The sequence below is a fragment of the Haloferula sargassicola genome, assembly GCF_040362925.1.
Lineage (GTDB): Bacteria > Verrucomicrobiota > Verrucomicrobiia > Verrucomicrobiales > Akkermansiaceae > Haloferula > Haloferula sargassicola.
The window spans coordinates 113,541-171,211 of the sequence record NZ_BAABRI010000010.1; the positions used below are offsets into that span (position 1 = coordinate 113,541).

A 57,671-nucleotide genomic window follows, 5' to 3' on the forward strand; every position below is an offset into this window, starting at 1 on the left:
GTGGCGGCACCGCGCATCGAGCCGGCGGTGCAGCTGGTTTCGTCCAGCGAGGACGTCGTTTCCGCCGAGCGGGATGGTGAACTGCTGACCGACGAGGATGGTTCCTTGTTCCAAGGCTGGCATGTGAAGGTCGTGAACGAAGAGCGGTTCCACGACGAGGAATCCGGCGAAACCGTCCGCGTCCTGCACCCGCGGGAAGAGTGGGTGATGATGCCGGTAAGCACCTTCTAGGAATGAAGCTCGCAGGATATTTCGTGGCGCTGTTCGCGGCCGTGGCGGCCTGTCAGGCGCAGGAAACGCCGGCGCGGGAAACGCCGGCGGTCTCCACCGAGGCGGCGAAGGAAGCCGCTTGGATCGGTTTCTCCGTGGCGCCGCTGGTGCCGGAAGTCCGCGCCCATGCTCCGGATGTTCCGGAAGGTGTGGGGTTCCTGGTGCGGCAGGTGTTCGATGGCGGTCCTGCCGCCAAGGCCGGCGTGCGGCCGTATGACATCGTCTGGAAGCTCGATGACCAGCTGCTGGTGAACGAGGCGCAGCTTGCAACGCTGCTGCGGTTGCGGGAGCCGGGCGAAACGGTCAACCTGGCCGTGGTCCGCTCCGGACAGCAGGAAACGGTGGCCCTGGTGCTCCAGCCGAAGCCTGAGACGGGCGGAGACTCCCCGGTTTCCCCCCCGGAAATCGGCAGGACCGCCCCGGGCGAGTCCGGCATGCCCTGGAGGATGGTGTTTCCCCAGCCGAGCCTGGCGGTGAAGTCGAACAACGACGGCAGTACCGCGGAGGTGACCAAGGACGACGACGGCTATCTGGTCGTGATCCGCGATGCGGACTCGAAAGTGATCTACAACGGCCGGGTTCTGGGCGAGGGGGCCGCGGTGCCGGAAAGTTGGAAGGAGTCCGTCGAGAGATTGGTCCGGGTTCTGCGTCGGACGGAGGAACGGGACGCCCGCCTGCGTCATCCACGGCCGCGGGTCATCTCGCCGCCGGCGGGAGAATAGTGCCCGCTGACACGGCGGAGAGGCTTTCGATGGGATGGGCCTTGCGTTTTGCGGGCCGCCTTCTCAGGTTCTCCCGCGATGCATCCCGATCTGGAAAAACTCGTCGAAGCCGGAAGACTCAAGCCTGCCATCGCCGAGCGACTCGATCAGGTGGCTCCCGGAAAGTTTCTCCTCCACGGGGCCTGGGGTGCCGGAAAGGTGATCGAATGGGACCTTCCGGCAAAAAAACTGACGATCGATTTCGAACACCAGCGGGGCCAGCAGATGGACCTGCAGTTCGCGATCCAGAAAACCCAGCCGCTGCCCGAGGACGACTTCCGCGCCAAGAAGGTGGAGAGCATCGAGCACCTCCGCGAGCTGGCGCAGAATGATCCGGTGGCTCTGGTCGTGTTCCTGCTGGAAAGCCACGACGGCGCCATGACGGTCGACGCCCTCGAGCGCGAACTCAGTGGCACGGTGGTGGAGGAAGCCGCCTTCAAGAAGTGGTGGGACGCCGCCAAGCGCGCCCTGCGTGAAAGCAAGCGCGTCATCGTGCCAGGCCGGCGGACCGAACAGCTGACGCTGCGGGATGCCGACGTTTCGCCCGCCGACGCCCTGGTGGGCGACTTCGAGGAGGCCCGCGACCTGAAGTCGATGTCCAAGGCGCTTGAAGCCATCGTGGCCGACCTTTCGCTGTTCAGGACCGAGTCCGCCGCGCTGCAGTCGCTCATCGAATCGATCGACGATTCCGCCAAAAAAGCCACCCGGCTCCAACTCGGGCAGGCGCTCGAGTTGCTTTCGCTGCGCGACGAAGTGGTCTCGGGTCTGAAGTCGATCACCCTCAACGATGAATCGGTTCGCCTGGCCAACCTGCTGCTGGCGGAGGAAACCCGCCTCGGCGAGGAGCTGGGTGCGCTTTCCACCGCCCGCCAACGTGCCATCTACGAAGTCTTTCCCGAAGCTTTCGGCGATCGCTGGGTGGAGGTGATGCTCGGCATTTTCGACGATGTCGGCACCCGCGGCGTCGCCGAAATCGCCCGCATCATCGACGATCGCGGCAAGACCGGCGAACTCGTCGAGCACCTCAAGGGCGCGCTGGCCCGCCGCTCGCTGGGACCGGATCCGCTGATCTGGGTGGTGCGCGAACGCCGCGGCACCGCCAGCGGGGTGTTCAGCCCGGAGATCGGTGCCGCCATCCTGAACCTGCTGGAAACCGACCATCTGTCCGACGGGCCCCGCACCACCACGCGGCTGCAAAGCCTGCTCAGCGACGATAAGGAGCTGCTGTCCGACATCGTCGCCGAAATGGGGGTGACCGAGGCGCGTAACTTCGCCCGCCGCCTGTTGGAGTGCCCGGTTTTCGCCGACCTCGACCGCAAGTCCCTGATGGCGCGCGTGATCAAAGCCAAGCCGGAGACCGGCGAGCTGGTCAGCGGCAACCAGAGCCGCCGCGAGGAGCCGCTGGTGGTTTCCTGGGCCAGCCTGGAGCGGAAGCAGGCGGAAATGGACGATCTGATCCGCAACCGCATCCCGCAGAACACCAAGGACATCGCCATCGCCCGCTCCTACGGCGACCTGCGCGAGAACTTCGAATACAAGTCCGCCAAGGACATGCAAAAGGTGCTCATGCGCCGCAAGACCGAGCTGCAGAAGGAGCTCGATCGCGCGCAGGGGACGGATTTCAAGAATCCGGACTGCAGCTCGGTCAACGTCGGAACCGTGGTCACGCTCAAGAGCGAGTCCGGAGAAGACGCGAAGTTTACCGTGCTCGGTGCGTGGGACTCCGATCCCGAAAAGCACATCGTCTCCTACCTTTCCGAGGCGGGCGCCGCTCTTCTGCACCAGAAGGTCGGCGACCGTGTCGAAATCCGCGATCACGACACCGACCAGATGAAGGTCTGGACCGTCGAATCGATCGCACCCTACGCGTCCTGAAACCGCATCCCAACATGTACGACACCACCATCGTAGAAATTCGCGCCCGCCAGATCATCGATTCGCGGGGCAATCCCACCGTCGAAGTCGACGTTCATCTCGAAGGCGGCGCCATCGGCCGCGCCGCCGTTCCCAGCGGTGCCTCGACCGGTGCCCACGAAGCCCACGAACTGCGCGATGGCGACAAGTCGAAATTCCTCGGCAAGGGCGTCCTCAAGGCCGTCGAAAACGTCAACGGCAAGCTCGCCCCGGCCCTCTGCGGCATGTATGCCACCGACCAGGCCTCGATCGATGCGGCCATGATCGCCATCGACGGCACCAAGACCAAGGGCGAGATCGGTGCCAACGCCATCCTCGGCGTTTCCATGGCGGTCGCCAAGGCTGCTGCCGCCCAGGTCGGCCTCCCGCTCTACAAGTATCTCGGCGGCCCGAACGCCAAGGTGCTTCCGGTGCCGATGATGAACATCATCAACGGCGGCTCCCACTCCGACGCCCCGATCGCCTTCCAGGAGTTCATGATCCGTCCGGTCGGAGCTCCGACCTTCTCGGAAGCCATCCGCATGGGTGCCGAAGTGTTTCACAGCCTCAAGAAGGTCCTGCACGACCGCGGCCTCAGCACCGCCGTCGGTGACGAAGGCGGCTTCGCGCCGACCTTCAAGGGCACCGAGGACGCGCTCGACACCATCTCGATGGCCGTCGAAAAGGCCGGCTACAAGGTGGGCGACGACATCAAGTTCGCGCTCGACTGCGCTTCGTCCGAGTTCTTCGCCGACGGCGTTTACAACTATGCCAAGTTCGAGGGCGACACCGGTGCCAAGCGCGGTTCCGACGAGCAGGCCGCCTATCTCGCCGAGCTTTGTGCGAAGTATCCGATCGACTCGATCGAGGACGGCTGCGCCGAAGACGACTGGGACGGCTGGAAGGCCCTCACCGACAAGATCGGCGACAAGGTTCAGCTCGTGGGCGACGACCTTTTCGTCACCAACGTCGACTTCCTGCAGAAGGGCATCGATCTCGGCGTGGCCAACGCGATCCTCGTCAAGGTCAACCAGATCGGCTCCCTCACCGAGACCTTCGACGCCGTCGAGCTCGCCAAGGAAAACGCCTACACCGCCGTGATGAGCCACCGCTCGGGCGAGACCGAGGACGCCACCATCGCGGACCTCGCCGTCGCCACCAATTGCGGCCAGATCAAGACCGGTTCGATGAGCCGCTCGGACCGGATCGCGAAGTACAACCAACTCCTCCGCATCGAGGAGGAACTGGGCGACGACGCCATCTACGGCACCTGCAAGTTCAAGGCCGGCAAGTAAAGCCGTCCTCTCGAACGCTGGAACTCTCAAAGGCGGGGCGCATGCCCCGCCTTTTTCGTAAATGCGGACGTTCAGGGGTTCGTGGTGCGGCCTTCAGGCCGTTGCGGCGCCGGAGACACGGCCTGAAGGCCGCACTCCAAACGTCTGAGGCCGGCTCGTTTCGGTCGGATTCGCGGTCACCGGAGTTCGGTGACGAAGCCTTCCTCCACCTCATCGCCGAGGGTCTTGCCGATCAGGTTCTGGTAGAGCCGGCTGGCGGGCGTGAGAACGGTGATCTCCAAGCCGTCATCGGGGATGGCCAGCCCACCCGCGGCCGGGGCCAGAAGGTACCACGCGCCTTCCTCGTCTCCGGAAACCGCCACCAGCGCCCCGGCATCGATTTCGTCGTCGAGATCGAAATCCCGCGCCTCGAAGGAGGCGAGAAGGGTGACCGCCGCAGCCAGGTCCGCGACTTGCTGCGCTTGGCCTGCCGCCAGGTAGGAGGCCTCCAAACTGCGGGTATCGTACTTCGATTCCGCCTTGGATCCGGGGTCGCTGGCAGCCGCGTGAGCCTCGCGGGCGGCGTGTTCCATCTTCGCGAGCTGGCGGCGGAGTTCCTCCAGGATCCGGGCGACGAGTTCCTTCTTCGGCGTCATGGGAGGGGGAGTTTGAAGCACCTTCCGTCCCTCAGGTCCACCTGCAAGTGCCCTCTTTTGTTGTCGCCGCGAAAGCTTGCCGGCCGGTGGGGCGTAGCCGCTGCCGAACCTGCGGATGATCACGAAGCTCCTCCTTTTTCTGCCCTTCCTTGCCACGCTGAGTCCTGCCGAGCCCCGCTTGGTCGATCAGGTGAACCCGTTTCTCGGAACGGCACCGGTTACCAAGGTCGAGGACATCGGCTTCAAACCCGGGTTTCGTGTCTGGGCGGGCCTGACCTACCCGGGGGCCGCGCTCCCGAACGCGATGGTGCAACTCAGCCCGATCACTCAGTTCGGCAGTGGCGCGGGCTACGAGTATGAGGACCGCACCATTCGCGCCTTCACCCATACCAACAAAGGGCACTGGGACCTTTGCCACATCCCGCTGCTGCCGGTAACGGGCGAGGTCGATCCCGACGATTTCGCCTCGGGCTTCTCACACGAAAACGAGCACGCGAGTCCCGGGGACTATCGGGTTCTCCTGGAAAGGTATGGAATCGGCGTGGAGCTGACCGTCACGCCCCGTTGCGGTCTCCATCGATACGCATTCCCGGAGGGAGCGGAAAAAAAGCTACTGCTCGACCTCGGTGTGTCGAACGAGCAAGTGCGGTCCTGGGATTTCACGCAGCAGGGCGATCACTCGTTTTCAGGGTTCCAGGAAGCAAGGGAGACGGTCCGCTTCTCCGCCACCACCAGCCACACGATCCGCCAGGTCGAACGCTTGAAGGCCCACGACCGGGAGTTGGTGCTGGTGAGCTTCGAGGACGAGCCCGGGCCGCTCGAACTCAGGGTCGGGCTGTCGTTTGTGAGCGAAGCGAACGCCGCCGCGAATCTCGAGGCCGAGACCAAGGGCAAGTCCTTCGACGAACTACGCTCCGCAGCGGCGGCAACCTGGGAGACGCTGCTGTCGAGGATTCAGGTCGAGGATGGCAGCGACCGGCAACGGAGGCTGTTCTATTCCAGTTTGTATCGCTCCGTTCTGTGGCCCGCTCTGCGCAGCGATGCCAACGGAGAATATCAGGTCAATGGTGAGCGGCGCCGGAAAAAGACCGGCTACTACGCCACGCCAGCTCTCTGGGACACCTACCGCAACAAGCTGGTGCTGCTGGGGCTGCTGTCGCCGGAAGTCACGGGCGACATCATCCAGTCCATGGTCGAGCGCGGCGAGCGGTGGGGCCACATGGAGAACTATTTTCATGGCGATCATGCCGCGGCCTTCGTGGCGGGCTCCTACCTTCGCGGTATCCGGAATTTCGATCGGGAGGCGGCCTACAAGCTCCTTCTCGCCAATGCCATGGAGGAAAGCCATGCCCGACCCCACCTCAGGGAATACATGGAGAACGGGTACATTTTCACTCCGCAGAAGATGAATCCGGGCGTGGAAACGAAGGCCAACGCCGGAGTCACCAAGACGCTGGAGTATGCCTACGATGACTATGCGCTTTCGCTGCTTGCCAATGAGGTCGGCGATGAAACGAACGCCGGGCTTCTGGAAAAGCGGTCGAAAAACTATCGGCACCTGTTCGATCCGACGACCAAGCTGATGAGAGGAAGATGGTCGAACGGCGACTGGGTCGAACCCTTCGATCCCACGTTTCCCTACTACGAATATATGTATCGGGAGGCCAATGCCTGGAACTCATCTTTTTTTGCGCCACATGATACGCAGGGTCTCATTGCTCTGTTCGGTTCACCGGAGGCGCTTGAATCTCAACTTGATCGCCTGTTCTCGTTGCCGTGGAACCCCGAACACATCGCGATGAACATCAACAGCTTCATCGGCCAATACTGCCATGGCAACCAGCCCGCCCACGGTTTTCCCTATCTTTATCACTTCGTGGGCAAGCCGGAGAAGGCGCAGCGGGTGATCGACGAGGCCATGGACCGCTTCTATGGCATGGACGGTGGCAACACCCTGGCGGGCATGGACGATGCCGGCGAGATGTCGGCCTGGTATGTGTTCAACGCGATGGGTTTTTACCCCTACTCCCCGGCGGATCCGGAATATGTCGTCACCGTTCCCGTGTTCACGAAGGTGATGCTCGACTTCCCCGGCAAGCCGGAGGTTACCGTGACGAAGAACGGCGGGGGCCGAGCGATGATTTCCGCCAAGGTCGGGGACGAGAATCTCGTCGGCTGGATCGTGCGGGAAAAGGACCTGTTCGAGAAGCGATCGATGACCGTTACGACCAGCGAGCCATGAGGGTCGTCACCTCCTGATCCCGATGATCCGGGATTCCTCGTTCCGGTTTTCGGGCGTGGTGAGCTGCGCCAGCATTTCGAGAGCGGCCAAGGCACGTCTTCCAGCCAGGTAAACCACCGGCCTGCCGAGATGGCGGACCTTTTTGCGCCGGTCGGATCCGCTCCACCAAAGGGATCTCGGCGTAGTATCCTGGGGAGGAGATTCACCACCACGGGTGCGGCGCTGCATTTCATGGACGCAGGCTGACACCAAAGCGCCCCCGCTTTTCATCAGAAGAAGACATACTCACCGTCAAATGAAGGCAATCAATCGAGGTATCCGTGCTCCTGGGCATACTTCCGGACATCGCCGGTGATCTTCATCGAGCAGAAGGTCGGGCCGCACATCGAGCAGAAGTGCGCGGTCTTGGCACCTTCGGCCGGCAGCGTTTCGTCGTGGAAGGCGATCGCCTTGGCGGGGTCGAGGCCGAGCGCGAACTGGTCGCGCCAGCGGAACTCGAAGCGGGCTTTGGAGATCGCGTTGTCGCGGACCTGTGCGGCCGGGTGACCCTTGGCAAGGTCGGCGGCGTGGGCGGCGAGCTTGTAGGTCACCACGCCCTCGCGGACGTCGTCGCGGTTCGGCAGGCCGAGGTGCTCCTTCGGGGTCACGTAGCAGAGCATCGCGCAGCCATACCAGCCGATGTTTGCCGCGCCGATGGCCGAGGTGATGTGGTCGTAGCCCGGCGCGATGTCGGTGGTGAGCGGGCCGAGCGTGTAGAACGGCGCCTCGTGGCACCACTCGATCTGCTTCTGCATGTTTTCCTGGATGAGGTGCAGCGGCACGTGGCCGGGGCCTTCGTTCATCACCTGGCAGCCCTTTTCCCAAGCGCGCTGGGTCAGCTCGCCCTGAACCTCCAGTTCGGCGAGTTGGGCGTAGTCGTTGGCGTCGGCGATCGAGCCGGGACGGAGGCCATCGCCGATGGAAAACGAGACATCATAGGCCGCGCAGATGTCGCAGATCTCGTCCCAGTGGGTGTAGAGGAAGTTTTCCTGGCCGTGGTGGATCGACCACTTGGCCATGATCGAGCCGCCGCGGGAAACGATGCCGGTCATCCGTTTCGCGGTGTGCGGGACGAAGCGCAGCAGCACGCCAGCGTGGATGGTGAAGTAGTCGACGCCCTGCTCGGCCTGCTCGATGAGCGTGTCGCGATACAACTCCCAAGTGAGGTCCTCGATGCGGCCGTTCACCTTTTCGAGCGCCTGATAGATCGGCACGGTGCCGATCGGGACGGGCGAGTTGCGCATGATCCACTCACGCGTGGCGTGGATATTTTTTCCGGTGGAAAGGTCCATCACCGTGTCGGCGCCCCATTTCGTGGCCCAGCGCATCTTCTCGACCTCTTCGTCGATGGTCGAGGCGACCGCCGAGTTGCCGATGTTGGCGTTGATTTTCACCAGGAAATTCCGGCCGATGATCATCGGCTCGTTTTCCGGGTGGTTGATGTTGGCGGGGATGATCGCGCGGCCGCGGGCGACCTCGTCGCGGACGTATTCGGCGGTGATCACCGGCGGGATCTGCGCACCCCAGCTTTGGCCGGGGTGCTGGTGGTGCATCACGTTGCGCGGGACCTGCGCGTGAGGGTTGATCTCCGACGGGCGGGGCATGTTGTAGCCTTCGGGCGTCGAGCAAAGCTGGGCCATGCGCTCGCGGACTTCAGCCGGGGCGTCGGCGGGCGTCGGATATTGGTCGAAGATGGTCTGGTATTCCTGCTGGCGGCCGAGATTTTCGCGGATCGCGACGAACTCCATCTCCGGCGTGATGATCCCTTGTCGGGCATACCAGAGCTGGGTCACCGGGTGGCCGGCCGACGCGCGGAGCGGCTTGCGTTTCAGGCCCGGATACTCCTTCAGCTTGTTCTTCGCCGCCTTGTTCTCGTTGTATTTCTCGGCGTGGGCGTCGGACAGGTAACCGTTGTCCTCCGGCTTGACATTTCGGCCTTCATATTCCTCCACGTCGTTGCGGGAAAGGATCCACTCGCGGCGCAGCGCGGGCAGGCCCTGAGTCACGTCGCCCTCGAAACACGGATCGCCCCACGGCCCGGAGCAGTCGTAAACACGGACCGGCTCGTTCGGCACCTTGCTGCCGTCCGGGTATTCCGTATCGGCCAGGCGGATCTCGCGCATCGGCACGCGAACCTCCTCGTGCAGCCTGCCGTTCACATAGACGCGGGTCGAGTTGGGGAAAATGGTCGGGTCGTTCTCGATGGCGGCCAGCTCGTCGGAGTTGTCGATATCCTCGACGAAGTTGCCGGTGTAGTCCGAGCGGCGGTGGGCGTTTTCCGGGATGATCGTGTCTTGAGGATTCATGAGGTTGGGATCGTGGAGGATAAAAACAAGGCCACACGGGAAACCGCGTGGCCTGAAGGAAAAGCTGCTCGACTTCCTACGGCGGCGCGACCCGCATCAGGTTCGGAGGGTCTTTTCCGCGCGGTGGAAAATCTCGGCCCGCCGGTCGCACGGGCACCCCTGTCGTTTCGACAAATAGTGGGCGGGGACGCCGTCAAGTCAAGAGGTCGTCTCGGCCTTGAGGGAGCGGAAATACTCGTCCTGCAGCTGTTGAGCCTCGGCCTTCAAGCGATCCGCGGTCGCCAGCGCCTGGTCCAGCCGGGCCCTTGCGGCGACCACTTTTTTCTCCGCCTCGGCCAGCGCGGACTCGCGGCGGGCGATCTCCTGCGCCAGTTCCTCCGACGGCTCGCCTTGCCGGGCGTCCGCCAAGGCAGCCGCGATGCCATCAAAACTCTTTTGGATCTCGGCATACTCCGTCGTCCGCCCTTCGGCCTCCCACGCGGCGGCCTCCGCCTCCCTATTTTTCTCCAGCGCCCGCCAGTTGATCTCTGCGGAGGACCAGTGGTGCTCCTCTCGCTTCAGCCCGGCCAGCTCTGTGGTTTTGGCGGAAACGCGCTGCTCGGCCGTCGCCAGTTCCTTCTCCGCTTCGGTCGCTGAGCCTCGATGGGCGGCGATCTGTTTCTCGAGATCCGGCACGCGCGCCTGCGCCGCCTGAATCGTCTGATCGAGCTCCTGGAGCTTCCCCGCCTGTCCCTCGAGCGACATCGAAAGCGCCCGAACCTGTTCGTCGATCGACGTCAGCCGATCCCGGGCATCCTGGCATTGGGCCGCGACCGAGCTTTCCTGGTCGAGGGCGTCCCGCTGCCGTCCAGTCGTCTCGGCGAGCTGCTTTTCAATGGAGGCCTGCCGGGCTTCCGCGTCCGTGAGTTGTAGCTCCTTTTCCGGGCCGTCCGGCTGCTGGCGGAGCTGCGCGATTTGGGAAACACCGGCCGCCACCTGCTGGCGCAGCCCCTCCAGCTCGCCGTCGAGCTCGGCCCGCGCGGACTTCCGCTGCTCCAGCCGGGCCTCCAGGTTCGCCAAACCATCGACTGCCTGCTGGCGCTCCTGGTTTTTGCCATTCAGCTCGCCCTGCGTGCGGTCGCGCGCGGCAAGGGAGTCGGCCTTGGATTTCTCGGAGAGTTCGATTGTGGACTTGGTTTCCGCCAAGGCTTTCTCGGCTTCCGAAATGCGTTCACGAGCCGCTTCAAATTTCTCCGCGGCCTCATCGCGAAGCCGCGTCGCCTCCGCCAGCTCGCCCGGATGGGCCGCGATCTTTGCCCGCAGGGATGCCAGTCGCTCCTTCAAGTGCGGAGGATTGGCATCAAGCTCGCCCACCCGCTCGCCGCTGGCCACATCATGCACCACGACCTGGCCGCTGTAGGTGGCGATGAAAACCCGCTTGCCCTCCGCATCGAGCGCCACGCCCACCGGTAGGTCGGGCAGGTCGCCGATGTCCCGGAGGTGATTGAAATCCGGCTTCCACAGCTTCGCTTTTCCATCGCGCCCGCAGGTCGCGAACGAGCCATCGCGGGCCCAGGAAAAACCCAGCACGCCCCCGGGATGGGCGTCGATTTTCTTGATCTCGCCGCCATTGTTCATCTCCCAGAATCGCACGCTGCCGTCCTCCGCAGCCGTCGCCAGCACGTTCGAATCCGCGCGGAATGCGGTCGCCGTGATGCCCGCCTGATGCGCGCGCAGGGTGTGGAACTCGTTGCCCGACTGCGCCTCCCAGACCCACACGCCGCCATTGCGGTCGCCGGTCGCGAGCAGCACGCCGTCGGGCGAGAAATCCAGCGCCGTCACCCAGTCGGTGTGCTTCTTGATCGATGCCAGCTGCGAGCCGTCGTCGGTCTTCCACAGCTTGATCTTCCGCGAGGGCGAGCCGGTCGCGACCGTCGCCAGGTCCGGCCGCAGGTCGCAGGCGAGAATGGTGTCGAACTCCTTGCCCGCGGTGAGCATGCGCTCGCCGGTGGTGACGTCGAAGGTCACGGTGAGGCCGGATTTTCCCGGCACGCCGCCACCGACGATCAGGTAGCGGCCGTTCGGCGTGAAGGCGAGCGACACAGGATCGCCCTCCGGAAACGGCAGCACGCCCGCAAGTACGAGACTCGTCGTATCAAACAGCAGCACCTGCCTTTCACCGGTCATCGCCAGCAACGGGGCCCACGGCGAGGCAGCCATCGCCCGGACCACCGGTGCGCGATCGGTCACCACGGCCGGCTCAAGCAGCACGTGCTCGGGCATCGGTGGAGGTCCCTCGGGTTTGGCGGCGGGGTCGGCCGACATCGAAAGGTCGAACTTCGGCTTGTCAGGCTTCTTCGCGGTCGAGGACTTGTTTTCCAACAGGCCGCCCTCGATCCATGCCTTGATGAGCCCGATCTTGTCGTCACCGAGCTTGTCGCCCTCCGGCGGCATCTTCGGCTCGGCGGTCTGCATGACCGCTGTCAGCAGCTTCGATCCGGTGTCGCCGACCTCGGCCACCTTGCCGCCGGAGCCGCCCTTCATCGCGCCCTGGTAGGACGAAAGATCCAGGCCGCCCTTGGTCTTGTCCGGGTTGTGGCAGTTCAGGCACGACTGCTGGAACAGCGGGAAAATGTGGTCGTCGTAGGTGATCTTCTCCTGCGCCGGTCCGTTCAGCACGGTGGCGGCGAGCGCGAATGGAAGTGCCCGGTTCAAATCAGTGGTTGAAGATGAATTCCTTCGAGTTGAGCAGCGCCCAGAAGACGTCGTCGAGGAGTCGCCGTCTGGCTCCCGCGTCTTTCGCCTCCGCCATCTCCTGGTCGAGAGCCGCGACTTCCGTGGTGTCGGGATTCCGTCCGAGCGTGCGCAGGTAAAGCTGGTCGATGATTTCCCGCGGCTCCTTTTTCTCCTCGAGCATCCCTTTGACCACCGGGCTGCGCTGAACGCGGTTGTGGGTCGCGTCGCCATTGAGGAGGTGCAGCGCCTGCGACAGGTTGGGCTCCATCTTCACCTCGCAGGAGCAGACCGTGGCACGCGTGGCCCGGCCGAAGGTGGTGAGGAAATAATTGGAAGTGTTGCCGTCGGCGATCTGCACCGCATGGGCGCCGAGAGGCAGACCCTTGAACTTGTTCGGCGTCTCGGTGACCTGCGAGATCGTGTCCAGCAGCACCTCGGCGCGCTGGCGCCGGATCAGGGCGTGGGAAAAGTTCCGCTCGTCGGTGGCGTTGGTCTCGTTGGTGCGGGTCGAGAGCTGGTAGGTCCGCGAGTTGCAGATGTCTCGCACGATACTACGAATGTCGTAGTTCGATCCCACGAACTTCGCCGCCAGCGCGTCGAGCAGCGCGGGATTCGACGGCGGGTTGGAAACGCGGACATCGTCCACGGGATCGGTGATGCCCACGCCGAAGAAGTGCGCCCAGGTGATGTTGGCCACGTTTTTCGCGAACCACGGGTTTTCCGGGGAGGAAAGCCAGTCGGCCAGCGCCTCGCGTCGCGACTTTCCCTTGAACTCATCCGGCGTGGCGGTGCCGAGGAAGCGCGGCTTGGCGTTCTGGTTGGTCACCGGGTTCTTCACCTCGCCGCCGCCATCGAAGATCACCCGCTCCCGCGGGTCCTCGGCGGGCTTGCGTTTCACCTGGGCGAAGAACGAGGCGAAGCCGTAGTAGTCGTCCATCGTCCAGCGGTCGAAGGGGTGGTTGTGGCACTGCGCGCACTGGATGCGCGTGCCCATGAAGACCTGCGCGACGTTCTCGGTGAGCTTCAGCGTGTCCTGCTCGATCTGGAAAAAATTGGTCGCGGGGCTGTCGAAAGTCCCGCCCTTCGAGGACAGGATTTCGCGGACGATCTGATTGAACGGCATGTTCGCCGCAATGCGCTCGCGCAGCCAGCCGTAGTAGCCGAGCGCGGCCTTGTAGGAGACCTGGTTCGGACCGGCGTTGAAGGTGCGGATCTGGAGCAGCTCGGCCCATTTCATGACCCACATCTCGGTGAATTCCTTGCGGGAAATGAGCTCGTCGATGAGCGCCGCGCGCTTGTTCGGATCCTCGTTCGCGAGGAAGGCCGCGCGGTCGTCGGTGGTGGGCAGGCGGCCGATGATGTCGAGGAACACGCGGCGGACGAAGGTCTCGTCGCTGCACACATCCGAGGGGATGATGCGCAGCTTGTTGAGCTTCTCGTGAACGATGGGATCGATGTAGTTGAACTCCGGCAGCTCCGGCCGCGTGTAGGGCAGGTCGTCCGGCACCACGATCGCCTGGACGCCCTCGGTGAAGGTGTGGAAGCGCGCCAGCAGGAAGGCCTCGCCGCGCTTGGCGGAGGTGGCGAGTCCGCGGTGGGGATCGATCGGCGCGGAGTTGTCGTTCGAGGTCGAGTAGGAGGAAAGCGTGGAAACGTCGCGGTCGGTGCCGTCGGAGTAGGTCGCGCGGACGGTCAGCGGGATCTCGATGTCCTCGCCCTTCATCACCAACTGCGGCGGTTCTACGGTGATCCCCGTAGGTTGCGGGATGTCGTCCGAGTCGTAGCGGGCGCCGGCCTGGATCCACTCGAGCAGCGTGCGGTAGTTGGCGCTGTCCTTTTCGAACAGCTTGCCGCCGGTGTGCGGGACGTCGCCGATGGCCTTGGTCAGCAGCAGCGAGTCCTCGGGCAGCGCGAGGTTGATGCGGCGGCCCGGCATCTCGCGGGTCAGGCGGAAATGGTCGCCCTTGGGATCGAAGCCGAACAGCGTGAGGTGGAAGCCGTCCTGCCCCCGCGCCGAACCGTGGCAGGAACCGGTGTTGCAGCCGGACGAGGTGAGCACCGGCATGACATCGAGCTGGAAGGAAACCGGCCGCGGCTTTTCCGCATCCTTCACCACCACCGGGATCTCGGTGGCGAGGCCGCGGTATTCGATCCTGAGAGTCGTCGAGCCGTCCTTGAGCGGTTCGAGCAGGGTGTCGGTGAGCTTGGCCAGCGAAGGATCGGCGAGCGTGAGCTTCGCTTGGCGGGTGATGTCGTGGGTGGCGGCGTCCGCGAAGTGGGCGAGCACGAGCACCCGGTGGAAGTCGCGTGATGTCTCCAGGGTCACCTGTTTCGGGAAAGCCTCGATGGAAGCGATCTCCGGGTCGGGTGCCGCGTTCCAGTCGGGCAGGGCGGTCTTGGGTCGCGGGGCCATGGTGATGCCCTGCGGCCAGGGAGCGCCGGCCTCGATCCATTGCTTGAGCAGGTCCGTTTCCTCCGCGGTGAGCACCGCGCCCCTGGGCGGCATGATGTCGTCATCGTCCTCCGGCAGGCAGACGCGCTCGATGAGGAGCGACTCGGCTGGCTTGCCCGGCACGATGGCCGCGCCGGAGTCGCCGCCGTCGAGCATCGACTGCAGCGAGGAAAGCACCAAATCCCCCTTGTCCTTGTCCGGGTTGTGGCAGGACAGGCAGCGGGTTTCCAAGAGCGCCCGGGCCGCCGGGAAGGTGTCGGCATGGGACGCGTGCGGAAAGAGGAGGATGCCGGCCAAAGCCAGCGGTCCGATCGTGGAAGCGGGCTTCATGTCAGTGGGCTTGGGCTCGGAGTTGTTCGAGACGGGAAAGCGGCTTCTCCGCCGGTTGCTCGGGCTGCGGCTCGGGGGCTTTCGTTTCCGCCACGGCGGGCGCGGGCTTGTCGATGCGGAGCGTGCCGCCGTGGCCGGTCTGGTGGAGCACGGTCGATCCGTTTTCCGGGACCTCGATGCGCAGGAAAAGTCCGCTGTGTTTCCCCACCGCCGCGTCCTCCGCGACCGTGATCGGAAAGGTCAGCTCGGCGGTGTCCTGGTCGAACTCGAGCGGTCCGGTGCTGGTGCCGTGGGGCAGTCCGACCAGTTCGGCGGTCGCCTTGCCGGCGAACTCGCGGTGGTGTTTGAGCTTGCAGATCACGGGCACATCGCGGCCCTGCTCGGTGGCGCTGAGGTCGATCGATGCGGTGACCCACGGGTCCACGACCCGCAGCGGAACGAAGTCCGTGGCGACCATCACCGGCCCTTTGGGCGTGTCGGCCGTGGCCAGCACGCAGACCTGCCAGTCGGCGACCGGCGCGTCGGGGTTGGCGTTGATTTCATAGCCGGCGTCGTTCTGGCCCTCTTCGATCTTGAGATTCGCGGGGGAGCCGATGCCGGGCGGATTCCAGACCATGCTCAGGGTCACCGGTGCCATGAAGTCGCCCTGGCGCTGGACGTGGGCGGCGAGTTTCAGGCTGCCCCGCTGGGTCAGGGGCACCGCCGGCGCGTCGAGTGTGACGGTGAACGGCGCTTCCTCGGTCACGGCCACCGCGATCTTGTCCGATTCGGTCGAGTGGTAGGTGCCCTGGTTGTTGATCTCGATGTGATGCACCGTTTCGCGGAGCGGTCCGGACACCTGCGGGAGGTTCTCGCCGGTCGCGCGGATTGTGAACGGATGCCAGCCGCCCGCCACCGGAGCCTCCGGCGTGGCGTGGAAGATGACGGGGAAGTTGTTGAGCGAGCGCGGGATCGGCGGGACGGTCATCGTCACGCCCTCCGGCAGTGAGCCGGCCTCGAACACCGCGTCGCAGCCGAGGTTGGAGCGGTTGATGTTGACCACCGTGGCGTAGCGGTTGCCGCGCGGGATGGTGATCATCTTGCGGGCCTGCGAGTTGTCGCGCTCGGTCACTGGCAGGCTGGCGGAAATGGACGGGCCGCGGCGTTCGATTTCGAGCCGGTAGGTGAACTCGGGACCGGTGCGGCCGAGCTTGTCGCGGACGCTGAGCAGGTAGTCGCCGTCGTCCGGGCAGGTCCACTGGATGAACGAATCCGGCGAGCCCTGGTCGTCGTTGGCGGCGAGCTGTTTGTTGTTGGAGTTGCGCAGTGAAACGACGGAGTCGATCGGCGATCGCAGCTCGCGGCCACGCAGGCGGATGTCGAGGTTCTCGCCCTTCTTCGCGGCGAAGCGGAACCAGTCGATGTCGCTCTCCCCGGCCAGCACGCCTTGAGCCGCGCAGGGGATTTCCGGAAGCGGTGTGGCCTGCTTCGGTGCTTGGTTCGGCTCGCTTTCGTGGGCGTAGGCCAGCGGGGAAACGAAGATCCAGTTCGGCGATGGCGAGCTCAGCCCGTCGCGTTCGGCAAAGACCGGGAAAAGCCCCGAGGCCGTTTCGGGAATCGCGACCTGCCGGGTGAGTCCGTCGGTGAAGGTGAAGTCGATCGTTTCCCCAAGACGGGCCCCGCTGGGAAACACGCCGGCAGGGCGGGGGAAGGTGCCGATGTGGAGGCGATACTGCGAGGCGTCGCTGCCTTGGTACGCCGCTTCCCGGACTACGACGCGGTATTCGCCGTCCTCCGGCGCGGTGATGGTGGCGAAGGCATCGTTGCGGAGCAGCGTGGCATCGTCGCAGGCGGCCAGCTCGAAGCGGTCGGGCCCGAGAATCGCGACGTAGGCGTCGAAAAAAGTCCGGCCGAGCCGCATGGCTTCCACCTCGACGGCGAGCGGCTGACCTTTTTTCAAGATGACGGAGTAGAAGTCCTCGTCCTCGTTCTGCGAAACGCCTTCGACGGTGGTGTTCAGCTCGATCTTCTGCGGGGCCTCGAACGAGTTGTTCGGTTCGGCCTCGGCCGTGGTGGGGAGCTGGCCGATCCAAAGCGAGCGCAGGTAGGACACGCCACCAGCGGTGCGCAGCCGCAGGTCATGCTCGCCGAGCGGCGCGTCGGGCGCGATGCGGAGTTTCGCCACGACCTGCTTGCCGTCGTCCTGGCCGGTCAGCCCGAGCACCTCGATGCCGGTCTGGTGGAAAAGGATTTCCTGCGGCCCTTGCAGCCGCTCGCCGTGGAAACGGATCTCCATTTCCGTGCCCCGCTGGCCACCCCGCGGCTGGACGTGTTGGACGTCCGGGCTGAAGGCGAACGCGGGTGCGGCGAGGAGGGTGAGGAGAAGTCTCATGGCGAGGCGGTTGCCGGTCTCATGATCGGCGCTCCTTCAAGCGAGGATGGACTCGATTACGTTGCCGCCCGCGACGATCTCGATCGGGCGGTTGCCGGGAGCCATCAGCTCCTTGTCGGCGGTGATGCCGATCTGCTGGTAAACGGTTGTGGCCAGGTCGGCGACGGTCACGCCATCGGTATCGACCTCACCGCCGAGGGCGTCGGACGAACCCATGACATGCCCGCGTTTCACCCCGCCGCCGGCGAGCATCACGGAAAAGACGCGCGGCCAGTGATCGCGGCCGCCGGTGGGGTTGATCTTCGGCGTGCGGCCGAATTCGGAGGTCACCATGACCAGCGTGCTGTCGAGCATGCCGCGTTCGTCGAGGTCGTTGATCAGCGCGGCGATCGCCTGATCGACCGGTGGGAGCTGCTGTTCGATGCCGCCCTTGATGTTGTCGTGGTGGTCCCAGCCTCCGGCGGTGAGCGAAACGAAGCGCACGCCGCCCTCGATCAGACGCCGGGCGAGCAGCATCCGCTGGCCGGCCTCGGTGCGACCGTAGCGGTCCTTCAGCTCGTCCGGCTCGGCCTTGAGGTTGAAAGCCTCGCGGGCTTTCTGCGAGGAGATCAGCTTGTAGGCGTGCTGGTAGAAGGCGTCCATCGAGTCGAGCGAGTCCGACTTTTCGAGGTTGCGGAAATGGTGATCGACCGTTTCCAGCAACGAGCGCCGGCGGGCGAAGCGTTCGTCATCGACGCCTTTCGGCAGGTTCAGGTCGCGCACCTGAAAGTCGCCGCGGACTGGATCCGAGCCGAGCGCGAAAGGGCCGTAGGCGGAGGACAGGTAGCCGGAGTTCGCATACTCGTTCGGCACGTTCGGCACGCAGACGTAGGGCGGCAGGTTGTTGCGCGGGCCGAGTTCGTGGGAAATCACGGAGCCGATCGAGGGATACTCCAGCGCCGGCGACGGGCGGTAGCCGGTGAACATGTTGTGGGTGCCGCGCTCGTGGGCGGCCTCGCCATGCCACATCGAGCGGATGATCGTCGTCTTGTCCGCGATTTTCGCGAGGTGCTGCAGTTTTTCGCCGAACTGGACGCCGGGGATGGAGGTATCGATCGCGCCAAAGGGCCCGCGGTATTCCGCGGGGGCGTAAGGTTTCGGATCGAAGGACTCCTGGTGCGCCATCCCGCCGGGCAGGAAGATGTGGATGATGCCCTTGGCCGGTCCCTCGACCGTTTCGTAGAACTTCTGCGCGGCCGAGGCTCGCTGGGAAAGGAAGCCGGGCAGGCTGAGGCCGAGCCCCCCGAGGAGGCCGACGTAAAGGAACTCGCGGCGGGACGAGTAGCGTTCGAGCGGGTTGCCGGGGCAGTAGGGTTTCATGGCGGAGAAACAGGGATTCCCTAGCCTTACGCCCTCGTCCTCCTGTGGTTTTCAGATCCGGGAAATGAATTCGCGGCGCGATTCCAGTCGGCGGTGGTTTCCCGAGAGCCGCAAGTGGGGGGTATACGGCCTAGCGAATCAGCACGAACCGCCATTTGAGAAACATGAGTGCGCACAAGGCTTGGATTGTTATCCTGATGGCGCCACGACCGGAGGAACGATTGGAGGAATAACCACCGGCGGGACTGGTATTGTCGGCGCCAGCGGGCCAATGGGCAGTCCGCTGACGTCCGCGTCCATGCGTAAAAATGCCATCGAAGGAACAGGAGCGCCGGTAGTGGCAATTAGCGCAAAAGTTACGACTTCATATCCCGGGTCGTCATCCACGATGCTAACGGAAACCGCCTCGATGTCGGGGCTTTCTTCGAAAGCGAGATTCACAGATACCTGCGGCAAGAGAATCACTCCACCGCGCTCTTTTCTCACGCGGAAGGAAAAAGTCATGAAGCTGTCCTCCGGTTCGAAAGTCCGGTCCGAGAAAAGTACCGATAGTTCCGCACCGCTCATTGAGCCGCTGGCATGTAAGACCTTTATCGAATCCGCCTGGTTTGGATTACTTCCAAAAAGCCATTCCAAAACATAGGGAACCCCGTCCTCGTCGTCATCGGATAGAGCGAGTTCTTGAGTCATTTCGGGATCCACTTCGGGCTGAAAATCACTGAGAGTTACCGCGTCTGCAGTGATTGTTACGAGAAATGATCCCTGCCCATCGGACGTGTGTAATCGTCCTTCGGAATCGAGGTTTGAGAATAACCCGGTCACCGACCCTTGAGGTGAACTGGAGAAGGCCGGAAGAAATACTGGCTCCCCAGATTCTGGATCGGTGCCGGCAACCGCAAAACCACCGGTGTACAGACGGGTAGAAACAATTGTTATTGCCAGTCCCGAATTCACATATGGCTCGTAGCCCGGAATCAACCGGACATCCAAGATGCCGGCCAGTGTAATGTTGCCATCCTGGATGAGGATGTCGTTTGCGATGGCGGCATTCGAAGAAGAGGGCATGCCGATCTCGATCTCCAGCACCGAATCTCCGGCGAAGGTCGAATTGCCTTCCACTGTGAGAATTCCCGGGCCATTTCCCGGCGCGACATGCATCCCGGAAAAATCGGCATCGCCCTTGAGCTTGCCTATGCCGGTCAATCTTCCACTGCCCGGCGCGTAGTTCGCGATCTGCAACTCGCCTTGAAGATCGGTGATGCCGGATGTTGCTTGGGAGAAAGATGTGCTATTCCCAAGGGTTATCGCCCCACCCTCTGGCCGAATCGTGCCCTGGTTCTCCAGTGAAGCCACTGAGATTTCGCCGGTTCCCCGGATGGTGTTCGACTCGTTGACCAAGGTGCCTTCGCCTCCAATGAAATGTCCATTTCTTCGCAAGGTCACGTCACCAGCACCCGTCAAGGTAGCGGTAATCCCCTCGTCGACTCGGTAGCCTCCGTATGACTCGTCCGCCACGGTCCCGAGCACTCCGTCGTTGGCGATCGCCCCGGCCAGTCCGATCGATGTATGGTAGCCCGCCGAGATCTCGCCGGTGATCTCAACGTCCTTCAAGGTGCCCTCGTCACTACCTGCATCTACGAACTTTGCGCCCGGCTCCCCGTGTACCGTTCCTCCGTCGATGACCGAGGTGGAATAGATTCCGAGCTGTCCGTCTCCAGCGATCTTGACCGTGCCGCCCACTCCCAGCACCGTAGTATTCCTTAAATACATCGCCCCGCCCTCCGGCTGGATGGTGCCCTGGTTCTCCAATGAAGCCACCGAGATTTCGCCGGTTCCCCGGATGGTGTTCGACTCGTTGACCAAGGTGCCTTCGCCTCCAATGAAATGTCCATTTCTTCGCAAGGTCACGTCACCAGCACCCGTCAAGGTAGCGGTAATCCCCTCGTCGACTCGGTAGCCTCCGTATGACTCGTCCGCCACGGTCCCGAGCACTCCGTCGTTGGCGATCGCCCCGGCCAGTCCGATCGACGTATGGTAGCCCGCCGAGATCTCGCCGGTGATCTCAACGTCCTTCAAGGTGCCCTCGTCACTACCTGCATCTACGAACTTTGCGCCCGGCTCCCCGTGTACCGTTCCTCCGTCGATGACCGAGGTGGAATAGATTCCGAGCTGTCCGTCTCCAGCGATCTTGACCGTGCCGCCCACTCCCAGCACCGTAGTATTCCTTAAATACATCGTCCCGCCCTCCGGCTGGATGGTGCCCTGGTTCTCCAATGAAGCCACCGAGATTTCGCCGGTTCCCCGGATGGTGTTCGACTCGTTGACCAAGGTGCCTTCGCCTCCAATGAAATGTCCATTTCTTCGCAAGGTCACGTCACCAGCACCCGTCAAGGTAGCGGTAATCCCCTCGTCGACTCGGTAGCCTCCGTATGACTCGTCCGCCACGGTCCCGAGCACTCCGTCGTTGGCGATCGCCCCGGCCAGTCCGATCGATGTATGGTAGCCCGCCGAGATCTCGCCGGTGATCTCAACGTCCTTCAAGGTGCCCTCGTCACTACCTGCATCTATGAACTTTGCGCCCGGCTCCCCGTGTACCGTTCCTCCGTCGATGACCGAGGTGGAATAGATTCCGAGCTGTCCATTCTGTTGCATTCGGATCATTCCGCCGGCATTGCTCGTCGAAGTATTCGAAAGATACAGTGATGAATCTTCATCGACTTCAATAGTTCCGTTTTGGTTGTCGAGATTCTCGATCGAGGAGGTGGATCCGCCCGACGGGAATCGAATCGTCCCCCGGTTCTTCAACGAAATGATGGTTGGAAGCGAATCCGTTGCCTGAAACGTTTTTCCCGGTGAGACGTTGAGGTTCCCAATCGTGCCGTGCCAGACGCCTGAAGCTTGTGTGTGGTTCGCCAAGATATTAACTTCAGAGTTCTCAAGAAACTCCCAGCTTCCAGCAATTTGTCCGCCTTCAAAGTTAATGGTGGAGCGTTTAATTTCATCTTCAGGAATATAATCTGTTAAAAATTGTGATTGATCGGCGTCTTCAATTTCACCGGCTGTTAGAATCTCGAAAATCGACAGTGGAATTCCGATTCTGGCTGAAGGTGTCGATAAGAGTGCTCCTGACTTTAGAGTGATTCGGGAAGGTCCGTCGAAAGCCACCATCCTTAAAGAAGGAGTGGAGAATTCCTCACTCAAAACCGCGCCTGAATGTGGAACCTCAAAATGTCCAGTTGGACTGCCGTTGACGACAAATAGGATAGGTCCGAAAACTGTCGGGAAACCCTCTATTGGTAGTATTATGACGTTGCTGCAGTTGCCCCAATTTGTCGTGGACATAAAATCGACATCATCTCCGTCAGGGGTTGAAAGCGCGCCGCTCCCAATCCAACCATTGACGCTGATAGTACAGCTTGACCCTTGGAGTAATCCGCAAGAAACACTGATCCATAAAATTGCCAAGATAAACGTTATGATCTTGTTTGTTGCGAGCTTCATGTCGTCCTGTAAATCATGCGTTTAAGAATGTGCTGAATGATCAAAGTGTTCTCGCGGCATTCGTCCCTTATTCAAGAGGCGGGACGTTGATTCATTTGTTTTCCAATCGGTAAAACTCAGTCCCGTCCGGTTCGATCAATATCTCGTTGATACCCTCACTGACCGCAGGATCTGGTCCGGGGCTCCAAATGCGAAGGTCTTCCGAATTCATTAGCGACCAATTCGGAATGGCTTCCCAGCTCAGCATCATGCTCCCGCCAGCAATTGGACGCAGGAAAAGCACGGGTACCGCGGACTGGTCAAATACCACAGGGCCGCCAGTAAAGCCATCTGCGGTCAGGGTGAAGGAACCGCTGCGGTTCGCCCCCTGCTCACTCACCAGAACAAAGTAGTTGCCGCCAGCGATGGCGACGAAACCGCCCTCTACCGATGCCCCTCCGACCTTGCTTAAAATGAGGTTGCCATCAGAGGAATATACATCTAGCCGGGGATCGAAGTAGCTGTCGGCGGAGACTTCCGCCAAGGCGAGAGAGATTTGGTCACCGGCGTTGGCGCGGAAGGCATAGAGCGCGATGCTTCCGTTTCGAAGGCCGCCGTTCAGGGCGACTCCGGCCGTCAATTCACGTCCCGTTGTCTCGAAGGGCGAGTTCGCAACTACCAACGAGACTTCATAGGAGTTTTCCCGCTCGCGCTGGGCTTCGCTCACGATCGCTGAGTAGGTTCCCGAGACACTTGCGACGAATGTTGTCTGGATACCGGGATCTCCATAAGTATCCGACACACGGGTGCCTGACGGGTCGAAGATTTCTAGATGAGGTTCGAAGTAGCTGTCTGCTGCGATTTCCCCGAAGCCGAAGCACACGGTCTTTCCCGCTTCCACTGTGAATGTCCACAGGTCGGAATCACCGTAATGAAGCAATCCCGATGCAGTCACACCATTCGCTAGCGGGCCGCTGTCTTGACTCGCTGGGACATCTCGGCCCGCGACTGCCAAGGAGAGCCTGTAGGAGTTCTGCACATCGGTACCGGATTCATAGACGACCGCTCGATATTCCCCCGATTCGACCGCAGTGAATGCGACCGATGCAGCTACCGAGGATACGTCAGACGCGATGAGCGCTCCAGAGGGGGAATAGACTTCGAGAGCCGGAGCGAAGTAAGAATTTGGAGAGATTTCTCCGAGGCCCAGGCGCACCGCTTGGCCGGCATCCGCTAGAAACCTCCATTGGTCGAAGTCACCGTAGTCCAGCGAACCCCGCGCATCACCACCATTCGGCACTAGGCTGTCGCCCAGCTCGCCTTCAAAGTCGCGAGAAGGGATTGCCAACGAAACACGGTAGGAATTCTCCACGTCGGACCCGTCCTCTGCAAAGATTGCGGTGTAAACACCGGCCTGCGCAGCCGTGAAGTAGACCGAGGCACCTACCCCGTCCAAATCGCTGGCGACCCGATTACCAGAGGGATCGAAAACTTCAAGATATGGATCAAAATAGGAGCTAGGTGAAACCTCCCCGTAGCCGAAACGAACTGCCTCGCCTGCGGAAACTTCGAACGTCGCGAGATCAAAATCGCCATAGTTTGACAATCCCGTGCGATCTTCCCCATTGCCGATCGCGAAAGTTTGGGCATCCGCGGTCGAAACAACTCCGCCCAAGGCTAAGAAGACCCGGTAGGAGTTTTCTACATCGTTTCCGCTTTCACTGACAATCGCGGTGTAGGTGCCGGTTCGGCCCGCCGTAAACGCGACCGACGCACCGACTTCCGCCGCCTTCACCCCGACCCGTGCGCCCGACGGGTCGAACACCTCCACCAAGGGATAGAAGTAGCTGGACGGGTTGACCTCTCCCATTCCGAAACGGACCGCCTGTCCGGCGGAAACCTGAAACGACCAGATATCAAAATCTCCGTAATGGATCGTTCCGCGAAGTTCGTCGCCGTTGGAGATCGTCCCGTTGTCCGAGGTGGACGCGACTGCGGCATCAAGGTTGGCAAGCGAAACTCGATAGCTGTTGGACCTGCTCCCCTGTTGCTCTGTCAATATCGCGCGATAGACACCAGTTGTGGCGGGAGTAAAAGCGATGGCCGCCCCTACGCTATCAACATCGGTGTCGAGGAGTTCCCCGTTGGGGGCAAAAACTTCGAGGCGGGGTTCAAAGTAGCTATCGGCACTGACTTCGCCAAATCCGATGCGTACCGGACGCCCGCGGGCGGCGGAAAACGTCCACGAGTCGATATCGCCGACATCCATGCTGCCGGAAATGTCCTGACCGTTAGTGATTTCGCCGCTATCGTCGCCGCTGGTGGAAGTGCCACTGCCGAGGAAAAGCTGCACCTGCCAAGCGCCAGTATTGTTGTCCCCGGTCTCGCTCAATCGGATCCGGTAAGTTCCTAAGCTTTCCGCCTGGTGAAAGATCAGGCCACCGGAGGTGGTTGCTACCGATCCAACGACTTCACCGTCGGGGGCCTGTAATTCACCGGAAATGCTGACTGCGTAATTGTCCGCCAATGAGCGGATCCCAATCCGAATGTGTTGGCCCGCAAGGGCGGTGAAACCAAGTTCATCGATTTCCCCAATGGTAGCGATGGTGCCAGATACAGTTTCTCCCGAAGATATACCAAAGGCCGGGGAGGTTGCTACGACTATAAGGACGAACAGGAATGAGAGGTGGGGCATGAGCGAACGGGGGAAATCGGAGGCATACCATGCAGAATGTCGGTGAACTGCAAGCTCTTTCGCGATGCCGGTCGAAGATCAGCTGCCTTGCACGGGTTTTCGCGCTAGGCGCCGATCTCCGAGCGGGCGATCTTGATGAACACCTCGTCGAGGTCGCGGCCGGCGAAGCGTTCGGTGATTTCCTGCGCGGTGCCTTCGGCGAGGATGGTGCCTTCGTGCAGGAAAAGGACGCGGTCGCAGACCTCCTCGATGTCGCGCATGTTGTGCGAGGTGTAGAGGATCGCCGGGTGGCGGTCGCGCTGGATGCGGCGGACCAGCTTGCGGACTTTGTCGGCGATGTCGGGATCGAGCGAGGCGGTCGGCTCGTCGAGCAGCAGCAGCTCGGGATCGTTGAGGAGCGCCTTGGCGAGGTTGACGCGGGTGCTTTCGCCGGCGGAAAGCTGGCCGGTCACCTTGTCGCGGAGGCGCTCGATTTCCAGCAGCTCCAGCAGCTCGGCCACCTTGCGTCTCGGGTTTTTCACGCCGTAGAGGCGGGCGAAGATTTCGAGGTTGTGGTGCACCTTCAGGTTGCCCGGAAGGGTGGCGTAGGTGGTGCAGAAATTGGTGCGCTGGAGGATTTCCAGCCGATGCCTGGCGAGGTCCAGCCCGAAGGCGCGGATGCTGCCCTCAGTCGGCGTGATCAGGCCGAGGATCATGTTCATCAACGTGGTCTTGCCGGCGCCGTTGACACCGAGCAGGCCGACGGTTTCCCCGGGGCGGACGTGGAGGGTCACTCCATCGACGGCGGTGAAGTCACCGAAGCGTTTGACGATGCCATCGACGGCGAGCAGCGGGGTTTCCACGGGCGGAGCTTGGGCGGCCGGCGGATTCGCCGTCGAGAACAGAAAGGTCAGTGGTTGTGGGTGATGTTGTCCGACTCGGGCGCGATGGGGGCTTGGTAGAAGTAGTCGTTGTGGATCATGTTCGCGAAATGCCAGCCGGTGCCGATGAAAACGCCGGCGGCGTGGATGGCACCCAGGCCGAGGAGGAAATAGACCAGCTTCTTTTCATGGTTCAGGTGCATGAACACGGCGGCGACGAACGACGCCTTGGTCACGGCGATGGCGAGGCCGAGCAGGCAGTCCCACTTGTCGAAGCCGTGCTCTCCGACATCGAGCCAGGGGATGGTGGCGACGGCGGCGGTGGCGATGGTCCCGCAAAAGAGGATGAGGCCGACGAGCAGGTAGATCCTCTGGCTGCGCTTGATGGCTTCGCGATCCTCGCGCGAGATCTCGTTCGGATTCGGCAGCGGGTGGGCGGGTGCACTCATGCGGACCTCTCCGCAGGAGCAATGCCGAACCCACGGGGGCCGTCCGCGCGCCCTCAGCAGGGGGCGGGGCCGTGCGAAATGCTCGCCGGAACGTGCGCTATGATTCGTCGCTCGGTGGGTGGAGATGGCGGCCGACACCGCGGAGCAGGGCGAGCAGGCCACCGATCGCGCGGCGGGTCTCGGGCTCGTGGAGCATGCGGACCAGCGCGAGGGTCCCCGGGGGGTCGCCCTCGAGAGAGTCGCGGCTTTCGCCGAGGCCCTCGCGGACGCCGTGGGTAAGGCGCTCCAAACCGTCGGGTGGGAGTTCGGTGAGGACTTTTCCAAGCGCCAGGACGGCGGAGATGAGCTTTCGACCGGAGTCCGAGTTAAGCTGGTCGAGCGCCACCTCCATCACCTTGTCGGCACGGGCGGTGAAGTCGGTCATCGTCCGCAGGGCCCCGGTTTCATGGAGCGTCTGGAGCAGATGCTCCCACTCCGCGTGCGCTCCGGGGAGGCGGGCTGGGGGAGCTTGGTAGTCGAGTTCCTGAGCCATCAGACGTTTCCTTTCTCGGGGCGGTCCCGCGGAGGTTCGATGTAGTCGCTGCGGTGCCACTTTTTCTCGACCTTCACACCGACCTGCGGGGTGGGCTTCCCGAAGCGCGGGTTGCCGTGGGACATGGGTGAGCGGCCCTTGCGGCCGAGCTTGTGGAGCTTCACGGACATCTCTTTGTAAACGGGGGTGTCGACGACCGGGTCGGTGTCGCTGGAGGTGAGGTAGTTGACCCGCTCGTGCGTCGAGCAGATGGGCAGATAGAGCTCGCCCTCCCGGACCTCGCCGGTGATGACGACCTGGGTGTTCACCTCCCCGAAAGGCGAAGTGACGCGCACGAAGTCGCCTTCCTCGAGCCCGTGCGATCGGGCATCGGCGGCGGCCATGTCGAGGTAGGCGGCGGTGACCTTCGACAGCAGGCCGGGCGATTGCTTGGTCATGTTGCCCTCGTGGAAATGCTCGAGCACGCGGCCGTTGTTGAGGTGGAGGGTGAAGGTCTCGTCGCGCTGGTGGAGGGGCTCGCTGAAATCGACGGGGTGGAAGGTCGCGCGGCCGTCGGCGGTGTGGAAGCCATCCTGATAGAGCAGGGGGGAATCACGGCCGTCTTCGGCGACGGGCCAGCACAGCGAACCGTAGCCCTCCAGGCGCTCGTAGCTGACGCCGGCGAACTCGGGGGTGAGGGAAGCGACCTCGTCCATGATGCTACTGGGGCTGTCGTAGTTCCAGTCGTGCCCGAGGTGCTTGGCGAGGTCGCAGACGATGCGCCAGTCGGGCCGGCTGTCCCCGAGCGGCGGGAAGACCTCGTGCAGGCGTTGGATGCGGCGTTCGGTGTTGACGAAAGTGCCGTCCTTTTCAAGCGACGGCGCGGCGGCGAAGACGACGTCGGCGAAGTGCGCCGTGGTCGACATGAAGATGTCCTGAACGACGAGGAAATCGATTTTCCGCAGGGCTTCCTGGACCCAGTGGGCGTTGCCATCCACCAGGCTGAGTTCCTCGCCGACGACGTAGAGGGCCTTCAGTTTGCCCGCATGGGCGGCCTCGATCATGGTGGTGTTGTTAAGGCCGGGCTCGGAGGGGAGCTTGGTTTCCCAGGCCTTTTCGAAGCGAGCGCGGGTGGCGTCGTCGGTCACCTTGTGGTAGCCGGGGAAGTAGTTGTAGAGGGCGCCGAAGTCGGAGACGCCCTGGACATTGTTGTGGCCGCGCAGCGGATAGCCGCCGGTGCCTGGCTTGGCGAAGTTGCCGGTGAGGAGGAGCAGGTTGCAGAAGGCGGTGCAGGTGTCGGTGCCGCCGACGTGCTGGGTTACGCCCATCGCCCACAAGCCGCAGACGCTCCCGGCTTCGGCGATTTCCCGCGCGACCGTCCGGATCGTTTCCTCCGGGAGCCCGGTACGATGCGCGGCGTACTCGAGGGTGAAGGGCTCGAGGCTTTTCCGGTATTCGTCGAAGCGGTTGACGTTTTTTTCGATGAAACCGCGGTCTTCCCAGCCTTGGTCGAGGATGTGTTTCGCGGCGGCATTCATCCAGATCATGTCCGTGCCGGGCTCGGGCCGGAGGAAATGGTGGGCGCGGCGGGCCATTTCGTGCTCGCGGAGGTCGGAGACGATGAGGCGCTGGCCGTGGAGCTTCACGCGGCGCTTGATGCGGGCGGCGAGGACGGGGTGGGAGACGGCGGTGTTCGAGCCGACGATGACGACCAGGTCGGCCTTTTCGATGTCATTCATCGTGCCCGAGTCCGCGCCGTATCCGACGGTGCGCGAGAGGCCTTTGCTGGCGGGGCTCTGGCAGTAGCGGGCGCAGTTGTCGATGTTGTGGGTGCCGAAAACGGCGCGCGCCATCTTCTGCAGCAGGTAGGCTTCCTCGTTGGTGGTCTTCGATGAGGAAATGAAGCCGACGCTGTCGGGCCCATGCTCGTCGGCGATCGCGCGCAGGCGGCGGGCGGTTTCCGAAAGGGCCTCGCCCCAGCTGACGGGCGTGAATTTCCCGCCGCGACGGACCAGCGGGCGGGTCAGGCGGTCGGGGCTGTTGACGAAGTCCCAGCCGAACTTGCCCTTCACGCAGGTGGAGATGCCGTTGGCGGGGGCCTCGGGGCGGGGCTGGATTTTCAGGATGTGGCGGCCGGTGGTCCAGACGTCGAAGGAGCAGCCGACGCCGCAGTAGGTGCAGACGGTCTTGGTTTGCTTGACGGAGGCGTCGCGGGCGGTGGCTTCGGCCTTCGAGGCGGCGAAGAGCGGACCGAGGCCGGTGAATTTCTCGGAGAATTTCACCAGCTCGATGGCCTTCCGTTTCGCCGCAGGCGCGGCGGAGGTGAAATGCCCGGCGTGGCCGTCCATGGACTTTTCCATGAGGGCGTTGCAGGGGCAGACGGTGACGCAGTGGCCGCAGCTGACGCAGGACGAGTCGTTGATCTCGCGGCCGCCGTCCCAGAGGACGCGCGGCTTTTCCATGGTCCAGTCGATGCTCAGGGTCTCGGTGACCTGGATGTCCTGGCAGGCCTCGACGCAGCGGCCGCAGAGAATGCACTGGTCGGGATCGTAGCGATAGAACGGGTTGCTCTCGTCGAGCGCGTGGCCCTTCCGGGTGAAGGGATACTTCTGGTGCTGGAGGCCGAGCATGTCGGCGGCATTGTGGACCTCGCAGTCGCCGTTGTTGTAGTCGCAGATCGTGCAGTAGAGCTCGTGATTGGCGATCAGCCGCTGCATGGCCTCCCGGCGGGCGCCGAGGGAGTCGGCGAGGTTCACCGACATGCCGTCGGAAACGGTGGCGGCGCAGGCGCGGACAAGCTTGCCGTCAGCCTCGACCATGCACGTATCGCAGGTCTGGAGCGGGCCCAGGGAGGGATGGTGGCAGACTTGCGGCAGCTCGAGCCCGAGGCGGTTGATGAGGGAAAGGATGGTCTCGCCGCGGCGGGCGGCGTGGCGTTGGCCATCGATGGTGACCTGCGGGGCGGCGCTCATTGCGGAAAGGTCATGCTTTTTCCCGGCTCTCCCGGGCCAGCGGCATGGTGGCGCCTTCGTTGTGCGGCTCTTCGCGGGTCAGGCCGTGGTTGCCGTTGGCGCCCGGTTTCTGGCCTTCGATGCCACTGCGGCGGGTGCCGCCCACGAGGCAAAGGCCCGCAATCATCAGTAGGACGACGATCGCGGCGATGATCGCAATGGTATAGCCCATCATGCCGAGCCGACTCGCACAGGATGTGCCACGGCTTGAAAGACCCGCTTTCCTCGGGCTGACCTCGGCCGGGTTGGCTTGGAGGGTGCAATCCGCATCGCGAGGGGGCGGTTCGTCATGCGTGCTGCATGCAGAGGGACGTTTGGAAAAGCGCGGAGGTGAGGGCACGAAAGCGGCGGGAATTCCTGAGTCCGGGGTTGCCAAATCCGCTCCGTCCGCTAAATCCGCGCACTCGCGAGCGGACTTGCTCGTTTTCAAACCTCTACGGACGCCATGACCGACCTCAGCAAATATCGCAACATCGGCATCTTCGCCCACGTCGATGCCGGCAAGACCACGACGACCGAGCGGATTCTCAAGCTCACCGGCAAGATCCACAAGCTGGGCGAGGTCCACGACGGTGCCGCCACCACCGACTTCATGGAGCAGGAGCAGGAACGCGGCATCACCATCCAATCCGCCGCCACCACCTGCTTCTGGCCCGGCAAGGACCGCCAGTGGGAGAAGGATCCCTTCCGCTTCAACATCATCGATACCCCCGGCCACGTCGACTTCACCGTGGAGGTCTACCGCTCGCTGAAGGTGCTCGACGGTGGCGTGGGCGTGTTCTGCGGTTCCGGCGGCGTCGAGCCCCAGTCCGAAACCAACTGGCGCTACGCCAACGATTCGGAAGTCGCCCGGATCATCTACGTCAACAAGCTCGACCGCATCGGCGCCGACTTCTATCGCGTGGTCGAGCAGGTCAAGAACGTGCTCGGCGCCAAGCCGCTCGTCATGGTCCTGCCGATCGGCACCGAGAGCGACTTCGTCGGCGTCGTCGATCTGCTCGAGGAAAAGGCCTACTACTGGGACGACAGCGGCCTGCCCGAAAACTACGAGGTCAAGGACATCCCCGACGACATGAAGGAGAAGGCCGCGCAGTATCGCGCGGAACTCATCGAGACCGCCGTCGAACAGGACGACGAGGTGATGGAAAAGTACCTCGAGGGCGAGGAGCCGGACATCGCCACCATCAAGAAGTGCATCCGCAAGGGCACCATCGCGCTCGACTTCTTCCCGACCTACTGCGGTTCCGCCTTCAAGAACAAGGGCGTGCAGAACCTCCTCGACGCCGTCGTCGACTACCTCCCGAGCCCGACCGAGGTCGAGCCCCAGCCGGAAGTCGATGAGGAAGGCAACGAGACCGGCAAGTTCGCCACCGTCGATGCCGCCGGTCCGCTTCGCGCGCTGGCCTTCAAGATCATGGACGACCGCTTCGGCGCCCTGACCTTCACCCGCATCTACTCGGGCACCCTCAAGAAGGGGGACACCATCCTCAACAGCTTCACCGGCAAGACCGAGCGCGTCGGCCGCATGGTGGAAATGCACGCCAACGACCGCAACGAGATCGATTCCGCCCAAGCGGGCGACATCATCGCCATCGTCGGCCTCAAGAACGTCCAGACCGGGCACACGCTCTGCGACGAGAAAAACCCGGCCACCCTCGAGCCGATGGTTTTCCCCGAGCCCGTCATCTCCGTGGCGGTCGCCGCCAAGGACAAGGCCAACGCCGAGAAGATGGGCGTCGCCATCGGCAAGATGGTCGCCGAGGACCCGTCGTTCCGCGTCGAAACCGACGAGGAAACCGGCGAGACCATCCTCAAGGGCATGGGCGAGCTTCACCTCGACATCAAGGTCGACATCCTGAAGCGCACCCACAAGGTCGAGGTCGAGGTCGGCAAGCCCCAAGTCGCCTACCGCGAAACCATCACCAAGCCGGTATCCGACAGCTACACCCACAAGAAGCAGTCCGGCGGCTCCGGCCAGTATGCCAAGATCGACTACACCATCGAGCCGCTCGAAGCTGGTGCCGGCTTCGTGTTCGAGTCGTCGGTCGTCGGCGGCAACGTGCCGAAGGAATACATCCCGGCCGTTGAGAAGGGCTTCAAGAACTCGATCGATAAGGGCCCGCTCGCCGGCTACCCCTGCCTCGACTTCAAGGTCACGCTGACCGACGGGGGCTTCCACGCCGTCGACTCCTCGGCCATCGCCTTCGAAATCGCCTCCAAGGCCGCCTACCGCCAGACCATGCCGAAGGCGGGCCCGCAGATCCTCGAACCGATCATGAAGCTCGATGTGTTCATTCCCGAGGAAAAGGTCGGCGACGTGATCGGCGACCTCAACCGCCGCCGGGGCATGATCCAGGGCCAGGAGCCGACGCCCACCGGCGTGCGCGTCAAGGCCGAGGCTCCGCTGAGCGAAATGTTCGGCTACATCGGCGACCTGCGCACCATGACCTCCGGTCGTGGCCAGTTCTCGATGGAGTTCGCGCACTACTCGCAGTGCCCGAAGAACGTCTCCGACGAGGTCATCGCCGCCGCCAAGAAGCGGGAGGAAGAGCGCCGCGCGGCCAAGTAAGCCTGGCAGCGGATTTCCTCTCCCGAGCCAACCCCTTCAAAACCCGCTGTCCATCAGGGCAGCGGGTTTTTTGTTGGAGATGCGAGAACGGAAATCGTGGATATCAGATGGTATCGAGGGACCGAGGACCGAGGACCGAGGACCGAGGACCGAGGACCGAGGACCAGGGACCAGGGACCAGGGACCAGGGACCAGGGGCCCACGGCCCACGGCCCACGGACTACGGACTACGGACTACGGACTACGGACTACGGACTACGGACTACGGACTACGGACTACGGACTACGGACTACGGACTACGGACTACGGACTACGGACCAAGGACCAAGGACCAAGGACCAAGGACCAAGGACCAAGGACCAAGGACCAAGGACCAAGGACCAAGGACCAAGGACCAAGGACCAAGGACCAAGGACCAAGGATGAGCTTCTCCGCCCCGGAGGGGCATCGGAAATTAGCCGGTGGCGCGAGCCACCGGAATCGGTTAGAACCATCCCTGCGCCCCGGAGGGGTGCTGGAAACGCCATGCCCTCGACGCATCTATCCCTCCACGTCCACGTCGTGTTCTCCACGAAGGACCGGATCAACCGCATCGCCCCTGCATGGCGCGACCGCCTCCACGGATTCATGGGCGGGGTAGCGAGAACCTCCCATGCCGTCCCCGAGGCGATCGGCGGAGTGGGAGATCACGTGCATCTCCTGCTCGGCTTCAAGGCCACCACTTCCCTCGCGGATCTGGTCCGCGACGTGAAATCGGTGTCTTCCCGCTGGGTTCACGAGGAAATCGGCGACCGAGGCTTCACCTGGCAGGAAGGTTACGGCGCTTTCACCGTGAGCCCGTCGCAGCGGGAGACGGTGAAAGATTACATCGCCCGCCAGGACGAGCATCATCGCAGGCGGGGTTTTCAGGAAGAATACGTCGAGCTGTTGAGGCGAAGTGGGGTGGAATTCGACGAGCGGTTTCTTTGGTGAGGCGTCTCCACCACCCCTCCGGGGCGGCTTTTCTCGAGGCGTCGGAAACCGGTGGCTGGCGCCACCGGCTAATCTCCGATGCCCCTCCGGGGCGGAAGCCGGAAGCCGGAAGCCGGAAGCCAGGAGCCAGGAGCCGGTAGCCGGTAGCCGGTAGCCGGTAGCCGGTAGCCAAGAGCCAAGAGCCAAGAGCCAAGAGCCAAGAGCCAAGGGCTAAGAGCCCTGAGCCCTGAGCCCTGAGCCAAGAGCCCTGAGCTCTGAGCTCTGAGCTCTGAGCTCTGAGCCCTGGGCCGGGGGACTCAAGCCCTGAGCTGGAAAGCCGAGGATCCTCTTAACCCAGCGCTTGGTCGAGGTCGGCGAGGATGTCGTCGATGTGCTCCAGGCCCACGGACAGGCGGATCATTTCCGGCGGAATGCCGCCCGCCTTCTGCTGCTCCTCGCTGAGCTGGCTGTGGGTCGTGGTGGCCGGGTGGATGGCCAGCGACTTCGCATCGCCGACGTTCGCGAGGTGGGAGAACAGCTTCAGCGACTCGATGAATTTCTTCCCTCCGTCCGCGCCGCCCTTGATGCCGAAGACGACCATCGAGCCGCCCATGCCCTTGAGATATTTTTTGTTCCGCGCGAACTCGGGATCGTCCTCCAGTCCGGGAAAGCGTACCCACTCGACTTTCGGGTGGTCCTTGAGGTGCTTCGCCACCGCCAGCGCGTTCTGGCAATGGCGCTCCATCCGCAATGGCAGCGTCTCGATGCCCTGGAGCAGGAACCACGAGTTGTCCGGTGCGATGCACGCACCGAGGTTGCGCAGCGGCACGGTGCGCATGCGCAGGATGTAGGCGAGAGGCGCCAACGCGTCCGGCAGGTCGTGGCCCCAGCGCAGGCCGTGATACGAGTGGTCCTGCTCGTCGTAGAGCGGGTGCTTGCCGCCGGACCAGGGAAAGCGGCCGGAATCGACCACGATCCCGCCGATCGCCGTGCCATGCCCGCCGAACCACTTGGTCAACGAGTGGACCACGATGTCCGCCCCGTGGTCGAGCGGCCGGGTCAGGAAGGGCGTTGAGAAGGTGGAGTCGACGATCAGGGGGATGCCGTGCGCTTTGGCGATGTCGCCGATTGCGTCGAGGTCGGAAATCTCGAGCGCCGGGTTGGAGACCGTCTCACAGAACAGGGCGCGCGTTTTGCCATCGATCGCCGCGGCGAAATTCTCGGGGTCGGTGGAATCGACCAGCTTCACCTGGATGCCGAGCTTCGGCAGAAGATCGTTGAACTGCGTGTAGGTGCCTCCGTAGAGGTTGCGGGCGGAGACGATGTTGTCGCCCGCCTCGGCGAGGTTGACGACCGCGTTGAAAATGGCCGCCGTGCCGGAGGCATGACCCAGCCCGGCGAGTTCGTGGGCTCCTTCGAGCAAAGCGACGCGTTTCTCCAACACGTCGGTGGTCGGGTTCATCAGCCGCGTGTAGATGTTTCCCAATTCGCGCAGGGCGAACAGGTTCGCGGCGTGCTCGGTGCTGTTGAAAACGTAGGAGGCGGTGCGGTAGACCGGCACCGCGCGCGAATTCGTGACGGCGTCGGGCGTGTGGCCGCCGTGAAGGCAGAGCGTTTCGATTTTCATGAGGACGGCCATCCAAGCGGATCACCCCGGCGGTCGCAAAGCGGGAAATGCGTATTGGACTGCGACGATTCATCGTCGCTTTCGGGAGGCAATTCATTGCCGCGAGACCGGGGGCGATGAATCGCCGCTCGCCGGGGCCGGAGGGAGGGTGCCGGAAAGCGGAGATGAATCTCTGCACTCTAAGGCTCTTCAATTCACTCGCGAAGGCCCGGCATCAACGCTTTGATCCCGGCACATGATGGCGAGATGGATGGCGATGGTTTCGGCGGTGGTGTTGGCGAGCGGCTGCGCGAATGTGGCGGCGGGCGAGGGACCGGATTTCAACGCGAAGGTTCTCGCGGCGGTGAAGTCGATGCCGGCCGGCGGTGGCTACGATGGCAGTGACGCCACCAAGAACCTCTTGCCCGGCGCCTGCCGGATCGAGGCCGGCCAGGTCCGCGTCACCCCCGGCCGCGCCAAGCCCAGCTTCTGCTCCGGGGCGACCTATCTGGTGCTGCTGGAGGCGCTCGATCGCGGAAACGAAGCGTTGTTGCCGGTGATCGACCATCAGGACGGTCACGGCATTTTCGGGCGCTGGAATGCCAACGGCCCCGGTGCCGCCAAGCTGGTCGCGGACCTCGGAGCGGGCGTGAATTTTACCTCGTGGGAAAAGGCACGGCCCGGCGATTTCCTCAAGATCTGGTGGGGCGACGAAATCGGCCGCCGCGAGCGGGGTCACCACGTCGTCTACCTCGGGCACGATGCCGGCTCGGTCCGCTTCTGGTCGAGCAACCAACCGGGCGGCTACGGCGTGAAATCCGTGCCACGAAGCGATTGCAAGCGAGTGCTTTTCACCCGCATCACCCGGCCGGAACGGTTCGCTGCCGCGAACCGCCTGCCGGAAAACGACCCGTGGCTGGCGCGCATGCTTCGCGAGGATTTCCCGTGGGCCGAGGTCGCTCGAAAATGCCGCGTGGTTGACTGACCCGTGGCCGCCTTTTCGTGGACAAACCGGCGGCTTGGGGCACAGGGTTTTTTCGAGATGAAAACGCAACGGATCGGAGTCGTCGGACTCGGCAGGATGGGCGCGAACATGGCGCGGCGGATGAAGGACTGCGGCTACACGGTGAGCATCGTCTTCGACGTGGTGCCGGAACTCGCCGAGGAACTCGCGAAGGAGCTGGAAGCCAAGGTTGCGGCCTCGTTGGCGGAGGTCACGCAGGAGTCGGACGTCATCGTGACGGTGGTGACCGATGACGCCGCGATGCGCGCGATTTTCGCCGCCGACCAGTTGCTCACCGACGCCGAGGGTAAAGTCTTCATCAACTGCGCCACCGTCGCACCGGTGGTACATGAGGAGATCGCGATCGCCTGCAACGAAGCCGGCGCGAGGTCGCTGGAAGCCTGCATGGCGTCAAGCATCACCCAGGCGCGCGAGGGCACGCTCTACCTGATGATCGGTGGCGAAAAGGCGACCTTCGAGAGGGTCGAACCGTTGCTGGAGGACCTCTCGAAGTCGCTGCTTTACATCGGCCCGACCGGCACTGCCGCCAAGGTGAAGGCGCTGGTCAACATGGTGATGAACATCAACACCGCGGCTCTTGCCGAAGGCCTGGGGCTGGGCGAGGCGCTGGGGCTGGACCTCGAGATGCTGAAGGAAGTCTTTTCCCAGACCGGTGCCCACTCGCGGGTGCTGGAGACCGATGGCGATGACATGATTTCGCGCGATCACGACTGTTTTTTCTCCGCCGCGCACGCGGCCAAGGACAGCCGCATCGCCAACTCGCTGGCCGATGACGCCGGCGTGCTGGTGCCGCTCTCGAAGGCGACCGAGGCCCAATATCGGAAACTGATCGATCTGGGTCGAGGAGAGCTGGACAAGAGCGCCGTGGCGGAGCTGACTTTCCCCGGACGTAGCAATGATTGAGGGGACGGAATTCAAAAACAGGCAGGGCGAGAAGCTCGACAGCGCGTTTCATCCGGGAACGCAGGAAGGCAAGCTGGTGATCATCGGCCACGGGGTCACCGCCAACAAGGACCGGCCACTGCTCAAGGCGGTCGCCGACGGCCTTGCCGCCAGGGGATGGCCCTGCCTGCGGTTTTCTTTTTCCGGAAACGGCAAATCGGAGGGTGACTTCCGCGAGTCGCACATCACCAAGGAGGTCGAGGATCTGGCCGACGTCATCGCCGCACTGCCGGAGGACATCGAGCTGGCCTACATCGGCCACAGCATGGGCGCCGCGGTGGGCATCATGACCGCCGTGGAAGAGCCGCGGATCAAGGTCTTGGCGACCCTGGCCGGCATGGTCCACACCGGCGAGTTCGTCGAGCGGGAGTTCGGTGACGTGACGCCCGACGAGGGCTTCATGTGGGATGAAAAGGATTGCCCGCTGTCCTCCGAGTTCGTGCGCGATCTGGAGCTGATCGGCGACCTGCTGCTCGAAGCCGAGCAGATCGAGGCGCCTTATCTTTTGATCCACGGCACTGATGATGACGTGGTGCCGCTCTCCGACAGCGAGGACGCCTACGAGGCCGCGGCCGATCCCAAGCTGCTGGTCAAGGTGGAGGGCGTCGGCCACATGTTCAGCGAGGAAACCTACGGCAAGGTCGTCGGCGCGCTGCACGACTGGCTGGAGGAGCACTTCGAGGAATGAGGTGATCTGGAAGCTGCCGCACCGGGAGATCCGCTTTCCCCGCCGCCCGCTGGTGATGGGGATCGTGAACGTCAACGACGACTCCTTTTCCGGTGACGGCACGCTCGACATCGACGCGGCCCTCGCGCAGGCGAAGACCGCCGCCGAGAGCGGAGCGGACGTGATCGACATCGGCGCGGAAAGCGCCCGCACCAACCGCGCCGCGGTGGCGGTGGAGGAGGAAGTACGGCGTTTCTCGGAGTTCCTCCGGCGTTGGCCCGAAACGGTGGCCGCGGCGATGCCGAAAGATTCCGCCCAAGTCTGGCCGCCCGTCGTTTCCGCCAACACCTGGCGGCCGGAGGTGGTTGCGGCCGTGCTGCCGTGCGGCGTGGAGCTGGTCAACGACATGGGCGGCCTGCCCGAGGATCGCAACGCGCGGCTGTGCGCGGCGCACGGGGCCTCGCTGCTGATCATGCACACCGTCGGCGAACCGAAGGTGCCCCACCTGCACCAGCAGTGGGACGACGTGACGGGCGCGATGGAGCGCTTCTTCGCGGAAAAGATCGACCTCGCCGAAAAGGCGGGGCTGGCTGACGAGCGGATCGTGCTCGATCCCGGCATCGACTTCGCCAAGCAGCGCGACGACAACCTGACCGTGTATCGCGAGCTGGAGCGGCTGCAACGATTCGGGCGGCCTATTCTGGTGCCGGTGAGCCGCAAGACGGTCATCGGCGAAGTGCTGGATCTTCCCGAGCCGAAGGACCGCGATGCGGGGACGATCGGCTGCATCGCCGCGGCATTGAGGCGCGGGGCGCAAATGGTGCGCGTGCATCAAGTGGACGCGGCGTGGCAGGCCGTGAAGGTGCTGGATGCGTTGGAGCGCTGAAAGAGCGCCGATCAATGGGGGGGCGGCGGGCATCGACCGCCGGGCTGGAGGGCGGAGCATGGGTGTGAAAGACAGAACTTCGAGGTCCTGGGAGCGCTTCAAGGGGCGGCGGGCATCGACCGCCGGGCTGGAGGGCGGAGCATGGACGCAAAAGACAGAACTTCGAGGTCCTGGGAGCGCTTCAAGGGGCGGCGGGCATCGACCGCCGGGCTGGAGGGTGGAGCATGGACGCGAAAGACAGAACTTCGAGGTCCTGGGAGCTCGAAGTGACCATCGCCGGAAGCGCGCTCAACCTTCCTGCCCGGCGGTCGATGCCCGCCGCCCCAATTCTGCGCCCAGCCGCACGAGATGCGCTGACAGGTCCGGCAGGAAGCTCTCGAAGGCCGCCTTGATCTCCTCGCGCTGCACGACGAAATCCTCCATCGCCGTCGCCACCGCCGCACAGGCCGGGCGATGGTGCGCGACGCGGTCGAAGACCTCCTGCAAGCCCGCTTCCGTGTCGTAGTGCCCGAGCCAATCGTCCTCGATGCGCGCATCCAGATTGCGGGAGATCTCTTCCGGCAACCAATCGCGGTGGGTACGAAGCTCACCGTAGAACCGATCGAGGAAGACACGCAGTGGCGTGGAATGGAGCTTTTCCCACCCGTTGGCCAGGAAATGGTCGAAGCAGATGTCGAGGATCGCGTTCGCGAAACGCCGCCGCGGGCCGGTGAAAAGCCCCCGGGTGCGCACCACGACGGGATGGTCATCAGTGAAACGATCGATCGCCCGGTGCCTCACGATGCCCGCCACCACCGCGTCCGGCAGGTCGATTTCCTCCGGCCGGCCGGTGATGAAGTCTCCGAGCAGGTTGCCGATCCTGGAGGCGGCGTGGTCCTCGGCGAGGAAGAGATGGGCGAGGTAATTCATCGACCTCCGGCAAGCAGCGTGCGGTAGGTTTCCATGGCCGAGTCGTAGGTTGCGGCAAGGCTCCTGTTCGGTTCGATCCGGGAGTCCGCGGCGGGTTGGCAGAACGACCCGGTGAGCTGGGCGAGGTTTTCGCCGCAGGCGTGGGCGGCGCGGATGGCGGCTCCGAGCGCGGCCCCGTTGGCGATGGCGAAGCGCTCGACCGGGGCCTGGAAGATGTCGGCGACCAGCCGGGCGATGCCGTCATTCTGCGAAGCGCCGCCGGTGAGGCGGATGAGGGTCGGCTTTTCGCCAAGCCACTGCGAGTGCAGCCGCATGTTGAGGAACTGGCCTTCGAGCAGGGCGCGGATCTGGACTCCGGGCGGAGCGTCGTCGGGGAAGTTGCGAACCGGTCCGTTGAAGTCCCGGCGGGGCGTGATTTCCGGGCCGAAGAACGGCAGCATCACCCGGCCTTCGTTCCCCGGGGGCGTCTGGGCGAGCCCGTCGTGATCGAAGTCGCTCCACGCGAGCCCGAGCTGGTCGCGCAATGCCTCGCGGGCGAGCGAGCCGTTGCGGAAGCAGATCAGCGACATGAAGCCGCCGGCGGGATGGCCGAAGACGTGGCCGAAGCCGTTGGGATCGGTGACTGCCTCGGACATGGCGGCGAAGAAGGTGTCGCTGGTGCCAAGCGAGATGACGAAGGTGCCGGGCTCGGTGGCACCCATGCCGACCAGCGACGAGGGGTTGTCGCCAGTGGAAAGCACGACCTCGCAGGTTTCGGCGAAGCCGAAACGGGAAACGTAGTAGCCGGACACGGGGCCGGCGGCGTTGGCGGAAGCTTCGGGGAGCGGGAGCTTGTCGCGCAGGTCCGGCGCGGTGGCGTCGAGCAGGTCGGCGTCCCAGTCGAGGGAGTGGAGGTTGAGCAGGTTCATGCCGGCGCCGTCGCCGTGGTCGATCGCGATGTCCCTGCCGGCGAGGATCGAGCCGATGAAGGACGACACGAGGTGAATGATGGCGGTGCGCTGGTAGGCCTCGGGCTTGGTTTTGAAAAAGCGCCGGATCTGCGGGCCGGTGAAGCGCTCAATGGCCACCGAGCCGGAACGGCGGCAGACCTCGTCGTTTCCCCCAAGGGCGGCGGCGATCTCGGCGCATTCCTCGCCGGTCGAGGTGTCCATCCAGATCGGCGAGGTGGCGCGGGTCAGCGCGGGGGCGAGCTGCTCGACGAGGCCGCTCGTGGGATCCAGCGCGGCGAGGCGGTCGCTGAAGGTCGTGTCGAGATAGACCGAGCCATGTTGCTGGCCGGAGCAGGCGATGGCGGTGACCTGTGAGAGGTCGAAGCTTTCCGCGAGGCGGGAAAGAAGCAGGTCGAGCGCCTCGATCCACATCCGGGGGTCGGCGTGGACCTCGCCATCCGGGCCCCCCGGAATGAAACCACTAGGACTCCCGTAGTGCGGAAGATCGCGGCCGAAGTGGATGGCGTCTTCGTGGACGATGGTGCCGCGGTCGGCATCGATGATCAGGGCCGAGAGGGATTGGGTCGAGGAATCGAGACCGAGGAACATGGAGCGATCCTACATCCGAGCCCCGCCGGGAAGACCAGCGGGAAGGGTGGCAGCTTGCCCTCAGCCGAGGTGGCCTGACCGACGCTGTTGGTGGACTTCAGCGTGGGAACGCGGGCCAGGCCGTTGGCGAAGAGCTTCACAGGCAGGTCGATCTGCATGGTGCGGTCAGAGGCCCAGCTCGTCCCGCAACTCGTCGAACAAGGGATCGGGAACGGGCTGGGGATGCTCGCTGCGGGCCTCCTCGGTCAGCTGTTTTTGGATCGATTCCTCAACGATCCGGGAAACGGTGATCCGCTTCCGCTCGGCGATCTTGGAAACGAGGGACCACAGGGGGCGGGGCAGTTCGATGACGGTTTTCATCGCTCGAGGTAGGGGTTTTCCACGGTCCCTCCGGGCTCCACCGGAGTGCGGGCGGGGGCGGCGGCTTCCTTCGGCGGCGGGGGCTGGAGTGAGGCGTCGAAGGTATCGCCCCAGTGCTGGAGGAAGAATTTCTTCTCCGTGGTCATGAAGCGGTCCGAGGTGCCGAGGATGGGGCGCAGCGTGGTGGTGAGCTGCAGCGTCACGAGCAGGAAGATGATCGACCAGATCGCGATCGGGCCCTTCTGGGTGGCACCGTTCACCTTCAGCGCCTGCGCGAGGAAACGTCCGGCGAACACGAAAGCCACCAGCCACGAGCCCACGGCGAGGGTGCCCATGAAGCCGAAAGAGGTGGTGCCCTGGGTGAAGATCCACACCGCGGGCGCGAAGCCGAGCAGCAGCAGTCCGGCCAGCGCCAGCATGCCCCCGAGGATGCCGGCCAGCCTCACGGCCGAGGCGCTGGAGCCGGCCAGGCAGGAAAAGATGTAGAGGCTGGGGTAGCAGATGAGGCCGGCGAAAAGCAGGCCGCCGCCAAGTTTCACCGGCGCCACCCAGACCTGCTCTTGCCAGGCGAAGGTGCCGAGCACGAAGCCGAACACCAGGATCGCCAGCACCGCGAGCAGGGCGAAGCGCGCGAGATTGGAGGGCTGGCTGAGCAGCGGATGTCCGGCCAGTTGCTGCGGGTGGCGGAGCAGGCCCTCGAAGAGCCCGCGAAGGCTGGAGTCGAGCGGCGTCTCCGTTTTTTCGGGGATCGGGGGCGGGGTGTCGGATGTGGGATTCATGGTTGGGGTCTCGGTGAGGATTGGAAATGCTGGTAGGCGGCGATGGAGAGGATCACGACGACCGCCAGCAGCAGCACGGCGGGGAAGGCGAGAGGCTCGATTTCCGCGGACACCCGACGGGCGGAGTTCCAGACGGCCTCGTAGAAGCTGCCGCGCATCGGGTCCGGGCGGAGAAAGGCCACCTCGAGCTGCGGCGAGCCGAAAAAGGGCCGGAAAATCCACGAGAACTGGGCCCCAAGGAAGGCATTTCCGGCCATCCAGGCAGCAAGGGTGGCGCGGGCCGAACTACGGGACGGGCAGTAGTTTTCCAGCTGACGGCGCAGCCGGACGAGTCCGATGACGCCGGCCATCCCGATCAGGGCGGTATGGGAAAGCAGGTAGGCCGAGTGTGAGGTGGCCGCCTGAGGCGAGTCCGGCGGAGGGGCGTTGAGGGCGAGGAAGAAGGTGACCGGAGCGATCGAGCCGAGGATCAGCGCCGAAATGGCGAAGGCGCCGAGCAGTGCCTGGAGTGATTGGCGGAAACCGAGATTGCTCCCGAGAAGCAGGCCCAGCAGGCCGTTGAGAAGCCCGTTGCAGCCCAGCGTGCAGAAAATCAGCAGCGGCATCTTGGCGGCGACGAACAGGCCCATGGTCGGCGAACGCCAGCAGCCCACCGTGAAGCCATAGACCGCGAATCCCAGCGTGGTGATGACCGCAGCCATGCCGAGTCCCCGCCACGAGGGGTGGGCAAGCATTTGATCCGTGGGATGAAGCGTGGCGCGCATCGAGTGATGCGAGCCAAGACGCGCCATATGAGGCTGGCGTGAAGGCTGCGGGAAAAGGCGGTGGAAACCCGGTGTCGAGGAGGTCGCCAGCCGGTTTCAGGGGCCGGTCGATTCGAAATCGTAGAGATGATCGAGTTTCATCTCTTCATCTTCGATGGACTGCCGGACGATCGAGATTTCCTCATCAATCTGCGCGATCAATGGAGCGGCTCTTCGCTGCCAATCCCTCATCAGGGCGGCAGCCTGTTTGGTGGAAACCACTCCACGAGGGCGCCGGGGTGTGGAAAGGACCCGATACCGGGCGAACAAGACTTCCTTTTTCTCCTCCAGCTCACGAATTCGTTGCCGGATGGGTAATGCGGCGTCATCCGCTTCCTTGCGTTTCTGAATGGCCAGCGCCAGGGCCTCCTTGGCTTGCCGATCCTTGTCGGCGACTTCCCGCTCCAACAGTGTCAAACGTTCGTGCAACTGCCCCAGTCCGTGCTGGTGACGGATCAACACATTCTTCGCGGTCTGCAGACCATAGTCCGCGCGGACCACGGTGGAGGTCTGTTCCTTCTGGTCGGTGATGATGGCAGCGACCACTTCATCAAGCTGCGCGAGGCTTTCGTTGACCTCGGAAAGACGTCCCGCATCGTTCTTCAAAAGCCGGATTTCCTTCAACCCGAGCGCGGCCTGGTCTTCCAACACGTTCAATCGGGTTTCCAAAGCTCTTCGTTGAAAAACCTCCCATGCCCACCCCCCGGCCGCGGCGATGAGGATGGCCGCCATCCCCGCAACCGCCGCCGTTTTTCCCGCACGAAAGGTGGAGCGATGCGGCGGAACCTTCCCGGGTGAAGGGGTAGACTCGCTTTCTGATGCCGGTGAAAGGGGGTCGGGCGGAACGGGCGCTGCTTTGCTCGAAGCCGGGTTTTCAAGGGAAGGATCCACCAAGGCCTTGAATTCAGTCAGGCAGGCTCCGCATTTCACCGTCCGATGAAGATAGTGGGAAGGAAATGGCACGGGAGCCTGGCACGAGGGGCAATGACAGGTAAGCATGGCTCGGGATGGCAGGATGCTTCGAAGATACGATGGTCGTCCGGAATGTCTCAGTCAAGCCATGGGATCTTATCAAGTCGAGACCAGACTTAGTTAGTAAACCGGATCGTGTCTACGCGGGAAGGAGCAGAACCGCCCGTGTGCCCGTCGGTTCCACCGCCTCCAGCCGGATGGTTCCGTCGTGGAGCTCGGCGGCCTCCTTGACCAGGGTGAGACCGAGGCCGGTGCCCTTGCGACCGGTGTTGAGGTGGCGAAGGGAGAAGAAGCGCTCGAAGATCTTTTCCCTCGCGTAGTCCGGGACTCCCGGGCCGTGGTCCTCGACGGTGAGTTCGATGGAGTCGCTTTGCCGGAGGCCGACCCGCACCACGTCATCCTTGGGCGAGAAGTCGATGGCATTTTCCAGCAGGTTGGTGATTGCGGCGCGGAGGATGAAGGGATCACCCCGCAAGGGCACTGCCGAGGGAGGCAGGTCGGCCTCGATTTGCACGCCCGCCAGCTCGGCGAGCGGCCGCGCCTGGTCGATGGCCCGGATGGCGATGTCGCGCAGGTCGGCGGTCGAGCCGGCGTCGATGCCGGTGCGGCCCTCGAGCGCTGATAGTTCCAGCAGGCGGTTCAGCAGCCGGTCCGCGCGCAGGGCTTCGGCGCGGATGTTGTCCATGAAACGCCGGCGGTCCGCCTCGGGCATGTCCTCATCGAGCAGCTCGGCCGCGCCGCGAATGGCGGCGAGCGGGCTCTTCATCTCGTGGGTCAGCGTCTGGACGTAGCGCTCGGCATACTTGCGGCCTTCGAGGGCCTCGCGCATCGACTCGAGGGCACGGGCCAGCGTGTTGACTTCCTGTCCGGCCCCGAGCTTGGGCAGCGGCGGGCGTTTTCCCTGCTCGATCTCGTGGGCGTAGGTGGTGAGACGGCTGACGGGCCGGTACTGCCAGATGAAAACGGCGGTGACGAAGCACAGGATCCCGCCCCCGACCAGGCCCGTGCCCCACCAGATCTCCGCCCGGCGGCGGTTGACGATCGCGATGACGTCCGCCTGCGGCTTGGTCAGCGTGAGCACCCCGACAGGCTGGCGGGGACTGCCGATCGCCGCCGCGACGTGGAGGACGGACGAGGCGGGGTCGGCCTCGTCCGTCCTGCTACTACGGGCACCGTATTCGCCGTTGAGGGTGCGGGCTACATCGTTGAAATGGGAGAAATCCTCACCGACGTGGCGGCCGTGATCGGAATCGAAAACGACGATGCCCTCGGCATCGGTGAGGTAGCAGTGGAGACCCACGTGGTCCTTCACGTGCTCGTAAATCTTCGCCTGGAAGTGGCGCTTCCTGGCGAGGCGGAAGGCATCGGCAAGCGGGCCGGGGTCGAGGTCCTCGCCGATCATCGAGGCGAGCAGGTTGGCGGTATCGACCATGCTTTCCTCGGTGGCCTGGAAGGTCCGCGGGGCCACCTCGTCGAGCTGGTAGCGGAGCAGGAAATGGAAGCCCGAGATGATGACCAGGACGATCGCGATCAGGGTGAGGCGGGTGAGACGCATGGGGGAAGATGCAAGATTTCAAGACGCGAGACACAAGACGCGAGACACAAGACACAAGACGCGAGACTGGAGACTTGGAGACTTGGAGACTTGGAGACAAAGAACTTGGGCCTTGGTCTTGGGTCTTGAGTCTTCAGGTCTCGGGTCTTTCAAGGAACGTAAGCATAGCCGAGGCCGCGGCGGGTCTCGATGAGGTTCTCGGCGCCGGCGGAGCGGTCGCGCAGCTTGGCGCGGATGGTTTTGATGTGGGCGTCGATCGTGCGGTCGGTGACGGCACCGGGATCGTCCCAGGCGAGGTCGAGAAGCTGGTCCCGGGTGAAGACGCGATGGGGGCGCTTGAGGAAGACCAGCAGCAGCTTGTATTCGTGCGCAGTGAGGTCGAGAGGCTGGCTCAGGTAGAGGACGCGCATGGTAGCCTCGTCATGAGTGAGGGGGAAAGCGGGATCCGGAGGGGCATCGGCGGACGGGCGGGGATGCTCGTCCCTGCCCTCGGTGCGGCGCATGATGGCGCGGACGCGGGCCACCACTTCGCGCGGCGAGAAGGGCTTGGTGACGTAGTCGTCCCCACCCAGCTCGAGACCGAGGATGCGATCGATTTCCCCGTCTCTGGCGGTGAGGAACAGGATGGGCACGGCCGAGGTCTCGCGGAGGCGCTTGCAGACCTCGAGGCCGGTGATGTCCGGCAGGCCGATGTCGAGGATGACGAAGTCGAACGGTGCCTCCTCGTGCAGGGCGAGGCCCACGCCGCCGGTGAGGGCGTGGGAAACTTCGAAGCAGTCGGTTTTCAACGCGTAAACGAGCGTGTCGGCGATGGAGGGTTCGTCTTCGACTAGGAGGATGCGTGGCATGGTGTTCCGGGGTTTCGGGGTTCAGATGCCGGTGTTTCGGTGAAATGACGATGAAGCGCCGGGGAATTCCGTGGGATGCTGGAAGATGCGGAGGGATGCGCCAAGCCGGCGTTGCGTCGGCGGCGGGGGGTGCCTAGCGTGTGTCATGATCGAGACGGTCCTTGCCGACGACCTGCCGGTGATGGTGCGGCCGCTGGTGCCGGGCGACCGCGGCAGCCTGGCGGAAGGATATCGCCGGCTTTCTCCGGAGTCGCGATACCAACGCTTCTGGGTTCACACCGGCGAGGTGATGGGGGAAAACATGCTCGACCGGCTGTTGAAGCATGATCCGGGGAATCACAGCGTGTGGGCGGTGTTCGACCCGACCCGCGACTACCCCGGACTTGGCGCCGCGAGCTACTGGCGCTCGACGGGCGACCCGGAGGAGGCCGAGTTTTCCTGCACCGTGCTCGATGGCGACCAGCGACGCGGGGTGGGCACGCTGCTGCTGGCGCTGCTGTGGCTGGAGGCGCGGAACGCGGGCATTCACCGTTTTGTCGGCTACACCATGCCGGAAAACGTGTGCGCGATCCGCTGGATGCGTGACACCGGCGCCGAGGCGGAGTGGGACGGCTTCAAGGTGATCTTCCGCTGGGATCTCGACGACCTTGATCGCATCCCGCCGACGCGGGCTGGCATCGCGCTGGCCGAGCGGCTGGCGGAGTTCTCCGAACAGCTGCTGGATGAGGGGCCCGGGCAGGAGCCCGGGTGAAAAGCATCGTCACCCGTCGGGCGGGCTGCTGGAGGTCATGTCGGGAAAACATTCGCGGTCGCAGCGGCAGTGGCTCGCCGGACGCTGCCCGGCGAGGGTGGGGGATCGCTACCCGCCGGAGATCGAGGCAGCGATGCGGATGAGGTTTCCGGGTCGGAAAACGGCGGCGGCCGAGTGATCCCGATCGACCCGTTGCCGTGGGATCGGCGGCATCAGTCGAAGATCCGCCACCCGCAGTTGAGAGGTTTTCTAGAGCGGGATGGGTGATCGAACGATCAGCCGGCGGCCGGGGTCTTCCTTTCGCCGAGAACCGCCTTGGGCTCGGGGAGTTTTTCTTTTCTCAATCCATACTGGCGCACGGCGTGGCGGTGGATGTGGGCGATGGCTTCCTCGGGGTCGTCGGTGAAGAAGATCAGCTCGGGGTCGCCGGGGCTGATGGTGCCGGCGTCGGCCATGACGTAGACGAAGTCCATCAGCGGTTGCCAGTAGTCCTTGCCCATGAGGACGATGGGGAAATTGCGGATCTTCCCGGTCTGGATGAGGGTCATGGTTTCGAACATCTCGTCCATGGTGCCCGCGCCGCCAGGAAGGACGATGAAGGCGTAACTGTATTTCACGAGGATCGTCTTCCGCGTGAAGAAGTAGTGCATGTTGACGGACTTGGTGACGTATGGGTTGCCGGTTTGCTCGAAGGGGAGTTCGATATTGATGCCGATGGAGCGCCCGCCGGCCTCGAAGGCACCTTGGTTTCCGGCCTGCATAATGCCGGGGCCGCCGCCGGTGATCACCGTGAAGCCGAGCTCGGCACACTTCGCGCCCATGGTGCGGGCGAGCTCGTAGTAGGTGGTGCCCGGCTTGGTGCGGGCGGAGCCGAAAATGGTCACGCACGGGCCGGCGAAGTGGAGCGTGCGGAAGGCGCGAATGAAGTCGAGCGACACGCGCCAGAGCGTCTTGAGCTCGCGCCAGCGGGACTGGGGACCTCCGAGCAGGGTCCGATCGGGATGCTCGAGAATGAAGCGGTGCTCCTTTTCGATGGCTTCGGGATCGATCCGGTGTTCGGGCTCAGGCTTCGGGCAATCGGGGCATTCGGGTGTCATGGGCTGAGGGCTGATACCATGGGAAAACACCGATGCGGCAGGGGAAACTGGGTCAGCCGGCCCGGCGGCGACTCCGACGGCGCGGTCAGGGCTTCCATCGCGAAAGCAGGATCGAGCCAAAAGAAAGGGCGCGGTGACCAAGGTCACCGCGCCCCGGGTGCCCGGTGATTCCCCCGAATCACGGGCACTGCGCTAATGCAGAAGAGAACGCGGGAATCGCGGAGGATTCCAAGGTGGTGTCAGACCTCCCCCAAGGCCAAGTCCCACCGCCGCGCTCGTTCACACACGGCTTCCAAGTAGCACGGCGAGGGGAAACGTCTAGGAATCCTTAACAATTAATCCTTTTACTTAATTATGATTAAGTTCCGAGGGAGCAATATGCCGATCGCAAGGCGATTTGCGCCGAGATTCCGTGGCTAGGGGAGGTGTCTCGGTGCCCCTTGCCCGATCTCGATGTCGTTCGGAATCGCTGAGCAGCGCTGCTTCCTCGATCGTGCACTCGTCGAAGTTTTCCACGGGAGTTTCACGGCTCCGAAGAGGGAATTCCGCGCCGCAGGGAGATACCCCCTCCATTTGCAGGGGTTGCGTCATTGCAGAAAAGTGACAGTCTCACGCCGAGCACGAGAAGCTCACCGCTGAGACTGGCGCACCCTTGTCAGTCGAAGTGCAAGCCGGGTTCTTTCGAGCCTGGTCTTCCCCCGATACGGCCTCGGTCCTCTCCCCCCACTTGAGAGAGCCGAGGCCCTCTCGTGTCAGCGAAAGCCCGCCTGTCCCCATGGGCGGAAGGCGACCCACGATTTGGAGCCCGGGAACATTGCCGGCCTGGCGAGCGCTGGGAGGAGCGGCTTCCGGGGCGCCGCCAATACGTGCTGCCTCCGATTTCCATAGGACATGGATCATCATGGTACACGGGGACGGGATCGAACCGCCGACCGACCGGGTGTAAACCGGTTGCTCTACCGCTGAGCTACCCGTGCAGGGTCATCGGACCGGGCGCAGAAGAACGCGTCCGGAGGAGCGAGGCAAGCCTCCAGTGCGACCGGAAACCGCCGTGAAACGAGATTTTCTAAAAAATTTTGAACATCCTTATAAATTAGGGTTCTCAACTAACAACCGTGCGATCGCCCGGCCCCCACCCCACCCCCTTGTTTCATGTCGAGCTTCCCCAGCCACCCGTCCCGGACCTTGCGTGCCCGTTTTTCCGCCGGTCGCTTCATCCCATCGTGCCTCGGGTTCGCCGCGGCCTCGTGGGTGGCCCAGGCGGCGACCGACAGGGTGGCGATCATTGATGACTTTTCGGTCAGCCCGGTGCTGCTGGAGCTCACCCAGTCCGGCAGCCTTTCCCAGTCCGGCACGCTGGCCTCCACCTCGCCCTTTGCGGCGGGGGCGCGGACGGTGCTGCTCGACACGGGAAGCACCCCGCCGGCGCGCCGGGCGAGCGCCGAGGTGTTGGATTCTTTTTCAAAATACTTCTTCTCCGTCGGTCCGGGCGTGGAGGCCAGCAGCGTGCTTCGTTACGAGGCCCCGCCGGCGGGGGCGCTCGACCTCACGCTCGACCGCAAGGCCAATGCGCTGGGCTTCACCCTCGATTTCTCCCAGACCCCGGTGAACATCGAAGTCACGATCGAAACCCCCGGCCAACCGGCGAAGACCGTTTCCCTCGTTCAGAAGCCGGTGAGCGAGCCGACCGATGTCCTTTTCCCCTACGCCCAGTTCGGCGGCATCGACTTCACGCAGAGCAGCGCGATCACCGTGAAGCTCAGCGGAGTGAACGGGCAGGGCGCCCCTGACCTGATCGCCTCCGGCGTCTCGCTGATGCATGTGACCTCCGTGCCCGAACCCTCGGTGGTGCTCTACTCCCTGACGGCCAGTCTTTTCCTGCTCCGCCGCCGCCGCCTCCGGCCCTGAACTCAACCACTCCCGAATCTCATGAAATCCCTGTTTCTGCTCCTCGCGCTCACCGCGCCCTCCTTCGCCACGCTGGTTTCCGTCGGCATCATCGACCCCTTCGACGCCGGCAACGACGTGGTTTCGATCCGCACCGGCTCGGCCACCGATGTCTATCAGGACCCCTCCGCCATTCTCGGCGGTTGGCGGCAGCTCGACGTGGTGGTGGTTTCCAATCCGTACTTCCGCGACGTGCGGGTCGGGGCCATTCCGGAGACGCACCAGTTTTTTTCGGAAACCGGGCCGCTGGCGCAGGCGACCGTGTCCCTGACCTATGACGGCAATGGCCTCGGGCTCGGCGGCATCGACCTTACCTCCGGCGGCGCGGCCAACTCGCTGGGGCTCAATCTGGCCGACTGCGATCCGAATCTCACGGTCACGCTCAGCATTACCGACCTCGACGGCCACCTGGCGAGCGCCAGCCTGTTCCGGGCGGAGGCGATCGAAGCGGGGGAGGTGGTCTATTTCAAATTCAGCCATATGGACAACGCCGCCGGGACCGACTTCACCCGCACGGACAAGATCGTGCTGACGGTGGACAACGGCGTTTCGGGGGATTTCACCGCGAACTTCGTGGGCACCTTCCACGCGCCGGAGCCGGGCGCGCCGATGCTGGTGGCATTTTCCACGCTGGCGCTGGCCGGGCGCCGTCGTCGGGTCTAACCGGGGAGAATGACCCTCCATCCTTGCCGACTGGCATGCAACTTGCCAGCGTCGCCCGCAACATGACCGGACGATTGTTTTGCCGAGCCGCCCGTATGCTCGCGACCACGCTGTTTTTTCTCGGAGTCCAGGCTCCCCTGATGGCTCAGGAGGTGGGCGAAGTGACCGGGAAATCCACCGACCAGAAGATCGACGAGGCCTTCGGCAAAGCGACGGGCTGGTTCGTCGGCTCGATCTTTTCAACGATCCGGATCGGGGGCTACGACGTGCTGTGGGTGGTGCTGTGGCTGGCGGCCGCCGGTCTGGTTTTCACGCTGGCGTTCAAATTCATCAATATCCGGGCTTTCCCCTTGGCGCTCCGAACGGTCCGGGGGAAATACAGCCGTGACGACGATCCCGGGGATGTCACCCATTTCCAGGCGCTGACCGCGGCGGTCTCGGGGACCGTCGGGCTCGGGAACATCGCGGGCGTGGCGATCGGGATCACGATGGGCGGCCCCGGGGTTGCGTTCTGGTTGTTCCTGAGCGGTTTCCTGGGGATGGCGACCAAGTTCGCCGAGTGCACCCTGGGGGTGAAATACCGGGAAATGGATCCGGACGGGCACATTCACGGGGGCGGCATGCAGTACCTCCGGAAGGGATTTGCGGAGCGCGGACTCCGGCCGGTGGGAACGGTGCTCGCGATCTTCTTCGCCATCTTCTGCGTGTTCGCCTCGTTCGGGGGTGGCAATGTTTTCCAGATCAACCAGGCGACGGCGCAGCTGCTGAACGTCACCGGGGGCGAGGAGAGCTACTTCGCCAGCAGGCAATGGCTTTTCGGGGTGATCGTGGCGGTGGCGACGGCACTGGTGATCATCGGAGGCATCCGCAGCATCGCGCGGGTGACCTCGAAGCTGGTCCCGCTGATGTGCATGGTTTACGTCGTCAGCGCCTTGATCGTGCTGATCGCCAATGCCGCCAACATCCCCATGGCGATCCGGGAGATCGTCCAAGAGGCCTTCACGCCGCGCGCATCGGTGGTCGGAGGCGTGCTGGCCGCCTTCATCTGGGGCATGCGCCGGGCGACCTTTTCGAATGAGGCCGGCATCGGGTCGGCACCCATCGCGCACTCGGCGGCGAAGACCCGGATGCCCGCGAGTGAGGGAGTCGTGGCGCTGCTCGAGCCGTTCATCGACACCGTGATCGTCTGCACCATGACCTCGCTGGTGCTGGTGACCACCATGCACTTCAACGGCGATGCCGGCACCTTTTCCGTGAACCACCAGACCTTCGAGCTCGGGAAAGTGGAGGGGGACTCGAACGCCTTCGGGATCGGGATCACCTCCCTGGCATTCGAAACGGTGCATGGTGGTTTCAAGTACGTCCTTTTCGCCTGCGTGCTGCTGTTCGCCTTCTCGACCCTCATCACCTGGAGCTACTACGGACTTCAGGCGTGGCGCTTCCTGTTCGGGAAATTCGGCAAGGTCCCGGGTGTGGACCTCAGCTACAAGTTGATTTTCTGCCTGATCATCGTGGCCGGAGCCTCGGCCAAGATGAGCAACGCGGTCGATTTCTCCGACGCCTCGCTTTTCGCGATGAGCATCCCGAACCTGATCGGCGTCTATTTCCTGATGCCGGTGGTGGCGCGGGAGTTGGGCAAATTCCTTGAGTTCACCCGCAAGATCGACGACGGCGAGACGGTTCACGAAGCCTGGGAGCAGGTCGAGAAGTCGGCCGGGGGTGACGCTTGATTGGATCCGCGTCTGCGCCATGCTGCCGGCATGGCGCGCGACTACACGCTGCATCGGAGGTCCGGCGGGCCTTCTTCGGGGATCGACTACCGGGCGGAGCTCAATGACGAGCAGTTCGCCGCGGTGACCTCGCCGCCGGGGCGCGCGCTGGTCATCGCCGGGGCCGGATCGGGGAAAACCCGGACCCTCACGTATCGCGTGGCCTTCCTGCTGGATCAGGGCATCGACGCGAAAAACATCCTGCTCCTCACCTTCACCAACAAGGCCGCGCGCGAGATGACCGAGCGGGTCCGCTCGCTCGTGCCGCACGACGTTTCCGCGCTGTGGAGCGGCACCTTCCACTCGATCGGCAACCGCATCCTCCGCCGCCACGCCGAGGATCTGGGTTTCACGAAATCCTTCTCCATCCTCGATACCGACGACCAGAAATCGCTGGTCGCGAACGTCGTCGGCGGCATGGACATCGACACCAAAGTACGGCGTTTCCCGAAGTCCGACGTGCTGATCACCATGTTCAGCCTGGAGCGCAACACCGGTGAGCCGCTCAAGGAGATCATCGCCCACCGCTATCCCTACTTCGACGACTGGCAGCGCGAGATCCACGCGGTCCGCGACGCCTACGCGAAACGCAAGCAGGAGACGAACTCGATGGATTTCGACGACCTGCTGCTCAAGACGCTGGAGCTGCTGAAGAAGGACGAGGACCTGCTCGGGCTCTATCAGAAGCGCTTCAGGCACATCCTGGTCGACGAGTATCAGGACACCAACGCGGTCCAGAGCGAGCTGATCGACCTGCTCGCCGGCGGCGGCTCGTCGGTGATGGCGGTCGGCGACGACGCGCAGTCGATCTACTCGTGGCGCGGCGCCGACATGGGGAACATTCTTTCGTTTCCGAAACGCCACGCGGAATCGAAGGTGTTCAAGATCGAGACCAACTACCGCAGCGTCCCGGAAATCCTCGAGCTCTCCAACGCCGCGATCCGGGCCAACCGCGCGCGCTACGAGAAGGATCTGCGATCCTCGCGCGAGCAGCTCGGCGTGAAGCCGGCGCTGGTGCCGATCGAGGACCCCTCGGCGCAGGCCCAGTTCGTGGCGCAGCGCATCCTCGAGCTGCGCGACGAGGGAATTCCGCTGGAGGAAATGGCGGTGCTCTACCGGGCGCACTTCCAGTCGCTGGAAATCCAGATGGAGCTGACCTCGCGCGGCATCCCGTTCGCGATCACCAGCGGGCTGCGGTTTTTCGAGCAGGCGCACATCAAGGACGTCGCCGCCTTCCTGCGCTTCGTGACCAACCGGCGCGACGAGACCTGCTTCAAGCGGATCGCGCTGCTGATGCCCGGGATCGGAGCCAAGGGCGCGGACAAGCTGTGGGGCGAGTGGCTGAAGACCGGTTGGACAACCAAGGAGGAGCTGCCCGACTGGGTCGAGGTGCTGAAGCTCAAGGGCGTGCCGAAGAAGGCGGAGAAGCACTGGAAGCAGTTCGGCTACATCATGGCCGAACTGACGCCCGGCGCCGAGTTCGCCCGGCCGGAGGACATGATCTACAGCGTGTTGGAGGGCATGTATGACGACCATCTGCGCGCCACCTTCGACAACTACGACAACCGCCGTAGCGACATCGAGCAGCTGATGAGCTACGCCGGAAACTTCGAGGACGTGCTCGAGCTGCTCTCGCAGCTCTCCCTGCTCAGCTCCGCCGACGGCCAACCGGGTGGCCAGCGCGAGGAGGCCGACACGGAAAAGGTCACCCTTTCCTCGATCCACCAGGCCAAGGGGCTGGAGTGGAAGGCCGTGTTCCTGGTCTGGCTGGCGGACGGGGCTTTCCCGAACGGCCGCATCATCGAGGCCGACGACGAGGACATGATGGAGGAGGAACGCCGCCTGTTCTACGTCGCCCTGACCCGGGCCAAGGACGAACTCTACCTCAGCTATCCGCTGATCAATCCGAAGAGCTATTCCGGCGATGTCATCCAGCGCCCTTCGCGCTTCTTCGATGACTTCCCGAAGGACATGGTCGAGGAATGGAACGTCGGTTCCGGCTGGAGCGGAGGCTGGGGCGCCGCGGACGAACCGTTCTGAGTAATGGGCGAAATGACCAAATAAGGTTTTGACCGGCGGCGAGTAATTGGCATTTTCGCCAAGTAATGGCGACGCAGTCCATCGACCGGCGGGTCCGGAGCATCAAGGCGCTGGCTCATCCAGCCCGCTTGCAGATCGTGCAGGCGCTGGAAGACGGGCCGCGCTGTGTGTCCGAGCTGCAGGCGATGGTCGGCAGTGACATGTCGACGGTGTCCAAGCACCTCGTGCTGCTGCGTGAGGCAGGATGGGTGAGCTGCGAGAAGACCGGCCTTCAGGTTCATTACCGACTCGCCTGCGTTTGCCTCGCAACCTTCCTGCGGTGCATCGACTCGCTCGATTCCCCCGACTCCGGTTGTTGCTGACTCCCGTTTCCGACCTCCATGATCCTCATCCTCTGCACCGGCAATTCCTGCCGCTCCCACATGGCCGAAGGTGTCCTGAAACGGGCGCTCGGCCCCGGTTTCGAAGTGGCCTCGGCGGGATCGAAGCCCGCGGGCTTCGTCCACCCGCTGGCGATCCGCGCGCTGGCGGAGATCGGGATCGATCTATCAGGCCATGTTTCGAAGCACCTCGACACCTTTCTCGACCGCGAGGTGGAAACGGTGATCACCGTGTGTGGCAACGCCGACCAAGCATGCCCGGTGTTTCCCGGACAGGTGAACCGCCATCACTATCCGTTCGACGACCCCGCACACGCGGAGGGCGACGAGGCCGAGCAACTGGCCGTGTTCCGCCGCGTGCGCGATGAGATTGTCCGCGTGTTTACCGCCTACGCCGATGGCCGGCTCGACCAACGCTGATCCCATGTCCGCCAACGTCGCCCACCGCATGTCGTTCCTCGACCGTTACCTGACGGTGTGGATTTTCGCCGCCATGGTGGCGGGCGTCCTGATCGGGCGCTTTCTGGTGGAGGATCCCGGGACCCTGTTCGCTCCCTTTACTCTTGGCACGACCAACCTTCCTCTGGCGGTCGGCCTGATCGTGATGATGTATCCGCCGCTGGCGAAAGTCCGCTACGGCGAGTTGCCGCGCGTTTTCGCCAATCCCCGCATCCTGATCCTGTCGTTGGTGCAGAACTGGCTGATCGGCCCGGTGGTGATGTGGCTGCTGGCGGTGCTGCTGCTGCGCGACCAGCCGGACTACATGGTCGGCCTGATCCTGGTCGGGCTCGCCCGCTGCATCGCCATGGTGCTGGTGTGGAACGACCTCGCCAAGGGCTCGCCGGAGTACGCCGCCGGGCTGGTGGCGCTGAACAGCATCGCCCAGATCCTGTTCTACGGCGCGTATGCGTGGCTTTTCATCACCGTGCTGCCGCCGCTGGTCGGGCTGAAGGGCGTGGTGGTCGAGATCGCGATGTCCGATATCTTCCGCTCGGTCATGATCTATCTGGGCATGCCGTTTTTTGCCGGAATGATCACCCGTCTGGTGCTGGTCCGGTTGAAAGGCGTGACATGGTATGAAACCAAGTTCATCCCCCGCATTTCCCCGCTCACCCTGGTGGCGTTGCTGTTCACGATCGTGGTCATGTTCACCTATCAGGGGGAGGCCATCGTCGAGCTTCCCCTTGATGTGCTGCGGATCGCGCTCCCGCTGCTGATCTATTTCGCGGTGATGTTTTTCGTGAGCTTCGTGATGGCGGCCCGGCTTGGAGCCGACTATCCGCGGACGGCGAGCGTCGCCTTCACCTCGGCGGGCAACAACTTCGAGCTGGCCATCGCGGTGGCCATCGCCGTGTTCGGGATCGATTCCGGCGTGGCCTTCGCAGCGGTCGTCGGCCCCTTGGTGGAGGTGCCGGCCCTGATCGCGCTGGTCCACGCCGCGATGGCGATGAAAAGGCGGCTGTTTCCCGCGGGATAGACCTCAGGGAGTCGCGACCTCCAGGCGCAGGAATTTGGAATCCTCGCCGGGTCCGCGGGGGATGGTGGCGGTGATCTCCCAATGATCGCCCATGTCGACCGGCGCGCTCTCGATGACGCCCGCGGAGCTCCACGAGCCCGCGGAAAGGTCGGCGCTCCAGACCACGCCCCCGGTCACCGATCCGATGCCCTTGGCCTTGCGGTAGGTGAAGGTGACGGAAGAGGCGGCCGTTTCGAAGTCGAAGACTGACGAGTCGGAAATGAGGGGATCCAGCCCGCAGAAGTATTCGATGAGGTTCGCAAGGTCGTCGCCATCGCTGTCAGCGGTCGGATCGGGATCGGTGACCCCCGGATCATCAGCCAGCCAGTCGGCGAAGGTCAGCGGGGAAACGGTGAGCGTGCCGGCGACGTAGTCGATGTCGTAGTTGGCGGGATCGAAGCTGCCCCCGGTGGCTCCGGAGGGGACGATCTCGTAGCTGCCCGGCTCGGCGTCGGCCGCGGTGCCATCGGAGGTCAGGGTGACGCTGCCCACGGTGTCGCTTCCGACCAGGCCGCTGGCAGTGAAGGCGGTCGAGTTCGCGCCTAGGGCGAGCAGCTCGCCGTAGGGCTTGGTGGCATCGTCGGCGGTCAGCGTGAGCAGCTTCGGTAGGACCTCGCTGATGGCGGTGGCGAGGGTGGCGGGCGCCGCCCCGGTGCTGGTGCCGACCACATCGCCCGAATAGGAGCCGGCATGGGTTCCGGCGGCCAGGCGCAGATGGAGGGTAACCGGGCCGACATTTCCCGCGCTGCCGACCCGAAGGGTGGGAGCGTAGCCGGTGGCCGGATTTTCCGAAACCTCGAAGCCCGCGGGCGGCGTGACGAGGATGCCCTCGCTCAGTCCCGTGCCGGAGACGGTGAAGGATGCCGGCATCGTGGAGGCCGAACCGTAGATGGCATCGGTGGCGGCGGGTGATCCGCCGAGCGTGATGGACGGGCTCCCGCTACTATTTTCGTAGTAAACGAGGATGTCGTCGAGGTACGCGCGCTTGTCGGAGGTCCCGAAGGTGATGGTGGAGCCCGCGGTGCCGCCGGTGAAGGAAAGCTGAACGGCCTCGAAGCTGCCGGCCATCACGTTGCTGTAGCGGACGGTTTGCGGTGGCAGACCGGTGACGGTGACCAGGATGTCGCTTTCGATGGTGGTCCATCCCTTCACGGCGAAGCTGACGTGGAAAGCCCCGCCGTTTCCGCTGAGATCGAGGGTTCGGCTGGTGATGAAGCCGGTGGCGCTGCTGCTGCCCAGCTTGACCGCTTCGCCAGCCTGGTAGGCGCGATCCACCGTGGGGAAATTGTCGTTCCCTCCCCACGGCGCGGAGGCACCGTTGGTCGTGTCGTTGCTGCCGGCGTGGATCGAGGAAAAGTCCTCGCGGAGCAGCTCGGTGACCGGGCCGTCGGGCGAACTGCTGATGGTGAGCGCCAGGCTGGCGG

The 57,671-nt window shown here is 63.8% G+C and carries 43 protein-coding genes, 1 tRNA gene and 1 riboswitch (2 of these 45 cut by a window edge); of the genes, 19 read left to right on the plus strand and 25 right to left on the minus strand.

Annotation, left to right across the window (positions count from 1 at the left end):
• The 4 genes from ABXH26_RS10365 to eno all read left to right on the plus strand — a co-directional run.
• A protein-coding gene (locus tag ABXH26_RS10365; protein WP_353566993.1) for a hypothetical protein crosses the window boundary here: on the plus strand, nucleotides 1-231 show its 3' portion. It extends 228 nt beyond the left edge of the window; the window shows 231 of its 459 coding nt (coding positions 229-459); its start codon lies beyond the left edge, outside the window; it ends in the stop codon at nucleotides 229-231.
• Nucleotides 232-233: 2 nt separating this feature from the next.
• Nucleotides 234-992 carry a PDZ domain-containing protein gene (locus tag ABXH26_RS10370; protein ID WP_353566994.1) on the plus strand — a complete coding sequence of 253 codons (759 nt, stop codon included), beginning with the start codon at nucleotides 234-236 and terminating at the stop codon, nucleotides 990-992.
• A gap of 78 nt (nucleotides 993-1,070) precedes the next feature.
• Nucleotides 1,071-2,906: a GreA/GreB family elongation factor gene (locus ABXH26_RS10375; RefSeq protein WP_353566995.1), complete on the plus strand. Its 1,836-nt coding sequence runs from the start codon at nucleotides 1,071-1,073 to the stop codon at nucleotides 2,904-2,906.
• 14 nt (nucleotides 2,907-2,920) lie between these two features.
• The gene (eno, locus tag ABXH26_RS10380; protein WP_353566996.1) at nucleotides 2,921-4,219 is read left to right on the plus strand and encodes a phosphopyruvate hydratase; all 1,299 of its coding nucleotides are present in this window, start codon (nucleotides 2,921-2,923) and stop codon (nucleotides 4,217-4,219) included.
• Nucleotides 4,220-4,395: 176 nt separating this feature from the next.
• Here eno and ABXH26_RS10385 read toward each other — a convergent pair whose 3' ends face one another.
• Complete coding sequence (locus tag ABXH26_RS10385) at nucleotides 4,396-4,854, minus strand: transcription elongation factor (RefSeq protein WP_353566997.1); 459 nt, start codon at nucleotides 4,852-4,854, stop codon at nucleotides 4,396-4,398.
• 115 nt (nucleotides 4,855-4,969) lie between these two features.
• Between ABXH26_RS10385 and ABXH26_RS10390 the strand changes: the two genes are divergently transcribed.
• A complete protein-coding gene (locus ABXH26_RS10390) occupies nucleotides 4,970-7,096 on the plus strand; it encodes a GH92 family glycosyl hydrolase (RefSeq protein ID WP_353566998.1) in 2,127 nt (708 codons plus the stop codon).
• Between the two features lie 305 nt (nucleotides 7,097-7,401).
• Here the strand turns inward: ABXH26_RS10390 and thiC are convergent, their stop codons facing one another.
• From thiC to ABXH26_RS10450, 12 genes are all read right to left on the minus strand, one after another.
• Nucleotides 7,402-9,441: a phosphomethylpyrimidine synthase ThiC gene (thiC, locus tag ABXH26_RS10395; protein WP_353566999.1), complete on the minus strand. Its 2,040-nt coding sequence runs from the start codon at nucleotides 9,439-9,441 to the stop codon at nucleotides 7,402-7,404.
• A 56-nt stretch (nucleotides 9,442-9,497) separates the two neighbouring features.
• Nucleotides 9,498-9,612, minus strand: a riboswitch (TPP riboswitch).
• 27 nt (nucleotides 9,613-9,639) lie between these two features.
• Nucleotides 9,640-12,135 (minus strand): c-type cytochrome domain-containing protein, encoded by a 2,496-nt coding sequence (locus ABXH26_RS10400; protein WP_353567000.1) that lies wholly within the window; start codon nucleotides 12,133-12,135, stop codon nucleotides 9,640-9,642.
• Between the two features lies 1 nt (nucleotide 12,136).
• Nucleotides 12,137-14,938 carry a PSD1 and planctomycete cytochrome C domain-containing protein gene (locus ABXH26_RS10405; RefSeq protein WP_353567001.1) on the minus strand — a complete coding sequence of 934 codons (2,802 nt, stop codon included), beginning with the start codon at nucleotides 14,936-14,938 and terminating at the stop codon, nucleotides 12,137-12,139.
• A 1-nt stretch (nucleotide 14,939) separates the two neighbouring features.
• Nucleotides 14,940-17,309, minus strand: a complete 2,370-nt coding sequence (locus ABXH26_RS10410; RefSeq protein WP_353567002.1) for a PPC domain-containing protein — start codon at nucleotides 17,307-17,309, stop codon at nucleotides 14,940-14,942.
• A 36-nt stretch (nucleotides 17,310-17,345) separates the two neighbouring features.
• Nucleotides 17,346-18,668, minus strand: a complete 1,323-nt coding sequence (locus ABXH26_RS10415; RefSeq protein ID WP_353567003.1) for a DUF1501 domain-containing protein — start codon at nucleotides 18,666-18,668, stop codon at nucleotides 17,346-17,348.
• Nucleotides 18,669-18,857: 189 nt separating this feature from the next.
• On the minus strand, nucleotides 18,858-22,169 hold the full coding sequence (locus ABXH26_RS10420) for a hypothetical protein (RefSeq protein ID WP_353567004.1): 3,312 nt from the start codon (nucleotides 22,167-22,169) through the stop codon (nucleotides 18,858-18,860).
• A gap of 91 nt (nucleotides 22,170-22,260) precedes the next feature.
• A complete protein-coding gene (locus ABXH26_RS10425) occupies nucleotides 22,261-24,843 on the minus strand; it encodes a hypothetical protein (RefSeq protein ID WP_353567005.1) in 2,583 nt (860 codons plus the stop codon).
• Between the two features lie 104 nt (nucleotides 24,844-24,947).
• Nucleotides 24,948-25,685 (minus strand): ABC transporter ATP-binding protein, encoded by a 738-nt coding sequence (locus ABXH26_RS10430; RefSeq protein ID WP_353567006.1) that lies wholly within the window; start codon nucleotides 25,683-25,685, stop codon nucleotides 24,948-24,950.
• A gap of 47 nt (nucleotides 25,686-25,732) precedes the next feature.
• Nucleotides 25,733-26,152, minus strand: a complete 420-nt coding sequence (locus ABXH26_RS10435; protein WP_353567007.1) for a cytochrome C oxidase subunit IV family protein — start codon at nucleotides 26,150-26,152, stop codon at nucleotides 25,733-25,735.
• 97 nt (nucleotides 26,153-26,249) lie between these two features.
• Nucleotides 26,250-26,684 (minus strand): helical membrane plugin domain-containing protein, encoded by a 435-nt coding sequence (locus tag ABXH26_RS10440; protein WP_353567008.1) that lies wholly within the window; start codon nucleotides 26,682-26,684, stop codon nucleotides 26,250-26,252.
• Entirely contained in the window at nucleotides 26,684-29,635 is a 2,952-nt protein-coding gene (gene fdhF, locus ABXH26_RS10445; RefSeq protein WP_353567009.1) for a formate dehydrogenase subunit alpha, read from the minus strand. Before fdhF ends, ABXH26_RS10440 begins: the two co-directional genes overlap by 1 nt.
• A 10-nt stretch (nucleotides 29,636-29,645) precedes the next feature.
• Nucleotides 29,646-29,849 (minus strand): hypothetical protein, encoded by a 204-nt coding sequence (locus ABXH26_RS10450; RefSeq protein WP_353567010.1) that lies wholly within the window; start codon nucleotides 29,847-29,849, stop codon nucleotides 29,646-29,648.
• Nucleotides 29,850-30,119: 270 nt separating this feature from the next.
• Between ABXH26_RS10450 and fusA the strand changes: the two genes are divergently transcribed.
• Together fusA and tnpA are read left to right on the plus strand one after the other, a co-directional pair.
• The gene (gene fusA, locus ABXH26_RS10455; RefSeq protein WP_353567011.1) at nucleotides 30,120-32,243 is read left to right on the plus strand and encodes an elongation factor G; all 2,124 of its coding nucleotides are present in this window, start codon (nucleotides 30,120-30,122) and stop codon (nucleotides 32,241-32,243) included.
• Nucleotides 32,244-32,769: 526 nt separating this feature from the next.
• Nucleotides 32,770-33,216: an IS200/IS605 family transposase gene (gene tnpA / locus ABXH26_RS10460; protein ID WP_353567012.1), complete on the plus strand. Its 447-nt coding sequence runs from the start codon at nucleotides 32,770-32,772 to the stop codon at nucleotides 33,214-33,216.
• 328 nt (nucleotides 33,217-33,544) lie between these two features.
• Here the strand turns inward: tnpA and ABXH26_RS10465 are convergent, their stop codons facing one another.
• Nucleotides 33,545-34,822 carry an O-acetylhomoserine aminocarboxypropyltransferase/cysteine synthase family protein gene (locus ABXH26_RS10465; protein ID WP_353567013.1) on the minus strand — a complete coding sequence of 426 codons (1,278 nt, stop codon included), beginning with the start codon at nucleotides 34,820-34,822 and terminating at the stop codon, nucleotides 33,545-33,547.
• A 235-nt stretch (nucleotides 34,823-35,057) separates the two neighbouring features.
• On the opposite strand from ABXH26_RS10465, the gene ABXH26_RS10470 reads away from it, so the two are divergent.
• The 4 genes from ABXH26_RS10470 to folP are packed head-to-tail and all read left to right on the plus strand — an operon-like array spanning nucleotide 35,058 to nucleotide 38,320.
• The gene (locus ABXH26_RS10470) at nucleotides 35,058-35,786 is read left to right on the plus strand and encodes a hypothetical protein (protein ID WP_353567014.1); all 729 of its coding nucleotides are present in this window, start codon (nucleotides 35,058-35,060) and stop codon (nucleotides 35,784-35,786) included.
• Nucleotides 35,787-35,789: 3 nt separating this feature from the next.
• On the plus strand, nucleotides 35,790-36,728 hold the full coding sequence (locus ABXH26_RS10475) for an NAD(P)-dependent oxidoreductase (protein ID WP_353567015.1): 939 nt from the start codon (nucleotides 35,790-35,792) through the stop codon (nucleotides 36,726-36,728).
• Entirely contained in the window at nucleotides 36,721-37,455 is a 735-nt protein-coding gene (locus ABXH26_RS10480; RefSeq protein WP_353567016.1) for an alpha/beta hydrolase, read from the plus strand. Before ABXH26_RS10475 ends, ABXH26_RS10480 begins: the two co-directional genes overlap by 8 nt.
• Before the next feature lies 1 nt (nucleotide 37,456).
• Nucleotides 37,457-38,320 (plus strand): dihydropteroate synthase, encoded by an 864-nt coding sequence (gene folP, locus ABXH26_RS10485; protein WP_353567017.1) that lies wholly within the window; start codon nucleotides 37,457-37,459, stop codon nucleotides 38,318-38,320.
• A 288-nt stretch (nucleotides 38,321-38,608) separates the two neighbouring features.
• Here folP and ABXH26_RS10490 read toward each other — a convergent pair whose 3' ends face one another.
• The 8 genes from ABXH26_RS10490 to creB all read right to left on the minus strand — a co-directional run bounded on the left by ABXH26_RS10490 (nucleotide 38,609) and on the right by creB (nucleotide 46,084).
• Nucleotides 38,609-39,229: an acyl carrier protein phosphodiesterase gene (locus ABXH26_RS10490; protein ID WP_353567018.1), complete on the minus strand. Its 621-nt coding sequence runs from the start codon at nucleotides 39,227-39,229 to the stop codon at nucleotides 38,609-38,611.
• A complete protein-coding gene (locus tag ABXH26_RS10495) occupies nucleotides 39,226-40,767 on the minus strand; it encodes a xylulokinase (protein ID WP_353567019.1) in 1,542 nt (513 codons plus the stop codon). The genes ABXH26_RS10490 and ABXH26_RS10495 overlap by 4 nt, the downstream gene beginning before the upstream one ends.
• Nucleotides 40,768-40,932: 165 nt before the next feature.
• On the minus strand, nucleotides 40,933-41,127 hold the full coding sequence (locus tag ABXH26_RS10500) for a hypothetical protein (protein ID WP_353567020.1): 195 nt from the start codon (nucleotides 41,125-41,127) through the stop codon (nucleotides 40,933-40,935).
• Nucleotides 41,124-41,906, minus strand: a complete 783-nt coding sequence (locus ABXH26_RS10505) for a hypothetical protein (protein ID WP_353567021.1) — start codon at nucleotides 41,904-41,906, stop codon at nucleotides 41,124-41,126. Before ABXH26_RS10505 ends, ABXH26_RS10500 begins: the two co-directional genes overlap by 4 nt.
• Nucleotides 41,903-42,640: a hypothetical protein gene (locus ABXH26_RS10510; protein ID WP_353567022.1), complete on the minus strand. Its 738-nt coding sequence runs from the start codon at nucleotides 42,638-42,640 to the stop codon at nucleotides 41,903-41,905. Before ABXH26_RS10510 ends, ABXH26_RS10505 begins: the two co-directional genes overlap by 4 nt.
• Before the next feature lie 126 nt (nucleotides 42,641-42,766).
• Nucleotides 42,767-43,639, minus strand: coding sequence for a hypothetical protein (locus tag ABXH26_RS10515; RefSeq protein WP_353567023.1), 873 nt, complete (start codon nucleotides 43,637-43,639; stop codon nucleotides 42,767-42,769).
• 181 nt (nucleotides 43,640-43,820) lie between these two features.
• Nucleotides 43,821-45,236 carry a two-component system sensor histidine kinase CreC gene (creC, locus tag ABXH26_RS10520; protein ID WP_353567024.1) on the minus strand — a complete coding sequence of 472 codons (1,416 nt, stop codon included), beginning with the start codon at nucleotides 45,234-45,236 and terminating at the stop codon, nucleotides 43,821-43,823.
• Between the two features lie 149 nt (nucleotides 45,237-45,385).
• On the minus strand, nucleotides 45,386-46,084 hold the full coding sequence (creB, locus tag ABXH26_RS10525; protein WP_353567025.1) for a two-component system response regulator CreB: 699 nt from the start codon (nucleotides 46,082-46,084) through the stop codon (nucleotides 45,386-45,388).
• Between the two features lie 145 nt (nucleotides 46,085-46,229).
• On the opposite strand from creB, the gene ABXH26_RS10530 reads away from it, so the two are divergent.
• Complete coding sequence (locus ABXH26_RS10530; RefSeq protein WP_353567026.1) at nucleotides 46,230-46,835, plus strand: GNAT family N-acetyltransferase; 606 nt, start codon at nucleotides 46,230-46,232, stop codon at nucleotides 46,833-46,835.
• Between the two features lie 275 nt (nucleotides 46,836-47,110).
• On the opposite strand, the gene ABXH26_RS10535 is transcribed toward ABXH26_RS10530, so the two are convergent.
• Both ABXH26_RS10535 and ABXH26_RS10540 read right to left on the minus strand, forming a co-directional pair.
• A complete protein-coding gene (locus ABXH26_RS10535; protein WP_353567027.1) occupies nucleotides 47,111-47,932 on the minus strand; it encodes an LOG family protein in 822 nt (273 codons plus the stop codon).
• A 902-nt stretch (nucleotides 47,933-48,834) separates the two neighbouring features.
• Nucleotides 48,835-48,909, minus strand: a tRNA-Val gene (locus ABXH26_RS10540).
• 175 nt (nucleotides 48,910-49,084) lie between these two features.
• Between ABXH26_RS10540 and ABXH26_RS10545 the strand changes: the two genes are divergently transcribed.
• The 7 genes from ABXH26_RS10545 to arsB all read left to right on the plus strand — a co-directional run bounded on the left by ABXH26_RS10545 (nucleotide 49,085) and on the right by arsB (nucleotide 56,208).
• Complete coding sequence (locus ABXH26_RS10545) at nucleotides 49,085-49,840, plus strand: hypothetical protein (RefSeq protein ID WP_353567028.1); 756 nt, start codon at nucleotides 49,085-49,087, stop codon at nucleotides 49,838-49,840.
• 21 nt (nucleotides 49,841-49,861) lie between these two features.
• Nucleotides 49,862-50,542 carry a hypothetical protein gene (locus ABXH26_RS10550; RefSeq protein ID WP_353567029.1) on the plus strand — a complete coding sequence of 227 codons (681 nt, stop codon included), beginning with the start codon at nucleotides 49,862-49,864 and terminating at the stop codon, nucleotides 50,540-50,542.
• A gap of 35 nt (nucleotides 50,543-50,577) precedes the next feature.
• Nucleotides 50,578-52,272 carry an alanine/glycine:cation symporter family protein gene (locus tag ABXH26_RS10555; RefSeq protein WP_353567030.1) on the plus strand — a complete coding sequence of 565 codons (1,695 nt, stop codon included), beginning with the start codon at nucleotides 50,578-50,580 and terminating at the stop codon, nucleotides 52,270-52,272.
• Between the two features lie 30 nt (nucleotides 52,273-52,302).
• Nucleotides 52,303-54,351 carry an ATP-dependent helicase gene (locus ABXH26_RS10560; protein WP_353567031.1) on the plus strand — a complete coding sequence of 683 codons (2,049 nt, stop codon included), beginning with the start codon at nucleotides 52,303-52,305 and terminating at the stop codon, nucleotides 54,349-54,351.
• A 65-nt stretch (nucleotides 54,352-54,416) separates the two neighbouring features.
• A complete protein-coding gene (locus ABXH26_RS10565) occupies nucleotides 54,417-54,713 on the plus strand; it encodes an ArsR/SmtB family transcription factor (RefSeq protein ID WP_353567032.1) in 297 nt (98 codons plus the stop codon).
• 18 nt (nucleotides 54,714-54,731) lie between these two features.
• Nucleotides 54,732-55,151 carry an arsenate reductase ArsC gene (locus ABXH26_RS10570; RefSeq protein ID WP_353567033.1) on the plus strand — a complete coding sequence of 140 codons (420 nt, stop codon included), beginning with the start codon at nucleotides 54,732-54,734 and terminating at the stop codon, nucleotides 55,149-55,151.
• 4 nt (nucleotides 55,152-55,155) lie between these two features.
• Nucleotides 55,156-56,208 (plus strand): ACR3 family arsenite efflux transporter, encoded by a 1,053-nt coding sequence (arsB, locus tag ABXH26_RS10575; RefSeq protein ID WP_353567034.1) that lies wholly within the window; start codon nucleotides 55,156-55,158, stop codon nucleotides 56,206-56,208.
• Nucleotides 56,209-56,211: 3 nt separating this feature from the next.
• Here the strand turns inward: arsB and ABXH26_RS10580 are convergent, their stop codons facing one another.
• Nucleotides 56,212-57,671: the 3' end of a S8 family serine peptidase gene (locus ABXH26_RS10580; protein ID WP_353567035.1), read on the minus strand. Its footprint extends 3,193 nt past the window's final position; the window shows 1,460 of its 4,653 coding nt (coding positions 3,194-4,653); the start codon falls outside the window, past its right edge; its stop codon occupies nucleotides 56,212-56,214.

What these genes read in the sequence shown, in the direction of transcription:
- ABXH26_RS10370 (WP_353566994.1), top strand. Translation starts at nt 234, where the DNA reads ATGAAGCTCGCAGGATATTTCGTGGCGCTGTTCGCGGCCGTGGCGGCC.
- ABXH26_RS10375 (WP_353566995.1), top strand. Translation starts at nt 1,071, where the DNA reads ATGCATCCCGATCTGGAAAAACTCGTCGAAGCCGGAAGACTCAAGCCT.
- eno (WP_353566996.1), top strand. Translation starts at nt 2,921, where the DNA reads ATGTACGACACCACCATCGTAGAAATTCGCGCCCGCCAGATCATCGAT.
- ABXH26_RS10385 (WP_353566997.1), bottom strand. Translation starts at nt 4,854, where the DNA reads ATGACGCCGAAGAAGGAACTCGTCGCCCGGATCCTGGAGGAACTCCGC.
- ABXH26_RS10390 (WP_353566998.1), top strand. Translation starts at nt 4,970, where the DNA reads ATGATCACGAAGCTCCTCCTTTTTCTGCCCTTCCTTGCCACGCTGAGT.
- thiC (WP_353566999.1), bottom strand. Translation starts at nt 9,441, where the DNA reads ATGAATCCTCAAGACACGATCATCCCGGAAAACGCCCACCGCCGCTCG.
- ABXH26_RS10405 (WP_353567001.1), bottom strand. Translation starts at nt 14,938, where the DNA reads ATGAAGCCCGCTTCCACGATCGGACCGCTGGCTTTGGCCGGCATCCTC.
- ABXH26_RS10410 (WP_353567002.1), bottom strand. Translation starts at nt 17,309, where the DNA reads ATGAGACTTCTCCTCACCCTCCTCGCCGCACCCGCGTTCGCCTTCAGC.
- ABXH26_RS10415 (WP_353567003.1), bottom strand. Translation starts at nt 18,668, where the DNA reads ATGAAACCCTACTGCCCCGGCAACCCGCTCGAACGCTACTCGTCCCGC.
- ABXH26_RS10420 (WP_353567004.1), bottom strand. Translation starts at nt 22,169, where the DNA reads ATGAAGCTCGCAACAAACAAGATCATAACGTTTATCTTGGCAATTTTA.
- ABXH26_RS10425 (WP_353567005.1), bottom strand. Translation starts at nt 24,843, where the DNA reads ATGCCCCACCTCTCATTCCTGTTCGTCCTTATAGTCGTAGCAACCTCC.
- ABXH26_RS10435 (WP_353567007.1), bottom strand. Translation starts at nt 26,152, where the DNA reads ATGAGTGCACCCGCCCACCCGCTGCCGAATCCGAACGAGATCTCGCGC.
- ABXH26_RS10440 (WP_353567008.1), bottom strand. Translation starts at nt 26,684, where the DNA reads ATGGCTCAGGAACTCGACTACCAAGCTCCCCCAGCCCGCCTCCCCGGA.
- fdhF (WP_353567009.1), bottom strand. Translation starts at nt 29,635, where the DNA reads ATGAGCGCCGCCCCGCAGGTCACCATCGATGGCCAACGCCACGCCGCC.
- ABXH26_RS10450 (WP_353567010.1), bottom strand. Translation starts at nt 29,849, where the DNA reads ATGATGGGCTATACCATTGCGATCATCGCCGCGATCGTCGTCCTACTG.
- fusA (WP_353567011.1), top strand. Translation starts at nt 30,120, where the DNA reads ATGACCGACCTCAGCAAATATCGCAACATCGGCATCTTCGCCCACGTC.
- tnpA (WP_353567012.1), top strand. Translation starts at nt 32,770, where the DNA reads ATGCCCTCGACGCATCTATCCCTCCACGTCCACGTCGTGTTCTCCACG.
- ABXH26_RS10465 (WP_353567013.1), bottom strand. Translation starts at nt 34,822, where the DNA reads ATGAAAATCGAAACGCTCTGCCTTCACGGCGGCCACACGCCCGACGCC.
- ABXH26_RS10470 (WP_353567014.1), top strand. Translation starts at nt 35,058, where the DNA reads ATGATGGCGAGATGGATGGCGATGGTTTCGGCGGTGGTGTTGGCGAGC.
- ABXH26_RS10480 (WP_353567016.1), top strand. Translation starts at nt 36,721, where the DNA reads ATGATTGAGGGGACGGAATTCAAAAACAGGCAGGGCGAGAAGCTCGAC.
- ABXH26_RS10490 (WP_353567018.1), bottom strand. Translation starts at nt 39,229, where the DNA reads ATGAATTACCTCGCCCATCTCTTCCTCGCCGAGGACCACGCCGCCTCC.
- ABXH26_RS10495 (WP_353567019.1), bottom strand. Translation starts at nt 40,767, where the DNA reads ATGTTCCTCGGTCTCGATTCCTCGACCCAATCCCTCTCGGCCCTGATC.
- ABXH26_RS10500 (WP_353567020.1), bottom strand. Translation starts at nt 41,127, where the DNA reads ATGAAAACCGTCATCGAACTGCCCCGCCCCCTGTGGTCCCTCGTTTCC.
- ABXH26_RS10505 (WP_353567021.1), bottom strand. Translation starts at nt 41,906, where the DNA reads ATGAATCCCACATCCGACACCCCGCCCCCGATCCCCGAAAAAACGGAG.
- ABXH26_RS10510 (WP_353567022.1), bottom strand. Translation starts at nt 42,640, where the DNA reads ATGCTTGCCCACCCCTCGTGGCGGGGACTCGGCATGGCTGCGGTCATC.
- creC (WP_353567024.1), bottom strand. Translation starts at nt 45,236, where the DNA reads ATGCGTCTCACCCGCCTCACCCTGATCGCGATCGTCCTGGTCATCATC.
- creB (WP_353567025.1), bottom strand. Translation starts at nt 46,084, where the DNA reads ATGCCACGCATCCTCCTAGTCGAAGACGAACCCTCCATCGCCGACACG.
- ABXH26_RS10530 (WP_353567026.1), top strand. Translation starts at nt 46,230, where the DNA reads ATGATCGAGACGGTCCTTGCCGACGACCTGCCGGTGATGGTGCGGCCG.
- ABXH26_RS10535 (WP_353567027.1), bottom strand. Translation starts at nt 47,932, where the DNA reads ATGACACCCGAATGCCCCGATTGCCCGAAGCCTGAGCCCGAACACCGG.
- ABXH26_RS10545 (WP_353567028.1), top strand. Translation starts at nt 49,085, where the DNA reads ATGTCGAGCTTCCCCAGCCACCCGTCCCGGACCTTGCGTGCCCGTTTT.
- ABXH26_RS10550 (WP_353567029.1), top strand. Translation starts at nt 49,862, where the DNA reads ATGAAATCCCTGTTTCTGCTCCTCGCGCTCACCGCGCCCTCCTTCGCC.
- ABXH26_RS10555 (WP_353567030.1), top strand. Translation starts at nt 50,578, where the DNA reads ATGCAACTTGCCAGCGTCGCCCGCAACATGACCGGACGATTGTTTTGC.
- ABXH26_RS10560 (WP_353567031.1), top strand. Translation starts at nt 52,303, where the DNA reads ATGGCGCGCGACTACACGCTGCATCGGAGGTCCGGCGGGCCTTCTTCG.
- ABXH26_RS10565 (WP_353567032.1), top strand. Translation starts at nt 54,417, where the DNA reads ATGGCGACGCAGTCCATCGACCGGCGGGTCCGGAGCATCAAGGCGCTG.
- ABXH26_RS10570 (WP_353567033.1), top strand. Translation starts at nt 54,732, where the DNA reads ATGATCCTCATCCTCTGCACCGGCAATTCCTGCCGCTCCCACATGGCC.
- arsB (WP_353567034.1), top strand. Translation starts at nt 55,156, where the DNA reads ATGTCCGCCAACGTCGCCCACCGCATGTCGTTCCTCGACCGTTACCTG.